The sequence below is a fragment of the Caballeronia sp. LZ032 genome (genome assembly GCF_031451315.1).
Classification (GTDB): domain Bacteria; phylum Pseudomonadota; class Gammaproteobacteria; order Burkholderiales; family Burkholderiaceae; genus Caballeronia.
Genome location: NZ_JARUXP010000001.1, coordinates 2,012,460 through 2,069,794, shown reverse-complemented (window position 1 = coordinate 2,069,794; position 57,335 = coordinate 2,012,460). Strand labels below are relative to the sequence as shown.

The window sequence follows — 57,335 nt, the reverse complement described above, 5'->3', positions numbered from 1 at the left end:
TGCATTCTCGCCGGCAGCGATGACGAATCGAAGGCGCTCGGCCTCGCGCGTTCGTTCCCGGGTCTCGCGGGCATGGACCTCGCGAAGGTCGTGTCGACCGAGAAGAGCTACGAGTGGACCCAGACCGAATGGCGTCTCGGCAGCGGCTACGGCAAGCAGGAAGCGCCGAAGTTCCGCGTCGTCGCGTTCGACTACGGCGTCAAGTACAACATCCTGCGCATGCTCGCCGAGCGCGGCTGCCACGTGACCGTGCTGCCGGCGCAGTCCACCGCCGCTGACGCGCTCGCGCTCAATCCGGACGGCATCTTCCTGTCGAACGGCCCGGGCGACCCGGAACCGTGCGACTACGCCATTGCCGCGACGCGCGAGTTCATCGCGAAGGGCATTCCCACCTTCGGCATCTGTCTCGGCCATCAGATCATGGGCCTCGCGGTCGGCGCGAAGACCATGAAGATGAAGACCGGCCATCATGGCGCGAACCATCCGGTGAAGGACATGGAAGACGGCCGCGTGGTGATCACGTCGCAGAACCACGGCTTCGCAGTCGATGCCGCGACGCTGCCCGCCAACGCCAAGGTCACGCACGTCTCGCTGTTCGACGGCACGCTGCAGGGCTTCGCCCTCACCGACAAGCCCGCGTTCTGCTTCCAGGGCCATCCGGAAGCGTCGCCCGGCCCGCACGACATCGCGTATCTGTTCGACCGCTTCATCAAGCTGATGGAGTCGACGAAGGTCACCGCATAAAGAACATCACAGAGCACAGTTATGCCGAAGCGCACAGACATCAAGAGCATTCTCATCATCGGCGCGGGCCCGATCATCATCGGCCAGGCGTGCGAGTTCGACTATTCGGGCGCGCAGGCCTGCAAGGCGCTGCGTGAAGAGGGCTACAAGGTCATCCTCGTCAACAGCAATCCTGCGACGATCATGACCGACCCCAACACGGCCGACGTCACCTACATCGAGCCGATCACGTGGGAAGTGGTCGAGCGCATCATCGCGAAGGAACGTCCTGACGCGATCCTGCCGACCATGGGCGGACAGACCGCGCTCAACTGCGCACTGGACCTGTTCCATCACGGCGTGCTGGAGAAGTACAAGGTCGAGTTGATCGGCGCGTCGCCGGAAGCCATCGACAAGGCGGAAGACCGCCAGAAGTTCAAGGAAGCGATGACCAAGATCGGCCTCGGTTCGGCCAAATCGGGCATCGCGCATTCGATGGAAGAAGCGCTCGCAGTTCAAGCGCAGATCGCCGAGGCCACGGGCAGCGGCGGTTATCCCACGGTGATCCGTCCGTCGTTCACGCTGGGCGGTTCGGGCGGCGGCATCGCGTACAACAAGGAAGAGTTCGAGGAAATCTGCCGTCGCGGTCTCGATCTCTCGCCGACGCGCGAACTGCTGATCGAAGAATCGCTGCTGGGCTGGAAAGAGTACGAGATGGAAGTTGTCCGCGACCGCGCGGACAACTGCATCATCGTCTGCTCGATCGAAAATCTCGACCCGATGGGCGTGCACACCGGCGACTCCATCACCGTCGCGCCCGCGCAGACGCTCACCGACAAAGAGTATCAAGTGCTGCGTAACGCGTCGCTGGCGGTGCTGCGCGAGATCGGCGTCGATACGGGCGGCTCGAATGTGCAGTTCGCGATCAACCCGAAGGACGGCCGCATGGTCGTCATCGAGATGAATCCGCGCGTGTCGCGTTCGTCGGCGCTGGCCTCGAAGGCCACCGGCTTCCCGATCGCCAAGGTTGCCGCGAAGCTCGCCTGCGGCTATACGCTCGACGAACTCAAGAACGAAATCACCGGCGGTCAGACACCGGCCTCGTTCGAACCGACCATCGACTATGTCGTGACGAAGGTGCCGCGCTTCGCGTTCGAGAAATTCCGCGAAGCCGACTCGCGCCTGACGACGCAGATGAAGTCGGTCGGCGAAGTGATGGCCATGGGCCGCACGTTCCAGGAATCGTTCCAGAAAGCCTTGCGCGGTCTGGAAGTCGGCGTCGACGGGCTCGATGAAAAGACCACGAGCCGCGACGAAGTGATTCGCGAGATCGGCGAGCCGGGCCCGGACCGCATCTGGTATCTCGGCGACGCCTTCCGTCTCGGTCTGACGATGGAAGAGATCTTCGAAGAGACCTCCATCGACCCGTGGTTCCTCGCACAGATCGAACAGATCATCCTGAAGGAGAAGGCGCTCGAAGGCCGCACGCTCGAAAGCCTGACGCGCGACGAACTGCTGTATCTGAAAAAGAGTGGTTTCTCGGACCGGCGTCTCGCGAAGCTCACCGGCTCGCAACAAGCCGACGTGCGCAAGAAGCGTCACGACATGAAAGTGCGTCCGGTCTACAAGCGCGTGGACACGTGCGCGGCCGAGTTCGCGACCAAGACCGCCTACATGTACTCGACCTACGAGGAAGAGTGCGAAGCGAACCCGACGGACAAGAAGAAGATCATGGTGCTGGGCGGCGGTCCGAACCGGATCGGGCAGGGCATCGAGTTCGACTATTGCTGCGTGCATGCCGCGCTCGCGATGCGCGAGGACGGCTATGAAACCATCATGGTCAACTGCAACCCGGAAACCGTTTCGACCGACTACGACACGTCCGACCGTCTGTACTTCGAATCGCTGACGCTCGAAGACGTGCTCGAGATCGTCGACCTGGAGAAGCCGGTTGGCGTGATCGTGCAGTACGGCGGCCAGACGCCGCTCAAGCTCGCGCTCGATCTCGAAGCGAACGGCGTGCCGATCATCGGTACGTCGCCGGACATGATCGACGCAGCCGAAGACCGTGAACGCTTCCAGAAGCTGCTGCAGGATCTCGACCTGCGCCAGCCGCCCAACCGCACCGCGCGCGCCGAAGACGAAGCGCTCAAGCTGGCCGAGGAAATCGGCTATCCGCTGGTGGTGCGTCCGTCGTATGTGCTCGGCGGCCGCGCAATGGAAATCGTCCACGAGCCGCGCGACCTCGAACGCTACATGCGCGAGGCCGTGAAGGTGTCGAACGATTCGCCGGTGCTGCTCGACCGCTTCCTGAACGACGCGATCGAATGCGACGTCGACTGCATCTCCGACGGCGACGACGTGTTCATCGGCGGCGTGATGGAGCACATCGAGCAGGCGGGCGTGCACTCGGGCGACTCGGCCTGTTCGCTGCCGCCGTACTCGCTGTCGAAGGAAACTGTCGACGAGCTGAAGCGGCAAACCGCCGCAATGGCCAAGGCGCTGAATGTGATCGGCCTGATGAACGTGCAGTTCGCGATCCAGCAAGTGCAGCAGGACGATGGCTCGAAGCAGGACATCATCTACGTGCTGGAAGTGAATCCGCGCGCATCGCGCACGGTGCCGTACGTGTCGAAGGCGACGGGCCTGCCGCTCGCGAAGATCGCCGCGCGCGCGATGGTCGGCCAGAAGCTGAAGCAGCAAGGCGTGACGAAGGAAGTCATTCCGCCGTACTACAGCGTGAAGGAAGCCGTGTTCCCGTTCGTCAAGTTCCCGGCGGTGGATCCGGTGCTCGGACCGGAAATGCGCTCGACCGGCGAAGTGATGGGCGTGGGCCGCACGTTCGGCGAAGCGCTCTTCAAGTCGCAGCTCGCGGCGGGTTCGCGTCTGCCGGAGTCCGGCACGGTGCTGCTGACCGTGATGGACGCCGACAAGCCGAAGGCCGTCGAAGTCGCGCAGATGCTGCACGAACTCGGCTATCCGATCGTTGCGACCAAGGGCACGGCCGCGGCGATTGCTGCGGCAGGCGTACCGGTGAAGGTCGTCAACAAGGTGAAGGACGGCCGTCCGCACATCGTCGACATGATCAAGAACGGTGAAATCGCGCTGGTGTTCACCACGGTCGACGAAACGCGCGCGGCCATCGCCGATTCGCGTTCCATCCGCATGAGCGCGCAGGCCAACAAGGTCACGTACTACACGACCATGTCGGGTGCGCGGGCCGCGGTGGAAGGTTTGCGTTACCTCCGCGATTTGGAAGTCTATGATTTACAAGGCCTGCATGCTCGCCTAAACTAAGGCTTCGATTACAGGTCCAAGCCTCACGAGCCGCGGTTAAGCGGTGTCCTCCCGTCAAGGGGGGACGCGCTTAACCGCGGTAATTTTTTTACGGCTGTTTTTGTTTGTGGGTTGTCTATGAGCACGATTCCTTTGACGAAGCGCGGCGCGGAGCTGCTGCGCGACGAATTGCAACGCCTGAAGGCTGTCGAGCGTCCGGCAGTCATCAACGCAATCGCCGAAGCGCGGGCGCAAGGCGATCTGTCGGAAAACGCGGAATACGATGCCGCGAAAGAAAAGCAAGGGTTCATCGAGGGCCGCATCGCGGAGCTGGAGTCGAAGCTCGCCGCGGCGCAAGTGATTGACCCGACGCAAGTGGAAGCCGAAGGCCGCGTGGTCTTTGGCGCGACCGTCGAACTGGAAGACCTGGAGTCGGGCAACACGGTCACGTATCAGATCGTCGGCGACGACGAAGCCGATCTCGATCACGGTCTCATCTCCGTCAGTTCGCCCATTGCGCGCGCACTGATCTCGAAGTCCGAGGGCGATGTCGCGGCCGTGCAGGCGCCGAGCGGCGCGCGCGAATACGAAATCATCGCCGTTCGTTACGTCTGATGGCGCACCGGGTCTTTCGCCTCGTTTCCATGGTGTGGGTCGGCAGCTTGCTGACCCTCGGCCTCATTGCAGCGCCGGTCCTGTTCTCGATGCTGGACCGGACCGAGGCCGGCTCCGTGGCCGCGCAACTGTTTCGCATTGAAGCGATCATCGGCGTGGTGAGCGCACTGGTGCTCATCCTGATCGGCAATCGCTACGTGAAGAGTGGCATCGTCGACTACAAGCGCGTGCGCTGGATCGTCGCCATGATGCTGCTGTGCGTGCTGATCGGCTATTTCGGCCTGCAGCCGTTCATGAACTCGCTGCGCATGGCCGCGCAGGAAGCCGGCACCGACCTCGCAAATTCGCCGTATGCGAAGCAGTTCGGCGTGCTGCACGGTATCTCGAGCGCAATCTATCTGATCGAAAGCCTGTTCGGCATCGCGCTCGTCTGGCGCTTGCCGGGCGCGGCGCCGGTGGCCATCGTGCCGAAGAACAAGTCGGCGAAGATGGCCGCGAAACGCGCGCGCAGCTGACCTTACTCACGCGCGCTGGTTTCGCGCGGCGCGTACGCTTCATGAGAAGCGCACGCGCCGTTCATCATTTCGACGATTGATGCTGACGCTTGGTGCTCGGCTGACGCTTCTTGGCGCGCTTGACGTTGCCGCCCGCCGTGACACGCTCGTTGCCCAGTACCTTCAGCGTCTGCTTCTTCGGCTTCTTGAAGGCCGGTGCGTCGCGCGAGATCTTCACGGCCTTGACGATGCGCGGCGCGCGGCCCTTGGTCTCACGCTCGGCTGCTTCGCCCGCGCTCGGCGGCATGGTGCTGCGGGTGCGGGTCGTACGGCTTTTCGGCGCGGCGCCTTCCGGCCGCCAGACCACCAGCAGCTTGCCGATATGCTGGATCGGCGCGGCGTTGAGGCGGTCGCAGATTTCGTCGTAGACCGCAATGCGCGCTTCGCGCTCGTCGCCGAATACGCGCACCTTGATGAGCTGATGCGCCTCGAGGTGGACGTTGATTTCCTTGAGCACGGCATCGGTCAGACCCTCCGCGCCGACGAGCACGACGGGCTTGAGCGCATGGGCCTGGGAGCGCAGGTCGGAGCGCTCGGCGGGGGAGAGTTTCAGGGCTGGCATGAGAAAATAGGGACTCGACTAAAATGTGGGCGGCCAACTAACACGCAACGACGCGTGCGCAGTTGCGACGATTCGACGCGATCCGTGACCAGAAGCGCATGACGCGCGTCGTCGCCCACCATAAAACAAAACAGGCCGGAAGCGGGGTTTTGGAACGCACGAGCGCCCAAGGACCGGTCCGGCCAGCAAGCCGCGTATTATCCGCTAAAAGCATCACGCGATGCAGCAAAATACGCACCGGCGCGCAGCGCGCTTTCGTCGCTGGTGCCTCCTCACTTTCGTTTCAATGGCAAAGAACCGTTTCAATCAGTCGTGGTTGCACGACCACATCAACGATCCCTACGTGAAGATGGCGCAGCGGGAAGGTTATCGCGCGCGCGCTGCCTACAAGCTCAAGGAGATCGACGAGCAGGACAAGCTCATCAAGCCGGGCATGGTGATCGTCGACCTGGGTTCGACGCCCGGCAGCTGGAGCCAGTACGCGCGCAACAAGCTGGCGCAGGGCTCGAAGCGCGACGCCGAGCGCCAGGGCGGCATCGACGGCACGATCATCGCGCTCGACATCCTGCCGATGGAGCCCATCTCCGACGTCACGTTCCTTCAGGGCGACTTCCGCGAGGACGAGGTGCTCGCGCAACTCGATGAAATGGTCGGCGAGCGTCAGGTGGATCTTGTTATTTCAGACATGGCCCCCAACCTCTCTGGTGTTGCGAGTGCGGATGCGGCTCGCATCGAACATCTCTGCGATCTGGCGCTGGAGTTCTCCCAGAACCATCTGAAACCGGAAGGTGCGCTGCTGGTCAAATGTTTTCATGGCAGCGGCTATAGTCAGATTGTCGAGAAGTTCAAACACCAGTTCAAAGTGGTGGCGCCGCGCAAACCGAAGGCGTCTCGCGACAAATCGTCGGAGACGTTCATACTCGGACGCCGGCTCAAGCATCCGGGCTGATCGGGCTCCTTAAACAAAATCGGCGAATAAGAGCGATATATTCGCCGATTATGCCGAAAACACCGCCCTTGCCGCTATTTATGCGGTAGTTAAACCTTATGGCAGGGGTTAGCGGTCTGGATTAGAATGCTTCGGTGGCGTCGCAAGGTTTATGTAGGCGCCCGTCTATGAGTGAGGAGTGGTGCTTTGAACAACAATATGTTCTCTAAGGCGGCAGTGTGGCTCGTGATCGCACTGGTGCTGTTCACGGTGTTCAAGCAGTTCGACAAGCCACGCGTGCAGGAAGGGGTGTCCTATTCGCAGTTCATGGACGACGCGAAAAACGGCAAAGTCAAGAACGTCACCGTTCAGGGCCGCAATCTCACGGTTACTCCGGCAGATGGCCAGAAATACCAGATCGTGTCGCCGGGCGACATTTGGATGGTCGGCGATCTCATGAAATACGGCGTTCAGGTCAGCGGCAAGGCTGACGACGAACCCAACGCCCTCGTTTCCGCACTGTATTACCTCGGACCGACGATCCTGATCATCGGTTTCTGGTTCTACATGATGCGGCAGATGCAGGGGGGCGGCAAAGGCGGGGCGTTTTCGTTCGGCAAGTCGCGAGCGCGGCTGATCGACGAGAACAACAACGCAATCAATTTCACCGACGTCGCCGGCTGCGACGAAGCCAAGGAAGAAGTGTCCGAACTGGTGGACTTCCTGCGCGACCCGCAGAAGTTCCAGAAGCTGGGCGGGCGCATTCCGCGCGGCGTGCTGCTGGTCGGCCCTCCGGGTACCGGCAAGACGCTGCTGGCACGCGCCATCGCCGGCGAGGCGAAGGTGCCGTTCTTCAGCATTTCGGGTTCTGACTTCGTGGAAATGTTCGTCGGCGTGGGCGCGGCCCGGGTCCGCGACATGTTCGAGCAGGCCAAGAAGCATGCGCCTTGCATCGTGTTCATCGACGAAATCGACGCGGTCGGCCGTCATCGCGGCGCAGGCATGGGCGGCGGCAACGACGAACGCGAGCAGACGCTGAACCAGATGCTCGTCGAGATGGACGGCTTCGAGGCGAATTCAGGTGTCATCGTGATTGCCGCCACCAACCGTTCCGACGTGCTCGACAAGGCGCTGCTGCGTCCGGGCCGTTTCGACCGCCAGGTGTACGTCGGTCTGCCGGACATTCGCGGCCGCGAGCACATCATGAAGGTGCATCTGCGCAAGGTGCCGATCGCCAACGACGTCGACGCTTCGGTCATCGCGCGCGGTACGCCGGGTTTCTCGGGTGCGGATCTCGCGAATCTCGTGAACGAAGCCGCGCTGTTTGCGGCACGTCGCGGCAAGCGCATCGTCGAGATGCAGGATTTCGAAGACGCGAAGGACAAGATCTTCATGGGTCCGGAGCGCAAGTCGGCTGTGATGCGCGAGGAAGAACGCCGCAATACGGCGTATCACGAGTCGGGCCACGCTGTGGTGGCGAAGCTGCTGCCGCACGCCGATCCGGTCCACAAGGTCACGATCATGCCGCGCGGCTGGGCATTGGGCGTCACCTGGCAGTTGCCGGAACATGACCGCGTGAACCTGTACCGCGACAAGATGCTCGAGGAAATCGCCATCCTGTTCGGTGGTCGTGCGGCCGAGGAAGTGTTCCTGAATTCGATGTCCACGGGCGCCTCCAACGACTTCGAGCGCGCAACCAAGATGGCGCGCGACATGGTGACGCGCTACGGCATGTCGGATGTGCTCGGCACGATGGTGTACGTCGATACCGAAGAAAACGGCATGTTCGGCAAGATGGGCGCGAAGTCGGTGTCCGAAGCGACGCAGCAGAAGGTCGACGCGGAAATCCGCCGCATCCTCGACGAGCAATATGCGCTCGCCCGCAGGCTGCTCGAAGACAACCGCGAACGGGTCGAGGCGATGACGAAGGCGCTGCTCGAATGGGAAACCATTGACGCCGACCAGATCACCGACATCATGTCGGATCGTCCGCCGCGTCCGCCGAAGAACATGCCGCCGCCGTCGGGCGACACGCCTCCGGGCGGCAGCAGCGGCACCGAGGTCAAGCCGGGCAACGCGCCGGCCACGGCCTGAGTTTCACGCTTCCGTTGATGGGCCGGTGTGCTTTGCACGCCGGCCCATTTTCAATTTCCGGGCACGGAATGCAGTACTTTCCTCAGCCTGTATAGTCCTGGCCACTCAGCTTGAGCAACTTGCACGCATCTTCACCATTGGCCGAACCGCTGCAATGCGGCCGCTTCGTGCTGCGCTTCGAACGTCCGCTCGTCATGGGCATCCTCAACATCACGCCCGATTCCTTCTCGGACGGCGGCCGCTTCCTGTCGCGTGAAGATGCGCTGGCCCGCGCTGGGAAAATGTTCGCCGATGGCGCCGACATGATCGACATCGGCGGCGAATCGACCCGGCCCGGCGCGCCGCCGGTACCGCTCGACGAGGAACTGGAGCGCGTGGTGCCGATCGTCGAGGCGTTGCGCGCCGTCAACGTGCCGCTTTCCGTCGATACCTACAAGCCCGCCGTCATGCGCGCCGTCCTCGATGCTGGCGCGGACATGATCAACGACATCTGGGGCTTGCGTCAGGAAGGCGCGCTTGACGCCGTGAAGGACAGCGATTGCGGCCTGTGCGTGATGCACATGCTCGGCGAACCGCGCACGATGCAGGTCCACGAGCCGGTCTATGAGGACGTCGTCGCCGACGTGCGCAGCTTCTTCGAAGCGCGCCTGGCCGCGCTCGGCAGCGCAGGTATCGCGGCTTCGCGTATCGCGCTCGATCCTGGCTACGGTTTCGGCAAGACGGTGGCGCATAATTACGCGCTGCTCGGTCACTTGCGTCAGACGTTGCCTGCCGGCACGAATGTGCCGCTGCTCGCCGGCATGTCGCGCAAATCGATGCTGGGCGCCGTCACCGGCCGCGGCGCCGGCGAACGGCTTGCGGCGAGTCTCGCGGCGGCCGTCTGCGCGGCGGAGCAGGGCGCGGCGATCATCCGGGTACACGACGTCGCGGAAACCGTCGATGCGCTCAAGGTCTGGCAGGCCACTCAGGAAGCCGCGTCCGGCAGACATGATTGACACCGGACTTAAATCGGCAAGGATCACGGTGCAGGCGCACGCACCGGTTTAGAACGAACGTCAACACATCCGCGGGCCTATAACAGGCGCCATATGTCCGCGAGGAGGGTCAAGCAACAATGGCACGTCAATATTTCGGTACGGACGGTGTGCGGGGGCGCGTAGGCGTGGCCCCGATCACGCCCGATTTCGTCCTCAAGCTCGGCTACGCAGCGGGCAAGGTGCTGGCCGGCGCGGATCGCGCCCATCAGAAAAAGGGCAATCGCCCGACGGTGCTGATCGGCAAGGACACACGCGTGTCCGGCTACATGCTCGAAGCGGCGCTCGAATCGGGCTTCTCGGCCGCGGGCGTCGACGTGATGCTGGCCGGCCCGATGCCGACGCCCGGCGTCGCCTACCTGACGCGGGCGCTGCGCCTGTCGGCGGGCGTGGTGATCAGCGCATCACACAATCCTTACAACGACAACGGCATCAAGTTCTTCTCGGCGGACGGCAACAAGCTGCCCGACGAAGTCGAACTGCAGATCGAGCAGCAGCTCGAGCAGCCGATGGAATGCGCGCCCTCCGAGCGTCTCGGCAAGGCGCGGCGTCTGGACGATGCCGGCGGCCGCTACATCGAGTTCTGCAAGAGCACGTTTCCCGCGAATTTCGACCTGCGCGGGCTCAAGCTCGTCGTCGATTGCGCTCATGGCGCCGCCTATGACGTCGCGCCGCACGTCTTCCACGAACTCGGCGCGGAAGTCGTGTCGATCGGCGTGGCGCCGAACGGCTTCAACATCAACGACGGCGTCGGCGCCACCGCACCCGATGCGCTCGTGCGCGCGGTGCTGGAGCACAAGGCCGATCTCGGCATCGCGCTCGACGGCGACGCCGACCGCGTGCAGATCGTCGATTCGACCGGCCGGCTCTACAACGGCGACGAACTGCTCTACGTGCTCGTCAAGGACCGCATCGCGACCGACGGCCAGGTGCAGGGCGCGGTCGGCACGCTGATGACCAACATGGCCGTCGAAGTCGCGCTGAAGGACGCGGGCGTGCAGTTCGTGCGCGCCGCGGTGGGCGACCGCTACGTGCTCGAAAAGCTGCGCGAGAACGGCTGGCAACTGGGCGCCGAAGGCTCGGGCCATATCCTGTCGCTGGACCGCCATTCGACCGGCGACGGCATCGTCTCGGCGCTGCTGGTGCTGGCGGCGATCCAGCGCAGCGGCAAGTCGCTGGCCGAGCTGCTCGACGGCGTCAGTCTGTTCCCGCAAAAACTGATCAACGTGCGCATGAGCGCCGGCGCGGACTGGAAGAGCAGCGAGGCAATTCGTCGCGCGGTCGAACAAGCCGAGCGTTCCCTCGAATCGCACGGACGGGTCTTGATTCGTGCCTCGGGAACCGAACCGGTCCTGCGCGTGATGGTGGAAGCCGCCGCGCAGCAGGACGCTGTTCAGCACGCGGAAACGATTGCTCAGGTGGTAAAGAAAGCGACTTCGTGAGCGTTTACTGAAATTTGTCACATTTTGCTAAAAGCGGGCGCCAGCCCGCTTTTTTATTTGCGATCAATCATTTGACAAATCGGCCCGGATCAGACTTTCAACACGTAAGCGTAATGACACGCGGCCTTCACGATTAGTCATATTACTGTCACGAACTCCTCCTATATTTCGCGGTGTCGTCTCTACGCACACGACACACGCTCACTACTGGAGATCAAGAATGAAATTGATGCACACCGCGCTGGCTGGCTTGATTGGTGCACTCTTCGCCGTTTCTGCCCAAGCAGCCGACCTTACCGGCGCGGGTTCCACCTTCGCAGCCCCGATCTACACCAAGTGGGCGGATGCCTACCAGAAGTCCGGCGGCGGCAAGGTGAACTACCAGGGCATCGGCTCGTCGGGCGGGATCAAGCAGATCATCGCCAAGACGGTGGATTTCGCCGGTTCGGACGCTCCGCTGAAGGACGACGAGCTGGCCAAGGACGGCCTGTTCCAGTTCCCGACGGTGGTGGGCGGCGTCGTGCCCGTGATCAACGTGCCGGGCGTCAAGGCCGGTGAAGTCACGCTGTCGGGCCAGGTGCTCGGCGACATCTACCTCGGCAAGATCAAGAAGTGGAACGATCCGGCGATCGTTGCGCTGAACCCGAAGGCGAAGCTGCCGGATACCGACATCGCCGTGGTCCGCCGCGCCGATGGTTCGGGCACCAGCTTCATCTGGACGAACTACCTGTCGAAGGTCAACGCCGACTGGAAGTCTAAGGTCGGCGAAGGCTCGACGGTGAACTGGCCGACGGGTACGGGCGGCAAGGGCAATGACGGCGTCGCGGCCTTCGTGCAGCGTCTGCCGGGCGCGATCGGCTATGTGGAATGGGCCTACGCGAAGCAGAACAAGATGACCTACATCGGCATGAAGAACTCGGCGGGCACGGTCGTCGAGCCGAAGACGGACACGTTCAAGGCCGCTGCCGCGGGCGCGGACTGGTCGAAGTCGTTCTACCAGATCCTGACGGACGAGCCGGGCAAGAACGCATGGCCGATCGTCGGCGCAACGTTCGTGCTGCTGCACGCCACGCAGGACAAGCCGGCGCAAGGCACGGAAACGCTGAAGTTCTTCGACTGGGCGTTCAAGAACGGCGGTCAGGCTGCCAACGACCTCGACTACATCTCGCTGCCGGATTCGGTCGTTGCCGAAATCAAGACGCAATGGAAGGCGAAGGTCAAGGACGCTTCGGGCAAGTCCGTCGCAGAGTAAGGCACCTGCCGTATGAAACTGTCCTAAGCTGTTGAGGCGGCGGACAGTCAGCAGCAAAGCAAGCCGTGCGGCAGGCCGAAAGGCCTGTCGCGCGGTCTGACACGTAGCGAAACCAAGGCTCCCATGTCGGACATCAACTTATCGTCGGCTGTGCCAGCAGCGCACACGCAGCGCGCGCCCAGCCCGCTCGGCGACATCATTTTCGGCGGCGTGACGCGGCTTGCAGCCGTCATCACGCTGCTTCTCCTGGGCGGCATCATCGTTTCGCTGCTCATCGCGTCGATGCCGACCATTCAAAAGTTCGGCTTGTCGTTCCTGTGGCGTGCCGAGTGGGATCCACCCAGCGATTCCTTCGGCGCGCTCGTGCCCATCTACGGCACCATCGCGACCTCGCTGATCGCGCTCATCATCGCCGTGCCGGTGAGCTTCGGCATCGCGCTGTTCCTGACCGAACTGTCGCCCGCGTGGCTGCGCCGTCCGCTCGGCGTCGCCATCGAACTGCTCGCCGCGATCCCGTCGATCGTCTACGGCATGTGGGGCCTGCTCGTGTTCGCGCCGATCTTCGCTGAATATTTCGAGAAGCCGCTCGGCAAGCTGCTCGGCGGCGTGCCCGTGATCGGCATGTTCTTTCAGGGCGCGCCGATCGGCATCGGCATCCTGTGCGCCGGTGTGATCCTCGCGATCATGATCATTCCGTATATCGCCTCGGTGATGCGCGACGTCTTCGAAGTCACGCCCGTGCTGCTGAAGGAATCGGCGTATGGCATCGGCTGCACGACCTGGGAAGTGATGTGGAAGATCGTGCTGCCCTATACGCGCGCCGGCGTGATCGGCGGCGTGATGCTCGGCCTTGGCCGCGCGCTCGGCGAAACCATGGCGGTCACGTTCGTGATCGGCAACACCAATCTGCTCGACAACGTCTCGTTGTTCTCGCCCGGCAACAGCATCACCTCGGCGCTTGCCAACGAGTTCGCTGAAGCGAGCCCGGGCCTGCACACGTCGGCGCTGATGGAACTCGGTCTGATTCTGTTCGTGATCACCTTCTTCGTACTCGCGCTCTCCAAGCTGATGCTGCTGCGCATGGAACGCGGGGAGGGCCGTAAATAATGAGCCGTCCCGCTGCTTTCAACCAGGATCCGGCGCGCCTCCAGGCGACTCGCCAGAAGCTGCAGAGCCGCCGTCGCGGCACCAATGTGGTGGCGCTGACGCTGTCGCTCGCGGCCATGGCCTTCGGCCTGATCTGGCTCGTGTGGATTCTCTATACGACGCTCAAGCTCGGCATCGGCGGCCTGTCGATCGATCTCTTCACGCAGTCCACGCCGCCGCCGAACACCGATGGCGGCGGTGTCGGCAGCCTGCTGCTGGTGGTGATCGCGACCTTCGTCGGCACGCCGCTCGGCATTTTCGCGGGCGTGTATCTCGCCGAGTACGGGCAGAAGGGCTGGCTCGCGAGCGTGACGCGCTTCATCAACGACATCCTGCTGTCGGCGCCGTCGATCGTCGTCGGTCTGTTCGTGTATGCGATCGTCGTGGCGAAGATGGGCCGTTTCTCGGGCTGGGCCGGCGTGATTGCGCTGGCGCTGCTGCAGATTCCGATCGTGATCCGCACGACCGAGAACATGCTGAAGCTCGTGCCGAACGCGCTGCGTGAAGCGGCTTTCGCGCTTGGTACGCCGAAGTGGAAGATGGTGATGTCGATCACGCTGAAGGCGTCGGTCGGCGGCATCGTCACCGGCGTGCTGTTGGCGGTCGCGCGTATCACCGGCGAAACCGCGCCCTTGTTGTTCACGGCGCTGTCGAACCAGTTTTTCTCGATGGACTTGAATCAGCCGATCGCCAACCTGCCGGTCACGATCTACAAGTTCGCGATGAGTCCGTTCCCGCAGTGGCAATCGCTCGCGTGGGCCGGTGTGTTCCTGATTACGCTCGGCGTGCTGGGTCTGAATATCCTGGCGCGTGCGATCTTCTCGAAGAAATAAGGGCGGAGTGATTCCATGAATATGGTCGAAAGTGGTGTCAACCACCTGAATTCGAAGACTGAAGACAAGCCGGTCGAGCGCGGTCCGGTGCCGGGCAGCGTGCGTCCGACGCACGGCGCGCCGTCGCTGGATTCGATGAAGCCGAAGATCGAGGTGAACAACCTCAACTTCTTCTACAACAAGTATCACGCGCTGAAGAACATCAACCTGCGCATTCCCGAGAAGAAGGTCACGGCCTTCATCGGGCCGTCGGGTTGCGGCAAGTCCACGCTCCTGCGCACCTTCAACAAGATGTACGCGCTCTATCCGGAACAGCGCGCCGAAGGCGAGATCCTGATGGACGGCGTGAACCTGCTCGACACTACCAAGGACATCTCGCTGCTGCGCGCGCGTGTCGGCATGGTGTTCCAGAAGCCGACGCCGTTCCCGATGTCGATCTACGACAACATTGCGTTCGGCGTAAAGATGTTCGAGCAGCTGTCGCGTTCGGAAATGGACGATCGCGTCGAATGGGCGCTGACCAAGGCGGCGCTCTGGACCGAGGTGAAGGACAAGCTGCAGCAGAGCGGCTATGGCCTGTCGGGTGGTCAGCAGCAGCGCCTGTGCATTGCGCGCGGCATCGCGATCCGTCCGGAAGTGCTGTTGCTCGACGAACCGTGCTCGGCGCTCGACCCGATTTCGACGGGCCGCATCGAAGAGCTGATCGCTGAATTGAAGAGCGATTACACGGTGGTCATCGTGACGCACAACATGCAGCAGGCGGCGCGTTGTTCGGACTACACTGCCTATATGTATCTGGGTGAACTGATCGAATTCGGCGATACCGAAAAGATATTCATCAAGCCGGCCCGCAAGGAAACGGAAGACTACATCACGGGCCGCTTTGGCTGATCGTCAGCCCAGGCAAAACACACAGGCTTAAGGAGCACACATGTCCGACAAACATCTTTCAAGCCAGTTCGACGCCGACCTCAATGCGGTGTCGTCGAAGGTGCTGGAAATGGGCGGTCTGGTCGAGTCGCAGATCATCGCGGCGATGCAGGCGCTGAACGAATTCGACATCGGCATCGCCGACCAGGTGATCGCGGCGGAAGCGCGTCTGAACACGATGGAAGTCGAGATCGACGAGGAGTGCAGCAACATCATCGCGCGCCGCCAGCCGGCCGCGCGTGACCTGCGTCTGTTGATGGCCATCTCGAAGACCATCACGAATCTCGAGCGCGCCGGCGATGAAGCCGAGAAGATCGCCAAGCGCGTGAAGCGCATCAACGAAGACGGCGCGGGCCGCACGGTGAACATCGCCGAGATCCGTCTGTCGGGCGAGATGGCGGTGTCCATCCTGCGCCGCGCGCTGGATGCGTTCGCGCGTCTGGACACGGTGGCGGCCGCGCAGATCGTGCGCGACGACAAGGCCATCGACGACGAATTCCGCGCCTTCGTGCGCAAGCTCGTGACGTACATGATGGAAGACCCGCGCACCATTTCGGCGGGTCTGGATTACCTGTTCATCGCGAAGGCGGTGGAGCGCATCGGTGATCACGCGAAGAACATCGCCGAGTTCATCATCTACATCGTCAAGGGCACGGACGTGCGGCACAAGTCGCGCGACCAGCTCGAACGCGAGGCGTTGAGTTAATTCGCCGCGTAACAACCCAAGCAAAAAGGTCCAGAGGTGCCGATGCCCAGCAGTATCCTCGTCGTCGAAGACGAACCCGCGATCTCCGAGCTGATCTCGGTGAATCTCCAGCATGCGGGGCATTGCCCCATTCGCGCTTATAACGCGGAGCAGGCGCAAAACCTGATCAGTGACGTGCTGCCCGATCTCGTGCTGCTCGACTGGATGCTGCCCGGCAAGTCGGGCATTGCGTTCGCACGCGAGCTGCGCAACAACGAGCGCACCAAGCACATTCCGATCATCATGCTGACGGCGCGTGGCGACGAGCAGGACAAGGTGCTCGGACTGGAGATCGGCGCGGACGACTACGTCACGAAGCCGTTCTCGCCGAAGGAACTGATGGCGCGCATCAAGGCGGTGCTGCGCCGGCGGGCGCCGCAGCTGACGGAAGACGTGGTGGCGATCAACGGCTTGCGGCTCGATCCGGCGACGCATCGTGTTGCGGCGAGTCATTCGGGCAACGACATCAAGCTCGATCTCGGACCGACCGAGTTCCGCCTGCTGCACTTCTTCATGACGCACCCGGAGCGAGTCCACAGCCGCACGCAGTTGCTCGACCAGGTGTGGGGCGATCACGTGTTCGTGGAAGAGCGTACGGTCGATGTGCATATCAAGCGTTTGCGCGCCGCGCTCAAGCCGGCGGGCTGCGATGCTATGATCGAAACGGTCCGTGGCAGCGGTTACCGGCTCGCGAAGAGCGCCTGAAACAAGGTGTGACACGGCGGGCGGCTGCTGCCAGGTTTCTCGTCGGTTCTGCTGTATCAACGTCACTCAGATTCATCGCCACCATGAACATCATCTGGACGCGCGCCATCGTGTCCTTCGCGCTGCTCGCGGGCATCAGCGCCGCGCTTGGCGCGCTGGCCGGCGTGCGCGTCGCGCTGGCTTTCGCGGTGCTCATGCTTGTCGTGCAGGGCTTCTTCGTCACGTATCACATGCAGCGTCTGTGGCGTCTGCTGGAAGCGCCGGTGTACGGCGAAGTGCCGAGCGCGCTCGGCGTCTGGGGCGAAATCTACTACCGTCTGCACAAGCTCGCGAAGCGCTGGCATGCCCAAGTGCGGCAGGTCGAGCAACAGCATGCGCGTTTCATCCAGGCGATCCAGGCTTCGCCGAACGGCGTCGCGATGCTGGACGATCACGATCAGATTGAATGGTGCAACGCGATTGCCGAGCAGCATTTCGGGCTCGATGCGAAGCGCGACTTGCGCCAGCACATCACGCATCTGGTGCGGGCTCCCGACTTCATCCGCTATCTGAATTCACACCATTACGAAGAGACGCTCGTGATGCGCGGCATGGGCGTGAACCGCAAGTACACGGTGTCGGTGCAGGTGTTTCCGTACGGCGACAACCGCAAGCTGGTGCTGACGCAGGACATCACCGAGCTGGAGCGCACGGATTCCATGCGCCGCGATTTCGTCGCCAATGTTTCGCATGAGTTGAAGACACCGCTGACGGTGTTGTCGGGCTTTCTTGAAACGATGCGTGAGTTGCCGCTCGATGAAGCGGATCGCATGCGTTATCTCGACATGATGAACCAGCAGGCGCTGCGGATGCAGAACATCGTGCGCGATCTGCTGGTGCTGGCGAATCTCGAAGGCGACATGCGTCCGCCGGGCGATGAGGTGCTGGACATGCGCTCGGTCATCCGGCATATCGAGGACGATGCGAACAATCTGTCCAATGGGCGGCATCGGATTACGTTTCATAGCGATGACTCGCTGACCGTGGCGGGTGTCGAGACGGAAGTGATGAGCGCGCTTGGGAATCTCGTCACGAATGCTGTTCGGTATACGCCTGACGGCGGGACGATCGATGTTTCGTGGGAGCGGGTTAAGGACCGCGCGGTGTTCTCGGTACGGGACAGCGGGTTCGGTATTCCGGCTGAGCATATTCCGCGGCTCACGGAGCGGTTTTATCGCGTGGATCGCAGCCGTTCAAGGGATACCGGTGGAACCGGTTTGGGGCTCGCCATCGTCAAGCATGTGCTGCAGAGGCATCACGCTGAGCTTGATGTCAAAAGTGAGGTGGGGAGGGGGAGTACGTTTGTCGTCAGGTTTCCCGCCTCGCGGACGGCTTTTCGGAAGTCTCTCGCGGCTTAGGGTTGAGGTTTGCCAGCGCTTCCATGGACTTCCTGTGTTCGCGTCGGTCTGCTAGCACTGCCCCTCCCCGGGGCGGGGGTAACTTTCTTTGCCGCTGCAAAGAAAGTCACCAAAGAAAGCAGCTTTTTTTCTCGCCCAGCGTCATCACACGGGCTCAGCACAGAACCATGTTTCTGGCACTGCAGTAGAGAGTGCCTTCATAGGCCACACCCGGCGTGGATCGCGGACCCACTGTGAAATCGCACCACAGAACAGACTGGTGCAGCCCTTGCATGCTCCGGCGCTGCGCTACGCGCCGCCGACCGGTCAATCGGGGATGCCAGTGCACTCTTGCTTACGCGTCCATCTCATTGCTCTTGCCTCCCACTGGTTTCCCTTGCATACCCTCCGGCAGCGCGTAGCGCTGGGCCGGAACCCTCAGGTGCTGCACCAGTTCGCTGAACGGCAGTTTGTCCCAGTGGGTCCGCGATCCACGCCCGGTGTGGCCTATGAGGGCACGCTCTACGGCCGGGCCAGAAACGGGGTTCTGTGCTGCGCCCATTTGATGACGCTGGGCGAGAAAAAAGCTGCTTTCTTTGGTGACTTTCTTTGCAGCGGCAAAGAAAGTTACCCCCGCCCCGGGGAGGGGCAGTGCTAATAAACCTACGCGAACACAGGAAGTCCATAGAAGCGCTGGCAAACAAAAGCAACCCACGCGAAGGACGAGAGCGAAGACCCCCGCCCCGGGGAGGGGCAGTGCTAATAGACCGACGCGAACACAGGAAGTCCATAGAAGCGCTGGCAAACAAAAGCAACCCACGCGAAGGACGAGAGCGAAGACCCCCGCCCCGGGGAGGGGCAGTGCTAACGGACCGACGCGATCACAGGAAGTCCATGGAAGCGCAAGCGAAAAACATCAAGCGCCAGCAAAATCAAGAACAGAACTTAGCCAGAAGCCCTAATTGCGCATTGCGAATAGACTTCCCGGGCCGGCGTTTCCGATAATGCCCATCACTTTGCATGACCCAAGCCGACTGATTATCCCCAAGACAAACGGATAAACCCTCGGCGATGACTCGCCGCTTCAACCGCCGATCGCGGATCGGAAACGCGACCTCGACCCGGCGGAAGAAATTGCGATCCATCCAGTCGGCACTGGACAAGAACACATCTTCCTTGCCATTGGCGTAAAAATAAAAGATCCGATGATGCTCGAGAAAGCGCCCGACAATAGACCTCACCGTGATGTTCTCCGAAAGATCCTCCACCCCGGGCTTCAGCGAACACACCCCCCGCACGATCAAATCGATCTTCACGCCCGCGCGTGAAGCCTCATACAAGGCTTCGATCACAGTAGGCTCGAGCAACGCATTCATCTTCGCAACAATACGTGCCCGCCGCCCAAGGCGCGCATGCTCGGCCTCGGCGCGAATCGCATCGATCAGCTTCGCGTGCAGCGTAAACGGCGACTGCCACAACTGATGCAGCGCAATCTCTCCGCCAATGCCCGTCAGCTGCTGGAACACATGATGCACGTCCTCGCACATTTCCTGGTCGGCGGTCATCAGGCCGAAGTCGGTATAAAGACGCGCCGTCCGCGGGTGATAGTTGCCCGTGCCCAGATGCGCATAACGCTTCAGCACCAGCTTGCCGCCCTGCGACACACGCCGCACGATCAACACCATCTTCGCGTGACACTTGTGGCCCACCACGCCATACACCACATGCGCGCCCACAGCCTCCAGCTGCGAAGCCCAGCTGATATTCGTCTCCTCGTCGAAGCGCGCCAGCAGTTCCACCACCACCGTCACTTCCTTGCCATTGCGCGCCGCCTGCATGAGCGCATCCATCAACGGCGAATCCGTGCCCGTGCGATAGATGGTCTGCTTGATGGCAACTACTTGCGGATCTTTCGCGGCCTGCAACAGCAACTCCAGCACAGGCTGAAAACTCTCGTACGGATGATGCATCAGGATGTCGCCCTGATCGATCGCATCGAAGAGATTGGTCGTGTTGGCGATCGCCTTGGGCACCGACGGAATATGCGGCACGAACTTCAGGTCCGGCCGGTCGACCATCTCCGGCAACTGCATCAGCCGCACCAGATTCACGGCCCCGTTGACGCGGTACAGGTCGCGCTCGCTCAACTGGCTTTCATCGAGCAAACGGCGCACGAGATGCGGCGGCGTTTCTGCCGACACCTCCATCCGCACCGCATTGCCGAGATGGCGTGCCGGCAGTTCGCCCTGCAGCGCGACCCGCAGATTGGTGATCTCGTCTTCATCGACGAACAACTCGCTGTTGCGCGTGATGCGAAACTGGTTGCAGCTCCGCACGATCAGGTGCGGAAACAAGTCGCTGACGAAATGCTGCATGAACGAGCTCAGCAGCACGAAACCGTGCGGATAGCCCGACAGCGCTTCCGGCATGCGCACCAGGCGCGGCAGCGCACGCGGCGCCTGCACGATGCCCATCATCGCCTGTCGTCCGAAGGCGTCCGTGCCTTCAAGTTCGACGACGAAGTTAAGGCTCTTGTTCAGCACGCGCGGGAACGGATGCGCGGGATCGAGGCCGATCGGCGTCAGCACCGGCAGCAGTTCATTGTGAAAATAGTCGCGCGCCCAGGCGGTCTGTTGCTCGCTCCAGCTTTCAGCGCCGTGAAAGTAGATGCCTTCCATCTCGAGCGCCGGCAGTACGATGTCATGCAGCATCGAATATTGCTGGCGCACCAGACGCTGCGCGCGCTCGGACACGAGGTCGTACACATGCTGCAAGGACATGCCGTCCGGCGACAGCGTGCCGGGGTTGTCGCGCATCTGCTCTTGCAGACCCGCCATGCGGACTTCGAAGAATTCGTCGAGATTGCTGCTGGTGATACAGATGAAGCGCAGGCGTTCCAACAGCGGAACCGTCGTATCGGCGGCTTGCGCGAGGACGCGCTCGTTGAAACCTAATATGCCCAGTTCGCGGTTGAAGAGCGGATAGCGGATGGACATCGGCAGGATGGAGGGTGTCTCGATCAAAGGGGCAAAGGTGCGCTCGAATGCTCTCACAGTTTGATGTATTTTTGATGACAGAACGATTTTCACAAATTCTACTCACAATGCGAATAGCGTCTTCGGAGCGTGCGCACTCGCCCGTGAAAGGGTTCACGAAGCGGGCGGACGCGGAAGGCGCCGGCATGCAATAGAATTCGTGCGGAATTCGTGCGCTGCAACAACGCGGCGGTAGCCATGCCGCAGTAGCAATGCCGCAGTAGCAATGCCGAAATAGCAGTGCCGAAGCAACAGTGCTCTCCCACATCACGTTTTCTGGATCTCCGATGGTCACACATCCCCACCTTCTTGCCGCAGTCGACCTCGGATCGAACAGTTTCCGGCTGATTGTCGGCCGGGTCGAGGAAACGCCCGCCGGCAGCCAGATCTATCAGGTCGATGCGCTGCGCGAGCCGGTCCGCCTCGGCGGCGGGCTCTCGCGTGACAAGCTGCTCGACCGCGCCTCGCAGGTGCGCGGCTGGGACGCGCTGAAGCGCTTCGGCGAACGTCTGCGCGATTTCCATCCGGACCAGGTGCGCGCAGTCGCCACCAATACCTTGCGCGTCGCGAAGAACGCGCATGACTTCCTCGCCGAAGCCGAAGCGGCGCTCGGCTTTCCCATCGAAGTCATCGCCGGACGCGAGGAAGCGCGCCTCATCTATGCCGGCGCCGCGCATTCCGTGCCGGCCATCGCGGGCCGGCGTCTCGTCGTCGATATCGGCGGCGGCTCGACCGAATTCGTCATCGGCTCGCACTACACGCCGATCCACATGGAAAGCCTCTACATTGGCTGCGTGAGCCACAGCCGCCAGTTCTTCCCGTCCGGCAACGTCGATGAATACACGATGCGCCAGGCCGAACTCGCCGCCAAGCGCGAGATCCAGATCATTTCGAGCGAGTACAAGCAGACCGGCTGGGATCAGGCGATCGGTTCGTCGGGCACGGCGCGGGCGCTGGCGGAGCTGATCGAAGCGAACGGCTTCAACGACGAAGGCATCACGCACGGCATCTCGCGCGGCGGTCTCGAACGGCTGAAGCGCGCGGTCATCAAGGCGGAGAACGTCAACCGGCTGAAGCTCACCGCGCTCAAGCCGGATCGCGTGCCGGTGCTGGCGGGCGGACTGTCGATCATGCTCGGCGTGTTCGAGGAACTGGGCATCGACTATGCCGACACCACCGACGCCGCGCTGCGTCTCGGCGTGCTCTATGACCTGCTGGGCCGCTCGCAGCATCAGGACATGCGCACGGTCACCGTGGAGGGCTTCAAGCGGCGCTATGGCGTCGATGGGGCGCAGGCGGACCGCATCGGCGAGCTCGCCATCAGCTTCCATGACCAGCTCGGCGAGCCCGACGAAGACCTGCGCGAGGAGAACCGCATGTTCCTGGCGTGGGCGGCGTCGCTGCATGAGATCGGGCTATCGATCGCGCACAGTGCCTATCACAAGCATTCCGCGTACATCACCAGCAACGCCGACATGCCGGGCTTCTCACGCACCGATCAGGCGCGTCTCGCCACGCTCGTGCTTGGACACGCGGGCAAGCTCGGCAAGCTCGCGCAGACGCGCGACGTCGACTGGACGCTGCTGTTCTGTCTGCGACTCGCGGCGCTGTTGTCGCGTCGGCGCGCGGAGGTCGGCTTGCCGGGCATCGAGGTGCGGACGGCGGGCGGCGGTTTCGAGGTGCGTCTGCCGAGCGACTGGGTCACGAACAATCCGCTCACCGATTACAGCCTCGTTCAGGAGGCCATGGAGTGGGAGAAGATCGGACGTCCGTATCGCGTGGTCTACACGGGTGACTGAAGCACCGATGGAAGTAACGATGCCGGAATGAAGAAGGCCCCGCCGCATGAGTGCACCGGGGCCTTCTTCCTGAACGCGTGCCACAAGAGCCGCTCAGCGTCCCTGCATGTCGCCGATGAAGTGACGCGCATAGCGCGCGTTGATGTCGGACAGACGGAACAGCGTGAGGAAATCGGCGGTATTGAAGTCAGGATCCCACGCAGGCGCGCCGCAGATCTTCGCACCCAGGCGCAGGTAACCCTTCACCAGCGGCGGCGGGCTGACGTTCGCGCCGGTGCGCAGTTCCTCGACCGGCAGCGGCGTATGCGGGAACGCGCGGTATTCGGGCGCCGTGAGCGCATCGGCGGACAGCGAGGTGTAGAGATTCGCAGCGTAGTGACCGCCGTCGATCATGCCGACGCTCGCGCAGCCGAGCATCGTTTCATAGCCGTTCTGCATCATGTAGGCAGCGAGGCCGCCCCACAGCGACATGATCACCGCACCGTTGCGATAGTCGGGATGCACGCACGATCGGCCCACCTCGACGAGCTTCGGACGCAGGTGCGTGAGGCGCGACACGTCGAACTCGCTTTCGGCGTACAGGCGGCCGATACGCGCGGCCTGATGCGGCGGCAGCACGCGATACGTGCCGACCACTTGCAGGCTGTCGAGATCGCGCACGAGAAGATGATCGCAATAGGCGTCGAAGACATCGACGTCGAGTCCCGCAGGACCGGAAAGACGCGCGCCCATCTCTTCCGAGAACACGCGATAGCGCAGGCGCTGGGCATCGCGCAGGGCGTCGTCGTCGCGCGCCCATGAGACTTGCAGACGCTCGCGTCCGGTGTGGGTTTCGGACGTGCGCGGAAGATGACGGCGCGATTCGAGCGAGAAGGATGCCGCTCCGAGTTGCAGGACGGGCGTCGGCAGATCTTGCATTGGCTTTCCTCGACAGGACGTGGCTGTGGCTTGAGTCCTCGCCAATGTAGTAATCCGCGATGACGCTCGCATGGCATGGCAATGACGTTTCAGTGAAACGCCTTGAACCGTGCCGTCGTTCGCGTGACCCGTTTCAGCTCACAGCAGATCGGGATTGATGACGGCGCGCAGTACGGTCTGGCCGTCGCCCGCGCGCGTGCGCGACTGGAACCACCAGACGCCCGATTTCTTCACCGACCATTCCGTTTCCGTGCCCGTCATGAGCAGGGCGGCCAGGCGGCCGAGGGTCGGCTGGTGGCCGATCACCACGACCGTCTCGCCGATGCCGTCCGGCCAGCCCGCGGCGTCGAGCACGGCTTGGGCGCTGTTGCCGGGCGCGAGCGCATCGACGACGCGATAGCGATCGCCGAATGCTTCGGCCGTCTGGATCGTGCGAGTCGCGGGGCTGGCGAGCAGGATGGCGTCATCGCCGACGCGCGCCTTGAGCCAACGCGCGACGCCCTGTGCCTGCTTGCGTCCGCGCGACGTGAGCTGGCGGGCGAGATCGCTCGGCGCCTGATCTTCGGCTTCGGCATGGCGCCAGAGAATGAGGTTCATCGCTTGTCTCCGCTGAGAAGGGGATGCGCAGGTTCACGCGCGGGTTCCGTTACAGGAAGTTGCGTGCCCGCGCGTGGTTGCCGCGTGGTTGCCAAGAAGCATGCATGTGCGGCATTGCGGACGCGTGGCCGGCACGCTACAATTCGCGGCTCGTCGGAGCGTAGCGCAGCCTGGTAGCGCATCTGATTTGGGATCAGAGGGTCGTAGGTTCGAATCCTATCGCTCCGACCACCACACACGAAGGGGTTACAAGTTACGGCTTGTAACCCCTTTGCCGTTTCTGAGGTTCATTCGGCGCGTGATTGAACGCTCCGATGAAGATCCGATGAGATTCACTCGGCCGGCCGTCCAGCCGATGCCTGTTCAACCCTGTCCGGGAGCACCATGCCGCGTAACGTTCTTGCATTTGTCATTGCCTTCTCGCTGGCGCTCGGCTTGTCCGCATGCGCAGACGCCCCGAATCACAAGCATCCGCCGCAGGATCCGCCCGACTACAAGGGCGTGCCCACCGACATGACGCCGCCGACGATCATCGCACCGGCACAACCGCAATAACGTTCTTCATGGCCGATACGAAGGCGAAGCCCCGATGCGTTCGCACCGGGGCCTCTGACCCGCGCCGGCTGTTCGCGCGGATACCGCGCGCGGGCTGAAGACATTCTAAGAAGACGCGCGCGGCACGGCTGTATGCGCTTGTTTCGGAGCGTAACGGGTTGCAAAAGGCAGGGTGAAGGGCCCCGAGGGAAAGAATCGGAAATAGCTACCTACCGCACACACTGACGAATCATCCGGGCGAATATTTTGCTGGACAGGTATGATCCAACAAATTGTTTCAAAACGTATCGATCATGAATCTGCTGTGGGTTTTCGCCGTCGTCGCCCCTTTGGGTCTGGCCTCGCTGTTCGCGTTTGCCGCGCGGATCGATCCGTTGTCGGGACACTGGCGCACACCGTCCGACACGCTCCCGGAAAACGATGTCATGGCCGCCTCCGACGCCTGAAAGAATGCGCGTGCATGGTCGGCCGTTACGCCGCCGGGGCAGCGATCATTGCTTGCAGCGGATCACCATCGAGCGATTCTTGATGTTCGCTCCGAAGATCCCGCCCACCGAACCGCCGGCCGTCGCGCCGTTGTCGGCATCCTTCGAAATCACGTCGTAGCCATAGGCGCCGCAGGTTTCTCCCGCTTGCTTGTAGCAGGCCGCCCAGCTGGTGGCGGCATCGCCGCCACTGCAGTTGATGGCGAAGCCGGTATCGCCCGAGGGCAGGTAGGTCATCTTCGTCGTATGCGCGCAGCCTGCAAGCGCGCCGGTCAATGCGAGCGCCGCGCAGACGGCGGCAGCGTTCATCCTCTTCTTCAGCTTCATCGATCTTCCTTGTAACGTCCGCCGCGCGTTCAGCGCGACGGCAGATAGCGCGCCGGGTCCACCGAGCGGCCCATGTAGCGCACTTCGAAATGCAGCATCGTGCGGTTGCTGTCGGTATCGCCCATTTCGGCGATCTGCTGGCCCTGCTGCACGGTCTGGCCTTCCTTCACCAGCAGGGTGCGGTTGTGCGCGTAGGCGGTCAGATAGTCGTCGTCGTGCTTGATGATCAGCATGTTGCCGTAGCCGCGCAGGCCGTTGCCTGCGTAGACGACGTTGCCGGCCGCCGCCGCGATGACGGGCGTGCCCGCCGCATTGGCGATGTCGACGCCCTTCGAATTCTTGCCGTCGAAACCGCGAATCACGCTGCCCTGCGCAGGCCAGACGAGCGACACGCCTGGTCCGGCCTTGGCTTGTGCCGGCGATTGCGCGGCCGACTGGGCGCCGGCACCGGCGTCCGTCGAGCCGGAGGAGGCCGCCGACGACGTCGAGGATGTCGCGCTGCCGGCGGGCGGGGCGACGCGCAGCACCTGTCCGACTTCGATGGCGTCGGGGTTGGAGAGCCCGTTCCAGCGCGCGATGTTGGCGACGCTGGTGCGCTTCGCGCGCGCGATCTTCGATACCGTGTCGCCGCGCTCCACTCGATAGAAGCCGGGCCCGACCGGCGCGGAGCCGCAGGCGGCCAGCACTGCGATGAGTGACGTGCAGACGAGCCGTCGAATTCCTGTTTGCAAACCTGACCTCGCAAGGCGTCGCCGCGCGGAGTCGGAGCACTGTCGCGCGGCGGAAAGAAAGGCAGGATTTTACAGGCTCGGGTTTGCCCGAACAGAAAGCCGCCCGCGGCGCATCATGCCGCGGGCGTCACGACCAGTCTGAGCGATGCCGTTTCGGTCTTGCCGGGCGCAAGCCAGCGCAGGCCGCGGCCGTTGTGGATGGCGTCCGGCAGGCCGATCCAAGGCTCGACGCAGTAGAAGTCCGAAGCATCCGATTCGGTCCAGGTGGTGACGGCATACCACGGCACCGAATCGGGCTGTTGCAGTTCCAGGCGCACCGTGCGCCCGAGACCGGGCAGGTTCAGCAGCATCGGTTCGTCGGGCTGCCGGGTAAGGCAGTGAAACACGTCGACGATGGCCCGATCGGCCAGCGAATAACTCGCCAGGCCCGCTTCGGCGGCGGTGATCGATCCGTCCGGCAATTGCCGCCGGCGTTCGGTGTGCGGCAGTTGCACGCTGCTTTCGGCGCGCTGGCCGTGCGGCAGATGGAAGTAGAAGTGATGGCCGGCGTAGTAGGGCAGCGGCACTTCGCCCGGATTCGACGTGGTGAGTTCCACCTCGAGCGTGTGCGCATCGACGATGCGGTAAGCCGCCTCGAAGCGGAACGCGAACGGATAGCCGGCGCGGGTGGCGTCGCTGTCGACGAGGGTCATGCGCACGCCATGGCCATCGGCGTCGCGCGTCCACGTGAAGGGCAGGTCGCGCGCGAAGCCGTGCGTGGGCAGTGCATGGACGACGCCTTCGGGATCGCGCCAATGGCCGATCTCGCCGTCGACGAAATGCCGTCCGAGAAACGGGAACAATAACGGATTGCCGCCGCGGATCTTGGCGGGGTTGGACCAGTCGGGCGCATCGGGCCAGTGAATGACGGGTTCGCCGCCGACCCGCCAGGTCATGAGCCGTCCGCCGGCATGCGGCGCGAGCAGAAGGGCGGCGCCGTCGCGCTCGATTTCGATGACTTCCTGTTGCGTTGACATGATGGCCGTGCACTCCGTTGAGGGTGGGGCTTGCGCGCGTCGGGAAAAGCAGACAGCAGGACGGCGCTGCTCGCGAGTGGGACGATTCTGCCTCAAATTTTCTACATGGAAACCCTTTGCGGGAAATTGCGACTGACCGATGTCCGGCCGATATGGTCTTATAGGTTCCTAATGTTGGGAACCAGACGGACAAGGAGTGACCATGGATCTGGCGATGGCGATGGGTGTCGCGATGTTCGGCCTCTTCGGGGCGAGCACGGCGCTTTTTCTGTACAAGCTGAAGGCCTGACCCGCCGGGATGCAGCGCGCTTGCGCAAGGGCATTTCTTTCGAGAATCCTCTAATGGTCTTTCGGTAATCTGTCGTTTCGCCGACGATTGTCTGTCGGTGTCTTTTGTGTGCTGTTTTGTGTGCGGTAGCGCTTGGCGCTCGATAGGCCTGTCGGCATAATCGGGTCCGTTCGTGCGCCGTGTCACTCAGCCTTCCTGCCTGATCTCCCTGTTCGCCTCGTCCGGCTTCGCGCGACGCGCGGGACGCCGGGATGCAATTGCACGGCGCGTCCCTCCCTTCCCGAAAAAGGACCGACGCGTGACTCTGTGGTTTCTCGTATTCCTGAGCGTCCTGCAGGGCGTTACCGAACTCTTCCCCGTCAGCAGTCTCGGCCATACCTTGCTGGTTCCCGGACTGATCGGCATGCATATCGACAAGCATGCGCCGCAGTTGCTGCCGTTTCTCGTCGCGCTGCATCTCGGCACCGCAATCGCCTTGCTGTGGTATTTCCGTGCGCGCTGGGTCGCGCTGATCCGCGGCTTCTTTGCGTCACTCGGCGGACGTAAGAACGACGACGGCCACATGATGTGGGCGCTCATCATCGGGACGATTCCGACGGGCATCGTCGGCTTGCTGCTTGAGAAGCGCCTTGAGGCACTTTTTCACGATTTGCGGATCGTGGCGGCAGCGCTGATCGTCAATGGCGTGTTGTTGTGGTTCGGCGACCGGCTGCAGAAGCGTCGCGCGCTGCAGGCTCCGGAGAAGCTCACGTTCAAGCAGGCGTTTCTGGTGGGGCTGGCGCAGATCGGCGCGCTGATTCCGGGCTTTTCGCGCAGCGGCCTGACGATGATCGCGGGCGTCGGCGCTGGCCTGACGGCCGAGGCGGCCGCGGAGTTCTCGTTCCTGCTCGGCACGCCGATCATTTTCGCGGCGGGCGTGCTCGAACTGCCGAAGCTGTTCCATGCGCCGGGCCAGTTGTTCGATTCGGTGCTCGGCGGCGTGCTGACGGGCATCGCGGCCTATCTCAGCGTGCGCTTCCTGATGCGTTACTTTGAAGGGCACGGCAAGCTTGCGTCGTTCGGCGTGTACTGCGTGATCGCGGGGATCTTCTTCCTCGGCTGGTTCATGATGCATCCGCAGCCGCTCTAGGCGAAGCGGGATGCGGACGACCGGGAATGAGGTAAAATCGCGGTCTCTTCAGATCCGCGGATGGATTGTGTCATCCAGACCGCGCGCGTCGATATCCGCCCTTAGCTCAGCTGGATAGAGCAACGGCCTTCTAAGCCGTAGGTCACACGTTCGAGTCGTGTAGGGCGGGCCAATGACATCAGGTGCCAAGACCCAGTCCGTGTGACTGGGTTTTCTGTTTGTGCTTCTGGTTTCTGGTTTCCTGTTTTCATGCTGGCGGTGTCGCCCACTTCTGCATTTTCAGACTTTAATCATTCCGTTGCAGTGCCGGATGCGGCAGGCTCGGTAGCTTCGATCAACGAGGCTTCGAGCGCACGATGCAGACATGGCACCCCAGCAATCCGGTTGAACGTCGCCTGATGGCGGTGCATGAGGATTGGCTGTGTTTTCGCAATAACGCACGCGCATCTCTTCTCTACTGGCAGGCAAACGGAGCCGACCTGCGCATGGTGGAGGTCTATGTTCAGCGGCAGCGCATGCTGTCGAATGCGGTGCTGCAACTGACCTCGCGCTTCGATCACGCGGATCAATACGCTCGGGCGCTCGCTCAGGAAATCATCGCGTTCTACGAAGCCAGGCGCGAAGGTGCGCGCGCAAATGGCGTCGCCGCCGACTGGCATGCGCCGGACCCGCAAGGCGAGACGCCGACCGCCTATCTACTCGCACTCACACGCAGCTTGTTGCGGCATCATCCGGACGTGTTTCCGGAACTGGTGTTGATGCTCGAACCGGTGCAGGTCAGCAAGCCGAATGCTTTCGAGCGATGGTTGAACGATCTGCTCGATGGCATCGAGCGCGACGCATGGCAAGCGGGGCGCGTGCGCTTCGTGTTGACCGGCACCGACGCCGATGCGTTTGCCTGGCTGCGTCAGCGCAGGCCTGAGCAAATGGTCGTGGTGCAAGGGCACTACGGCATGGAATCGCTGCCGCGTGAACTGCTTGTCGAATCGGATCAGCGCGGCCCGCAAGGTGACTTCCAGCGCTTGTTCGTGGGATTGAGCGAAGCGCTCGGAAAGGACGATGCCGTGCGGCTCGAGTCCTTGCGTGCCGAGGCACTGGCCATCGCGAGCAAACAAAGCTGGTTCGATCAGAGTGTGACCGTGCATCTGATCGCGGGCGCTGCGTATCTGAAATGGAATGAATCTGGTCTTGCGCTCGATGCGTACGAACAGGCCACGCAAGCCGCGCGTCAGGCGTTGAACGCCGGGCATGCGGCAGGCAACAAGCTGGCGGTCAACAGCCTGTTCGGTGAGGCGAGCGTTCACTGGATGCAGCGCAAGTACGCCCGCGCCGCCGAGCGCTACGAACAGGCTGCTTCGTTTGCCCAAGCCGAGCAGGACGGCATTCTTTGCGTCGAAGCGTGGCGGATGGTCGGCGAGTGCATGAATCAGATGCGTCGTCAGGAAGATGCATTGGAGGCGAACTTCCGGGCCCTTGATTTCGGACTGTGGATCGATCCGGCACTGCGCGCGAACAGCAACGTACAGCATGTCGCGCAGCAGGCGCTTGGGCGTGTCGGCATGTGGCACAAGCGGCGGGGCGAGTTGACTTCCCGACTCATGGCCCTGTACGGCGAGAACTGGCCTGAAACCATCAAGCCATTGCCGCCCGAGGTCATCGCGCAGCGCATCGATAGCATCAAGGAACAAGCTTAGTGGGCATGCTGGCGGTCACGCACCTGACGCCCGTCGTCGGCGTGGACGTGCATCTGATTCAGACGCCTGCGGGCGTCGTCTTGCCGCTGCCGCATCCGCACGTGGGCTTCGTGCTCGATCCGATGGAATACCTGTCGACGCTGCCGGAAGGCGTCGGCAGCATGGTGTCGATGGGGATGATGGCGATGAGTGCGGGAGCCATCGTCAAGCTTGGGATGCGCAGTGTGAGCGCGGCGGCGGTCGCGGCGGGCGCGATGGCCGCTGCGGTGACTGCCGGCGGTGGCGGTGGTCGGATCTGGATCAACGGCCTGATGCGCTCGACCGCCGGCACGCAGACCATGCATCTGCCTGGGCTGCATTTTCCGATCGGCGGTGTCTTTACTGGCTCTGATGCGCCCAAGCCCGCGGGTAACGGCGAGGCCTTCCTCGGCAGCATGACCGTGCAGGCCAACGGTGATCCTATGGCCTATGCGGTGCTGCCCGCGCTGACCTGCTGGTTCACGGGCATGCTTTCGCTGTCACACAACAGTGAGCACACCCGGCGTGGAAGCATGTCGCTGCCGACTTCGGTGATGCTGCCGATTCCGGCATCCCGTCCGGTGCTGGTGGGCGGTCCGCCCGTGCCCAGTATCGCGGCGCTCGCCGGCATGGCGATGCGTGCAGTCTTCTCGCACGGTCTGTCCAAACCGTCGCGTGCCTGCCACGTGTCCAGAGCGATTCAGGATCGCGTGGGCAACGGACGATGGGGCAACTTCGTCAGACTCGTCGCTCAATGGGTCTTTGGCGAACCGGTCAACGGCATCACGGGTGAGGTCGTGGTGCAGCAGCACGATTTCACCGTGCCGGGACGGCTGCCGCTCGTGTGGAACCGTCGTTACGCAAGTCACGACACCCGTCTGGGCGCAGTGGGCTGCGGCTGGCAATCGCCCGCTGATATCCGCATCGAACTCTTCGAGCACGATGGGGAAATTGGCAGCATTGTCTGCTTCCCTGACAAATGGGTGTCCTTCGATCAGATGCCAGCGGATGAAGGCTGGGGTGCGCGCATCATCGAAGGCATAGGCAGCTATGCGCTCTATCTCGATGGCACGCGGTTGATCGTGCGAAGTCGGGAAGGCATCGAACACCGCTTCGCGATGCCCGAGCAATGGCGCGATCAGGCGCTTGCCGCCAGTCCGCAGCAACCGCTCCAGTCGTGGCTTACGCAATTCAATGATCTGAACGGCAATGCGTGGCGTATCGAGTTACCCAGTGAAGGCGCACTGCGCTTCATCGAATGGTCGAGCGATGCCGCGACGGGGCGCCTCGTGCACTGCGCTGCGGGCGATGTGCCCGGCTGCATCGGCAGGGTGACATTGCACGATGCACAAGGCCAACGCTGGCCGCTGGTGCGCTATGAGCAGAATGCGCGCAGCGATCTGATCGCGGTCCACGATGCGCTCGATCATCCCTACAGCTTCGGCTATGCCGGCGAGCACGTCATGGTGCGGCATACGGATCGCAATGGTCTGTCGTTTTACTACTCGCATCAAATGCATGACGACGGTCTGTGGCGCGTCGATCACGCATGGGGCGATGGCGGTCTTTATGACTATCGCTTCGACTATGACCTGACCTATCGCGAAACGCGTATTACCGATTCGCTCGGCGGACTCATGCGCCTGCAATGCGATCAACGCGGGTTGCCGGTCATGCTGATCGATCAGTTGGGTGGCATGTCCAGTTATCGCTATGACGGGCTGGGACGCACGGTTGCAGCAGTGGACCCTGCAGGAAACAGGACCACGTGGGAATACGATCTGTGCGGCAATCTGCTGACGCACACGTTGCCGAATCGTAGCGCGACGCGCACGGAGTACGACGACAATCTGCGGCCTATCGCCATTACTGATCCGGAAGGCGGCCAGTGGAAGCAGGCATGGGACACGCGCGGTAATCTCGTTGCGCAGACTACGCCCTCGGGCCTTGTCACCGCATTCGCTTATGACCCACGCGGTCAATTGATTCGGGTGCGCAACGCCGCCCAACAGGTCACGACCCTCGACTATGACCCGTTGGGTTATCTGGTGGGATTGACCGATCCGCTCGGACGCACCACGCGATTGAAGCACGACGCGCGCGGCAAGCTGATCGAACGGCAATCGCCGGGCGAGGAAGCCGCCACCTATAAATGGGACGCCAAGGGGCGACTCGTGGCCCGTACTTCGCCGGGTTACGTGTTTTGCGCATACGACGCCGAAGACAACCTCACGCAGTACACCGATGAAGCGGGCCATATCACGCGTTTCAGCTTCTTTGGACAGGGCCAGTTGGCGAGCCGCATCGACGCCAATGGCAATGTCACCCACTATCGCTACAACACGGAAGAGCAACTGGTCGGCGTGACCAATGAGCGAGGAGAAACGTGGCATCTGAAGCGCGATGCGGTGGGACGGCTGATCGAGGAAATCGGCTACGACAAGCGCTCGCGCCGCTACGCCTACGATCCGGCGGGGCATCTGACGCAGAGTATCGATCCGTTGGGGCAGGTGCTGACGGTGACGTGCGATCCGTTGGGGCGCATCGTACGGCGTGCGGTTGCAGGCAGCGATCAAAGCGAAGCGTTCGCGTACGACAAACGCGGCCAGTTGATCCGCGCAAGCAATACAAACGGCATAGTCAAGCGCGCCTATGACCCCGATGGGCAACTGCTGATGGAGCTGCAACAGCACGTCGACGCGACGGGAACGCTCGCGTATGCCTACGACGGGGCCGGGCGTCTGACTGAGCAGACGCGCAAGCTGCAAACAGCCGATTCCGTGTTCGAGCAGACGCTCACGTACACGTATGACGCGCTGGGCGCGCCGCAATCCATCCAGATCGACGACAACGAGCCAATCCGCTTCACGCGCAATATTGCGGGACGGCTGGCTCGTACACAGTTCACCGGAAGCCTCGAACACGTCTACGAATATGACCACGCAGGACGCCTGGCGCGTCATGCAACCCGCCGCGCCGGCGTGCACGACGACGACACGCACTTCCGCTATGACATCAGCGGCAATTTGATTGAACGCCGCGACAGCCGCTCCGGTAGCGATCAATTCAGCTATGACCCGCTCGGGCGTATTGTGGCGCACACAGATCCGGTCGGGTGGCTGAAGTATTTCGCCTACGACGCCCACGGAGACCGCTTCAAGGTCGTATGCGACGACGACCGCGGGCGAGAACTACACCACAACGATGGCGCGCGCTGGCTACTGGATGCGGCGGGCCAACTGGTGATCCGCCAGGGCGGCGGACAGGGTGTGCAGCGCTTCGAGTGGGATGCGTTCGGGAGCTTGGTGGGCTTCGAGAACACGCACAACGAGCGCTGGGCGTATCGCTATGACGCGCTGGGACGGCGCATCGGCAAGCGGGCGACCGAGGCGTGGCATGGAAAACATAGCCAGCACGGTTCACCAACGTGGTTCCTGTGGGACGGCGATGCGATGGCGGGTGAGGTACGGCGCGCTGCGAACAAACAGGACTCAGCACGCTTCTATGCCTATCACCTGGGCAGCTTCGAGCCCTTGGCGATGCAGACAAAGTCCGCCTCATCGAAGCATCTTTACTTCTACCAGAACGACCCGAACGGCGCGCCGGTATGCCTGCGCAACGCAGACGGCGAGATCATATGGGAGGTACACTACGGCGTCACGGGTAGGGTCGATCATGTCGGGACGCAGCGCATCGAGCAGCCGATCCGGTTGCAGGGCCAGTACTTCGACGAAGAGTCGGAGTTGCATTACAACCGGCACAGATACTTCGATTCCCAAACCGGCAGTTTCATATCGCAAGACCCGATTGGATTGCTTGGCGGGACGAATCCTTACCAATTCGCGCCGAACCCGCTCGGGTGGATCGATCCGCTTGGGCTTGCATGTGGTGATGCAGTCGAGAGGCTTCCCGCATTACGTGGATGGTCTGTTGGGAGAATCCAGCAGATGTTGCAGGACGCTGGATTTATCCGAACGAATCCGTTGAATCCTCGGAATCAGCGCTGGCGTCATTCGGATGGATCAGAGGTCCAAATACATGCCTATGGAAATGCGCAAAGTGGACCGCATAAATCTGGAAACAACGCCCATGCCCACAAATCTGTAGGAAAACACGGCGAGCCGGGAACGACTGAACTTGCAGACGATGGGCTGACTGTTGTAACGCAGTACTCAGCTGCGGCTCATATAGGACTTCGAAACCCACAGGATTTTCCTGCTGTTTCAGGACGAAATCATGGAGATTAGCCTTGTCTGCTGAATTGTTCTTATCCTTCCATGATGTGCACTGGTATGCAGAGCATAGGAAAGATATTGAACGTCAAATACAAATCCTTCCTACATTCCTTGATCAGAAGGATTCTGTCTACCGGATGCGTGGAACTGAGGAAAACGGCCAGCTGAAGTGGAACTATGATGTCCGCATATTTTTTAAGGAAGAAAATATCTTCCTGGAGGTTGGTGCTCACCCCCCAAGCATCGAGATTGATCTCAAATTTTTATTCGACTGGATGAGATCTGAAACAGCAATCTTCATCCTCGATGAGGACGGAGAGGAGTCCAAGTGGTAAAAGCAAATAGATCCCGACCAGTAAATTGTTACAGTAGTAACCTATTCTTGATCCATTAGTCGTCAGTCGACTGCGCTCAACATTGAATCCCACGCGCTGCGGTGACCTGACGCCGGCGTATTCGAACTGTGGTGCAGCAATCACCTCGCCAAGCTTGCATTAAGGCGGAAAAGTCCAAGCCGTCAGGAGGGGGCGGTGCCTCCCCCGCGATTTGCACATCAATCATTCACCGACAGCTGCTCGCACCCGCGCGACATCGACGCTGATCCGGCTTCATGCACCCCACTTGGCGCAGTTCCTGCCCTACCTCTCCTGGTGTTCTGTCGGGCATCGACCCCGCGACCCTGCCGAGCAAGGGAGCGGCGGGTTTTGCACGTCCGGACTAACCAACCCTACCGCCCGCACGCGGTGCACACGCGCGCCAACATGGCGCGCAATGCGCCGCACCGGTGACGGATACAAATCAACCGCCCGCAAGCAAACCGAAAAAAGAACCGCCCAAGGACCAACCCCTTGAACAACCGCGCCTACGAAACCAGCCCGTCCCAATGCTCGCGCTGGAACCGCAAGCAAACACGCCTGCGCCCGGAAGCGCGGCGTGTGCTGCTTGCCTTGCCGGAACGCGTACTGGGCGCCTCGCTGGTGTCGCTGTTCGAGTTGAAGGGTTTTCCGTCGCAACTGGCGCTGGACGCCGCCACGGTCAAACACAGCATCGCCGAATGGCGTCCGCACGTGCTGTTGCTGGACACGCGCGTCGGCGGCAGCGCCAACTACGCGCTCGTGCGCGAACTCCGCACGGCCGCCGACGACGCAGACCGCCTGATCGTCGCGATGAGCGGCTTCCTCCCGGAGGAGCCCATCGCGCTGCTCAAGGAAGCGGGTTACGACGGCCACTGCCGCCGTCCGTGTCCGGTGTGGCAGATGACCGATCTGCTCGACGAATACTTCGCCTGTCACGCCGTGCGTTGATGGCTGGCCGCATCGCACGCGCATACCCCGACGGTCCGAACACGCCACTGAGCGCCAGCATCGCGACGAGGCTCGCGGACAGCATCATCCACGTCATCGAGAAGCCCCCGCTCAGATCGCGCACGACGCCCGCCACGACCGGAGCCAGCGCCGCGATCACGAAGCCCACGCCCTGCACGAAAGCGACGAGCCGCGCGGCGAGCGCGTGATCGTCGGCGTGATCGAGCGTCAGGACAAGGGACAGCGCGAACACGCCGCCCAGTCCGCCGCCCATCAGCGCAACCGCCGCGACGGGCGCGGCAAGCGGTGCGAGCAGCAGCAACGCGAAGCCGCCCAACTGCGCGATGAGCCCCAGCGCAAGCCACGGCCGACGATCCTTCGCATGCCCGAACCAGTGTCCGAAGCGCGCGGCGGCCATCGGCAGGAGCAGTGCCGATGACGCCTGGAAAACGGTCAGCAGCGCGAGCAGCGCGCCGCTTGCGCTCACGCTTTGGCCGAGTTGCTGGTAATACGCGGGCATCCATGCGACGAGACTGGTATATCCGCCATTGACGAGCCCGAAGAAGACGCCGAGCGTCCACGCGCGGCGGTTCAGAAAGAGCGACGGCGCCGCCGCGGGATGCTGCGTCGAGGCAGGGCGCGGCAACGCATCAACGCGCATCAGCATCAGCCAGACGGCCAGCGCGACGAGCGCGGGAAGCGCCCAGACCGCGAGCCCGTCCTGCCACGACACGCGTGACGCCACGCCCGGCGTGATGCTTGCGCCGAGCCCGCCGCCCGCCATGATCGAGGCGGAATAGAGACCCATCGCAAACGGCAGGCGCGCAGCAAAACGCGTCTTCATGACGCCCGGCAAGAGCGCCTGGATCACCGCGACGCCCGTACCCGCGACCGCCGCGCTGACGATCAGCGCCGTCGCGTTGCCCGCGAACCAGCGTCCCGCGCAAGCCGCCGCGATCGCAACCAGCCCGAGCGCCACGCCGCGCGCGTTGCCGACCGCCCGGGCGAGCGCGCTCGCGCCGAATGCGCACACGCCCATCGCCACGACCGGCAAGCCGGTGAGCAGCGACGCCCCGCGAAACGACAGTCCCGTCGCAGGCAGGATCACGCTCATCAGCGGGCTGATCGAGGTGAGCAGCGGCCGCAGGTTCAGGCCGATCACGACGATCACCACGAGCCACGCGAGGTCCGGCGTGCGCGGCTTCATTGCGCAATGCATGTCGATGTTTCCATGGGGCAGCCCTCGGTGAATCGTTCGTTTGGTTGACCATTTTATCAATTTTTGGTCAACCAAATATGCGCATGGGCTGATACAGCGGATTCGTGCGCCGGCGCAAGCACTCGTTACAATGCAGGACAATCCAGGCATCGAAGGCACATCGCAGGCACCATGGCCGCAAGCACTACCCAACCGGAAACAGATCCCGCCGCGAATCCGCCCGCGCCCGAGACACGCGTCCACGCGGCGATCACCTCCGCGCTGCTGCAGGGCAAGCTCGCGCCGGGCGCGCAACTGGTCGAGCGCGAATTGGCCGCCGCCTTTGGCTGCACGCGCGGCACGATCCGCAAGGTGCTGGCGCGCCTCGGCGCGGAAGGCAAGCTGACGTTGGAAGTGAACCGCGGCGCGTTCGTGCCGTCGCCGACGGTGGCCGATATCCGCGCGGCCTATCGCGCGCGGCAGGTGGTGGAGGCGGGCATCGTCGCATCGCTGTGCGGCGCGCTGGGCACCCAGGCGAAGCGCGCGCTGCGCGCTCACGTCAAGGCCGAGCAGCGGGCGGTGAAGGCGGGCAGCGTGGAAGAATGCGTGCGTCTTGCGGGGTGCTTCCACGTGCTGCTGGCGGAACTCGCGAACGCGCCCGAGGTGCAGGCGTTCCTGTCGAAGCTGGTCGCGAAGACCGAGCTGTACAAGGCGCTGTTCGATCCGTCGAAGGTGTCCAACTGCGCATCGGACGAACACGAGCAGCTCGTCGATGCCCTCGAAGCCGGCAATCTGGAAGCAGCGCTCGCGACGATGCGTCTGCATATCGACGAGCTCGAATCGCGCGTGCTTGCGCAGGCCGGGACCGCGCGCGGCAACGATCTGGCGACGCTCTTCGCGGGCGCCTGACACGGAGCGCATCGCGCTGCCAAGCAAAAAACGCAACGGGCCGCGGTCAAACGACCGCGGCCCGTTTCATTACAACGCTGCTAAAAGGCTTACTGCGAGAAGTCGAGCGCGTTGGTCAGGTCGCCCATCTTCGCTGCACCGTTCGCCGTCAACGCAGCGTCACGCGAGGTCAGGCCCGGCAGCGACGGCAGGTTGAAGCGCTTGGTGATGAAGCGCAGGATCGACGTCGTGTCGTATTGCGTGTGATCGACGAAGCCCTTCTTCGAATACGGCGACACGATCAGCGCCGGAATGCGCGTGCCCGGACCCCAGCGGTCGCCCTTCGGCGGCGCGACGTGATCCCAGAAGCCGCCGTTCTCGTCGTAGGTCACGACGACGACCATGTTCTTCCACTGCGGGCTCTTCTGCAGATGGCTGATCAGGTCGGCGATGTGCTGGTCGCCCGACGCCACGTCGGTATAACCGGCGTGCTCGTTCAGGTTGCCCTGCGGCTTGTAGAACGACACTTGCGGCAGCGTGCCCGCGTCGATCGCCTTGATGAACTCGGCACCGCTGGTGCCGCCGTCCAGCAAGTGCTGCGTGCGGTTGGTCGTGCCCGGCGCGAGGTCGGCGAAGTAGTTGAACGGCTGATGGTGGGTCTGGAAGTCAGGCACCACGTTGACCGCGCCATTGATGACCGAACGGTCCGCCAGCGCCGCGCCCCACGAACCGCCGTACCACGCCCAGCTCACGTTGGCCTTGTTCAGCAGATCGCCGATGTGCTGCTGCGTCTGCGGCGGCAGCGTCGTTGCTGCGGTCGGATCCGCGAGGTTTGCGTCGCCGCCTGCAGCCGGCTTGTTGCCGCTCGGCTGATACGGCGGCTGCATCGTGTTGACCGCGTAGAAGTCGGGCGTCAGGTTGCCCGAGTTCACGAACAGGCCCGACGTGTTGGCATCGAGCGCCGAGCCCGCGGCCTTCGCCAGTTTCAACGACACGCCGTCCGGATTCACCGACGAGATCGAGCCCTTCGCCACGCTCGTGTCCGCATTCGGGTAGACCGGCGTACAGGCGCAGATCAGCCACTGGTGGTTCAGGAACGAACCGCCGAACGCGCCCATGAAGAAGTTGTCCGCCAGCGTGTATTGCTGTGCGATCTTGTAGAGCGGCAGCTTCTCAGGCGGCGTGTCGTAGTGACCCATCACCAGCGCGCCCGAATCGCCCCAGGCAACGAACTTGTCGTTCTTGCCGCCGTCGATCTGCATCTGGTTCTCATAGAAGCGGTGATACAGATCCCGCGTCGTCACGTTGAGCGCCGTGTTGAAGCCCTTCGGATCATCGATCGCGAAGGGTGCGTTCGGCAGGTTCGTCGTCATCGCCGCGGTGATTGCCGGCGTCACGCCCGTCGCCGTCAGGCCGGTCCAGATCGTCGGCAGCGTCGCCAGCACGCTGCCGTCGCGGTCGAGCTGCTGCGAGTTCGCCGTCGTCACGTTCTGCAGGCCGTTCGCGCCCGGGAAGTGGCCGTACAGGTTGTCGAAGCTGCGGTTCTCCGCATAGATCACCACGACGTTCTTCACCGAGGAAATGTCGTCGTGATGGTCATCGCCGCCGCAAGCGTAGAGGCCGAATGCAACGGTGGCCGCCAGCGGCACCGCGCATACGAGTTTCTTGTTCATTGAGGAATCTCTCTTGTGTTGGGGACCGGCGCGTGACGCAAGCTTGGTCAGTTTTGAAAGCCTTTGCCCGCCGGCGTGCGCAGTGTGGCAAGTCGTTTTGACGTGAACATGTAATAAGGCTTTCGGTTGCGTAATCTGCAATGAATAAATTTCGGGTGGAGACGCAGGCGCAACAGGGGAGACAGCGCTGTCACATGAAAGACACACGTTGGACATACGCTTCGGCATCTTTCAAATTCGCTTTTCCAAGCCCATGTCTTCGATGCGTTTGCCTTTCGTTCTCTGTTCACTCGCCCTTGCCGCATTGTCCGCGGCGCTCAGCGGCTGCGATTCCCATGCAGCCGACATCAACACGGGCACGAACGCGGCAGCCGCCAGTTCAGGCAAGGGCGCACAAGCGGGCGCCGTCGTCAAAGTCGCGGCGCAACCCCAGTCGCGCGCCGAAGTCTTCGCCCACGTCAAGCAGATGACCGCGCTCGGCGAGAAGCTGTTCTTCGATCCCTCGCTGTCCGGCTCGGGCAAGCTCGCCTGCGCGTCGTGTCACAGCCCGCAGCACGCGTTCGGTCCGCCCAATGCGCTCTCGGTGCAGCTGGGCGGCAGCGACATGCACCAGACGGGCATTCGCGCGGTGCCCTCGCTCAAGTATCTGCAGAGCGTGCCGGCCTTCACGCGGCACTTCCACGATTCGGACGACGAAGGCGACGAAAGCGTCGATGCCGGTCCCACCGGCGGCCTCACCTGGGACGGCCGCGTGGATCACGGCGCGGATCAGGCGCGCATTCCGCTGTTGTCGTCGTTCGAAATGGGCAGCACGCCGGCGAAGGTCGCGGCGGCGGTGAAGGCCTCGCCTTATGCGGACGCATTCCGCCAGGCCTTCGGCGCCGATGTCTTCCAGAACGATGAGCGGGCCTTCGCCGCGGTGCTGGTCGCGCTGGAGACCTTCGAGCAGAGCCCCGAGCGCTTCTATCCGTACACGAGCAAGTACGACGCGTTCCTCGCCGGCCGCGCGAAGCTCAACGACGCCGAGATGCGCGGCCTGCAACTCTTCAACGACGAGAGCAAGGGCAACTGCGCGGCCTGTCACATCAGCACGCGCGCGAAGGACGGCTCGCCGCCGCAGTTCAGCGACTTCGGTCTGATCGCGCTCGGCGTACCGCGCAATCGCGCATTGCCGATCAACCGCAACCCGAAGTATCACGATCTCGGCGCGTGCGGCCTGGAACGCACCGATCTCAAAGGACAGGACGAGTACTGCGGCATCTTCCGCACGCCGTCGCTGCGCAACGTCGCGACGCGCAAGACCTTCTTCCACAACGGCATCTATCACAAGCTCGACGACGTGGTGCGCTTCTACGTCGAGCGCGATACGAATCCGGAAAAGTTCTATCCGGTGTCGAAGACGGGCGCGGTGCAGAAGTTCGACGACCTGCCGAAGAAGTACTGGGACAACATCAACACCGAGCCGCCTTTCGACCGCAAGAAGGGCGACAAGCCGGCGCTCGACGAAGCCGAGATCAAGGATGTCGTGGCGTTCCTCGGCACACTGACCGACGGCTACGATCCCGCGAAGGACAAGGACTCGCAGAAGGGGACGGGCATCGGCGAGATGAAGTCGGTGTCGAACTGAGCGGCGGGCCGGGCCTCGATCCAGCGCACCAGCGCACTATCCCGCCCCGTGCGGCGGCTGAACGCCGCGCATCATGCTATTCTCGTTGCGGCCCGCTCTCGCGGGCTGACGTTGGTGTATCGCCGTTGCCGCTGTGGTTGCACGTGTGCGTGGACGTGCAGGCGGCCATACTCATCCGCGACGAGGAGAACCCAATGCCGAATCCATCCCGAGCCACGGCTCGCGTGCCGCTCCTGACGAGCCTGACGCTGGCGGCCGCATGCATCATCGCAAGCGGCACGGCACAAGCCGCCAACCTCGGCTTCCTGAACAACACGCCGATCACCTACATGAAGCAGCGCGACCTGCAGGCGCTCAACAAAGCCGCGCAGAAGGCGCTGGAGACCAAGCAGGACGGCGAATCGCTCGACTGGGACAACAAGGGCGCCGGCAATACGGTGCCGATCAACGGCACGGTGACGCCGCAGAGCAGCTTCGAGTCCGACGGCATGAAGTGCCGCAAGATCGAACTGGTCGCGCACGCGAAAGGGCAGACCCAGACCTGGACGCCGACCGCCTGCAAGGCCAGCGACGGCAAGTGGAAGCTGAAGAAGCAGTGAAGGCGCGATGAACCGGGCAAGCAGAAGAACAAACCGAAGCGTAATTATCCGATGACCCACCGCACCGTGTCATGCGGCGTGGTCATGCTGAACGCGCAGGGCGACGTGCTGCTGTGCCACGCCACCGAAACCACGCACTGGGACGTGCCCAAGGGCGCGTCCGATCCCGGCGAGAGCCCGCGCGAGGCCGCGTTGCGCGAGCTCGTCGAGGAAACCGGCATCGTGCTGGCGCCGGAGCGGCTGAAGGATCTCGGGCGCTTTCTGTATCGCCGCGACAAGGACCTGCATCTGTTTGCCGTGCGCGTCGGCGACGACGAGGTGCAGCTCGAAAACTGCGTGTGCGAATCGTACTTTCCGCGCTACAGCGACGGCACGATGATCCCCGAAATGGATGCGTACCGCTGGGTCAGTCCGGCTGATGTCGACCGCTTCGCAAGCCGCAGCCTCGCGCGTCTGTTCCAGACCACGCTGTCGCTCGCGGACCTGCACGAGACGCTTTGATCAGTCGAGTATGCGGTCGTTGGGATGCTCGAAGAGCAGCTTCATTTCCGGCGACATCGGGAACTGGAGGTTCACGCCGTCCGGGGGAATCGGGCTCATGAACCAGGTGTCATAGAGCTTGGCCGCTTCGCCGGAGCGCTGCATGCCGGCGATCACGTCGTCGACGATCTTCTTGAACACCGGATCGCCCTTTCTCATCATGCAGCCATAGGCCTCGTTCGCCAGCGACGCGCCGGTCACGAGATACTCGCCGCGCGCATTGCCTTCCTGCGCGATCTTGCCGTACAGCAGCGGGTCGTCCATGACGAAGGCCACGGCGCGGTCGGAGCGCAGCGCGGCGAAGGCCTCGGCGTGATCGCGCGCGCTGATGATGCGCAGGTTCAGCTTCCGGTCGATGCTCATCTGCCGCAGCATGCGTTCATCGGACGTGCCGGCGGTGGTCGCGACCGTCTTGTTGGCGAGATCGGTGTAATCGCGGATGCCCGACTTCTTCTTCACCGCCATGCGGATGCCGTACTGGAAGAAGCTGTTCGAGAACGCCACCAGCGGTTCGCGGTCGGCGACATGCGCGGTGGAGCCGCATTCCAGGTCGACCTGGTTGTTCACCACGTACGAGATGCGGTTGGCCGAAGTAACCATCACGTTCTTCACCGCGAGGTTCGGCATGTCGAGCCGCTTCCTCAGTTCATCGACGATCCTGAGCGCGATCGCATACGAGTAGCCCACCGGCTGCTGCCTGACCGTGTACGAAAACGGCACCGACGACTCGCGCGTGCCCAGCACGATCGCGCCATTCTCGGCGATCTTGCGCAGCGTGGCGGAAGGCGGCAGCTGGTCCACGGCGGCGTTGGCGCGGGTCGTCTCCGCGGTGCTCGTGGCCTGCGCGCGGGCGCAGGCGAGCAGGATCAGGCAGGCGAGGGCGGCGCTTCGATGCGCCCGGAACCCGGGCGCGAAGGCATGCGGCAGCTTCATGATGTCCTCGTAAGAAGCGGCGTGCGACGACTGGAACCGGCTACAGCAGCGCCGCGTGGCCGCGCGGCGCTTTATATACTTTTTCTCCAAGAGGCGAGCCCGTCAGGCCGGCTTGCCCCAGCTGTCGCGCAGGCTGACGATGCGGTTGAACACCGGCTTGCCCGGCTGCGAATCCACGCGGTCCGCGACGAAATAGCCATGCCGTTCGAACTGGAAGCGGTCTTCGGCGTTGGCATCGCGCGCGCTCGGTTCGAGGTACGCGTTCACCACGCGCTTCGAGTCCGGATTGAGCGCGTCCGAGAACTCCGCGCCGCCCGCGCCGGGCTGCGGCTCCTTGAACAGGCGATCGTAGAGACGCACTTCGGCCGCGTACGCGGTCGCCGCGCTGACCCAGTGGATCGTGCCCTTGACCTTGTAGTTGTTCGCGCCTTCGGTGCCCGAGCGGCTGTCCGGGAAGTAGTTGCAGTGCACGGCGGTCACGTTGCCGTGCTCGTCCTTGTCCGCGCCCGTGCACTCCACCACGAAGCCGTATTTCAGGCGCACCTTGTTGCCCGGGAAGAGCCGGAAATAGCCCTTCGGCGGCGTTTCCTGGAAGTCCTCGCGCTCGATCCACAGCTCACGCGAGAACGGGAACGAGCGCACGCCGCGCTCCGGATGATGCGGATGCACCGGCGCGCTGCATGCTTCGCTCTGGCCTTCCGGATAGTTGTCGATGATCAGCTTGAGCGGGTCGAGCACGGCGATCGCGCGCGGGGCTTTCTCGTCGAGATCGTCGCGCAGCGCGCCTTCCAGCACGCTCATGTCGATCCACGAATCCACCTTGGTCACGCCGACGCGCTCCACCATCAGCCGGATGCTTTCCGGCGTGAAGCCGCGCCGCCGCACGCCGACGATGGTCGGCATGCGCGGATCGTCCCAGCCCTCGACGTGATTCTCCTGCACGAGTTGCAGCAGCTTGCGCTTGCTGGTGATCGCGTAGGTCAGGTTCAGGCGCGAGAACTCGATCTGTTGCGGCAGCGGGCGCTGGAACACGCCGTCGTCGGCGAGCTGCGCGAGGAACCAGTCGTACAGCGGACGGTGATCCTCGAACTCCAGCGTGCACAGCGAGTGCGTGATGTTCTCGATCGCATCCGAGACGCAGTGCGCGTAGTCGTACATCGGGTAGATGCACCAGGTGTCGCCGGTCCGGTAGTGATGCGCGAAACGGATGCGGTAGATCACCGGGTCGCGCATGTTGAAGTTCGGCGAGGCCATGTCGATCTTCGCGCGCAGCACGTGCTCGCCTTCCTTGAACTCGCCCGCCTTCATGCGGCGGAACAGGTCGAGGTTCTCGTCGGGCGTGCGGTCGCGGTACGGCGAATTGATGCCGGCCTCGGTGGCCGAGCCGCGCGTGGCGCGCATCTCTTCGGCGGTCTGGCTGTCGACATACGCCTGGCCCTTCTTGATGAGCATCTCGGCGTATTCGTACAGCTTGTCGTAGTAGTCGCTCGCGAAATACTTGTGCTCGCGGCCGTCCTTGTTCCATTCGAAGCCGAGCCATTCGACGGCGTCGATGATGGAATCCACGTACTCGACGCTTTCCTTCTCCGGATTCGTGTCGTCGAAGCGCAGATGGCACACGCCGCCGTATTGCGCGGCAAGGCCGAAGTTCACGCAGATGCTCTTCGCATGGCCGATATGCAGATAGCCGTTCGGCTCGGGCGGAAAGCGCGTCTCGACCCGCTGCGACCATTTGCCGGAGCGGTTGTCGTCTTCGATGATGTTGCGAATGAAATTGGAGGGGGCCGGGGCGTCGTTGCGATCGGTGTTCATGCGAAAAAGAGTGCCAGCGGATGCGCTCGCGCGCGTGAAACGGTTCGGGAAGCGTTCCCGCGAGACGGGCAGGGACGCGTACGAATGCCTTGAAGATGGGGTCGATTCTACCTTACGCAACCGCTGGCTTCCGGCGATGCGTGCGGGCTGCGTCGGGCCTGCGTGGTCGACGCCCGCTGCCTTGCGTGCCCGCGAGTTTCGTTACACCGATTACGGCATGCAGCGCGCTTCGTAACCGCCGTAACCGGACGTAAATCGCGTTGAAAGGTGTTCTTGCGGGCTTTTATGATCGGCTCGACTGCATGCAGCACGGCGCCCCGCGACGTACTGGGGCAGACAACGACAACACATCACAACGACAACACAAGGAAGATGATCATGAAACGGATCCTCGTCACGACTCTCAAGCTGGCTGCCGCAACAGCGCTCATTTCGAGCCTCGCGGCTTGCGCCGTCTCGCGCCAGCAGGCCCACGCGGGCGTGGGCGCCGCAGCGGGCGGCGCGCTCGGCTATCTGGTCACGGGCGGGCCGATCGGCACGGTCGCGGGCGCGGCGGCGGGTGGCGTGATCGGCGCGGGCGTGCGCTGATTCACGGGCGCCGCTCCTGATCAGATCGTCTTCGACGCCCGCAACGCCGCGATCCGCGCCTCGTCATAGCCGAGCAGTTCGGCCAGCACGCCTTCCGTGTGCTCGCCGAGCAGCGGCGGATGCGAGCGCGCCTCGGGCGGCGTCGCGCTCATCTTGATCGGGCTCGCGACCAGCTTCACCGTGCCGCCGCTCGGATGCGGCAGATCGATCTGCATCCGGCGCGCCAGGACCTGCGGGTCCTCGAACACTTCGCCGAGATCGTTGATCGGCCCGCACGGCACGCCGGCTTCCTCCAGCTGCGCGATCCACTCATGCTTGCCCTGACGCTGCACCATGTCGGCGAGCAGGGGCACGAGCACTTCGCGATTGCGCACGCGCGACGGATTGGCCGCGAAGCGCGGGTCGTCGGCGAGATGGGCGCAGCCGCCCGCCTCGACGAACTTGCGGAACTGCCCGTCGTTGCCCACCGCCACGATGATCCAGCCGTCGCTGGTCTGGAACGTCTGGTACGGCACAATGTTCGGGTGCGCATTGCCCCAGCGCACCGGCGGCTTGCCGCTCGCGAGGAAGTTAGTGTTCATGTTGGCGAGCATCGCGACCTGCACGTCGAGCAGCGCCATGTCGATGTACTGCCCCTCGCCGGTGCGGTCGCGATGCGCGAGCGCCGTGAGCACGCCGACGGTCGCATACATGCCGGTCATCAGGTCGGCGATCGCCACGCCCGCCTTTTGCGGACCGCCGCCCGGCTGGCCGTCGCGCTCGCCGGTGATGCTCATGAAGCCGCCGATCCCCTGCACGATGAAGTCATAGCCCGCCCGCTGCGCGTAGGGCCCGGACTGGCCGAAGCCCGTGATGGAGCAATAGACCAGGTCCGGCTTGACGGCCTTCAGCGATTCATAGTCGAGCCCGTACTTCTTCAACTGGCCGGCCTTGTAGTTCTCCAGCACGACATCGCTTTGCGCGGCCAGTTCGCGCACGATGCGCTGGCCTTCGGGCGTCGCGATGTCGACGGTCACCGAACGCTTGTTGCGGTTCGCCGCGAGATAGTACGCGGCCTCGCGGGTGTCCTCGCCGGCGGGCGTCCGGAGATAGGGCGGGCCCCACTGGCGGGTGTCGTCGCCGGTTTCCGGCCGTTCGATCTTGATGACATCGGCGCCGAAATCGGCGAGGGTCTGCGCGCACCACGGTCCCGCCAGCACGCGGGTCAGGTCCAGCACGCGGATATGGCTCAAGGCTCCCATTCGTCTGCTCGCTTCCTCTTGTTCGTGGCTCTGGTGCCTTTAGTGGCTTCAGTAACAACAGCGGCGGGCGTCCTGCGGCGCCGGCCGGCGGTTTCGCGACTGTCGCACAGAACCGCGTCGCGCGCGATACCGAAGGCGCGATAAACGCGTCAAGGAAGCGGTGGCGCGGGCCTGCGTCGGCGCGCCGCCCGCCCGGCCGGACGCGGCGAATCCCGTATAATCGACAATCACCCTCGCCACGCCGGCCGGGCTTGCCGTCGATTCATGCGCAAGCCGCCCGCGGGCACCATCAAAGAACCGAAGACACGCCCCGTACGCTATGAAAGCCGCCGAAATACGCGAGAAATTCCTGAAGTTTTTCGAATCGAAGGGCCACACGATCGTGCGTTCGTCGAGCCTCGTGCCCGGCAACGACCCGACGCTGCTCTTCACCAATTCGGGCATGGTCCAGTTCAAGGACGTCTTTCTGGGCGCCGAGTCGCGGCCGTACTCGCGTGCCACTACCGCGCAGCGCAGCGTGCGCGCGGGCGGCAAGCACAACGACCTGGAGAACGTCGGCTACACGGCGCGGCACCATACGTTCTTCGAGATGCTGGGCAATTTCTCGTTCGGCGATTATTTCAAGCGCGACGCCATCCATTACTGCTGGGAGCTGCTGACCAAGGTCTACGCGCTGCCGGCGGAAAAGCTCACCGTCACGGTCTATCAGGAAGACGACGAAGCCTTCGACATCTGGGCGAAGGAAATCGGCGTGCCGGTCGAGCGCATCATCCGCATCGGCGACAACAAGGGCGCGCGCTACGCCTCCGACAACTTCTGGCAGATGGCCGACACCGGCCCGTGCGGCCCGTGCTCCGAAGTGTTCTACGACCACGGCCCGGAGATCTGGGGCGGCCCGCCGGGATCGCCGGAAGAAGACGGCGACCGCTTCATCGAGATCTGGAATCTCGTGTTCATGCAGTTCAACCGCGACGCGCAGGGCAACATGACGCCGCTGCCCAAGCAGTGCGTCGATACCGGCATGGGCCTCGAGCGCCTCGCCGCCGTGCTGCAGCACGTGCACAGCAACTACGAAATCGATCTCTTCCAGACCCTCATCAAGGCCGCGGCGCGTGAAACGGCCACGGCGGATCTGGAGAACAACTCGCTGAAGGTCATCGCGGACCACATCCGCGCGTGCTCGTTCCTGATCGTCGACGGCGTGATTCCCGGCAACGAAGGCCGCGGCTACGTGCTGCGCCGGATCGTGCGCCGCGCGATCCGCCATGGCTACAAGCTCGGCCGCAAGGGCGCGTTCTTCCACAAGCTGGTGGCGGACCTGGTCGCGGAAATGGGCGCGGCCTATCCGGAACTCGCGGACGCGCAGCAGCGCGTCACCGACGTCCTGCGCCAGGAGGAAGAGCGTTTCTTCGAGACCATCGAGAACGGCATGTCGATCCTCGAGGGCGAGCTCGCCGAACTGGACAAGAAGGGCGTGAAGCAGCTGGGCGGCGAACTCGCGTTCAAGCTGCACGATACCTACGGCTTCCCGCTCGACCTGACGGCGGACGTGTGCCGCGAGCGCGGCGTGACGGTGGACGAACCCGCATTCGACGACGCCATGGCGCGCCAGCGCGACCAGGCGCGCGCGGCGGGCAAGTTCAAGCTGGCGGCGGGCCTCGAATACTCGGGCGCGAAATCCACGTTTCACGGCTACGAGAAGGAAATCTTCGACGACGCGAAGGTGCTCGCGCTGTATGTGGACGGCGTGACCGTGAACGAGGCGCAGCCTGGCCAGCAGGCGGTCGTGGTGCTGGATCACACGCCGTTCTATGCGGAGTCCGGCGGCCAGGTCGGCGACCAGGGCGTGCTGGCGAACGCCAGCGTGCGCTTTGCCGTTGTGGACACGCTGAAGGTGCAGGCGGATGTCGTCGGCCATCACGGCACGGTGGAGCAGGGCACGCTGAAGGTAGGCGACGTCGTGAAGGCGGAAATCGACGCCATCCGCCGCGCCCGCACCGCGCGCAACCACTCGGCCACCCACCTGATGCACAAGGCGTTGCGCGACGTGCTGGGCGGCCACGTGCAGCAGAAGGGCTCGCTCGTCGATGCCGACAAGACGCGCTTCGACTTCGCGCACAACGCGCCGATGACGGACGACGAAATCCGTCGCGTCGAGCAGATCGTCAACAACGAAATCATCGCGAACGCGCCGGGCGTGGTGCGCGTGATGGGCTATGAAGACGCGGTGAAGGGCGGCGCGATGGCGCTGTTCGGAGAAAAGTACGGCGACACGGTGCGCGTGCTCGACCTCGGCTTCTCGCGCGAACTCTGCGGCGGCACGCACGTGCAGCGTACCGGCGACATCGGCTTCTTCAAGATCGTGGTGGAAGGCGGCGTGGCGGCGGGCATTCGCCGCGTGGAAGCGATCACCGGCGACAACGCCGTGCGCTACGTGCAGGAACTCGACCAGCGCATCAACGCGGCGGCCAGCGTGCTGAAGGCGCAGCCGGCGGAACTGACGCAGCGCATCGCGCAGGTGCAGGAGCACGTGAAGACGCTGGAAAAGGAACTGGGCGCGCTGAAGTCGAAGCTGGCGGCGAGCCAGGGCGACGAACTGGTGTCGCAGGCGGTCGACGTGGCGGGCGTGCAGGTGCTCGCGGCGCAGCTCGAAGGCGCCGACGTGAAGACGCTGCGCGAAACCGTCGACAAGCTGAAGGACAAGCTCAAGCATGCGGCGATCGTGCTGGCTTCGGTGGACGGCGGCAAGGTCAGCCTGATCGCAGGCGTGACGCCGGATGCGTCGAAGAAGGTCAAGGCGGGCGAACTCGTCAACTTCGTCGCGCAGCAGGTGGGCGGCAAGGGCGGTGGCCGTCCCGACATGGCCCAGGCAGGCGGCACCGAGCCGGCCAAGCTGCCGGCCGCGCTCGCCGGCGTGACGGGATGGGTGCAGCAGCAGCTCTGAGCGTTTTCCGGCACTCGCAAGGAACGGCCCGATCGCTTCGGATCGGGCCGTTTTTTACTACAGCCTGTCAGGCACATCGTGTGCAATACCTCCAGGGTTCACAACAACCCAAGGGAGACACACGATGAATCGCACATTCGCATCGATCGTTCTGGCTTCGGCCATGCTGGCTGCCGCCGGTGCCGCTCAGGCAAAGGGCTGTATCGAAGGCGCGGCGGTGGGCGGCGTGGCGGGGCATGTCGCCGGCAAGCACGGCACGGCGGGCGCCGTGGGTGGTTGCGCCATTGGCCATCATGAGGCCAGCAAGAAGGAAAAGAAGGCGCAGGAAGCCAACGCGGCCAGCGCGCCGAACAGCAAGTAAGTCTCTTGCCGCAGGGCTTCGGGCGGCGCGTCTGACGCATCGGACGCGCCGCCGCGCCAAGCCGCTAGAATGGCCGGATCGCCGGGCGCCGTGTATTCGCGCGCCCGTTCATCACGATCACGGCCCTTCGCTTCCCATGACAGCGCCCACGGACACGATTCAGCATTTCGCCTCGGACAATTACGCGGGCATCTGCCCCGAAGCGCTCCAGGCGCTCATCCAGGCCAACAACAGCGGTCACGAACCCGCCTATGGCGACGATTCCTGGACCACGCAGGTCTGCGACCGCATCCGCGACCTGTTCCAGACCGACTGCGAAGTGTTCTTCGTCTTCAACGGCACGGCAGCGAATTCGCTCGCGCTGGCGTCGCTGTGCCAGTCGTATCACTCGGTGATCTGCCACGAACTTGCACATATCGAAACCGACGAATGCGGCGGCCCGGAGTTCTTCTCCGGCGGCTCGAAGCTGCTCACGGCGCAGGGCGCGAACGGCAAGCTCACGCCCGATGCGATCGAGGAGATCGTCACGCGCCGCGCCGACATCCACTATCCGAAGCCGAAGGTCGTCGCGCTGACGCAGGCGACGGAAGTCGGCACCGTCTACACCGTCGAGGAGATCCGCGCGATTGCGGCGATCGCCAAGCGGCGGCACCTGAAGGTCCACATGGACGGCGCGCGCTTCGCGAATGCGGTGGCAAGCCTGAATGTGCATCCCTCGGAGATCACGTGGCGCGCGGGCGTCGACGTGCTGTGCTTCGGCGGCACGAAGAACGGCCTGCCGGTGGGGGAAGCGGTGGTGTTCTTCGACCGCGCGCTCGCTGCCGATTTCGCGTATCGCCTGAAGCAGGCGGGACAGCTCGCCTCGAAGATGCGCTTCATTTCCGCGCCGTGGCTCGGCCTGCTCGACGACGACGTCTGGCTGCGCAATGCGCGTCACGCCAACGCGATGGCGCAGCGGATGGCCGCGCGTCTCGCCGACCTTCCAAGCGTGAAGCTGATGTTCGAACCCAAAGCCAACGCGGTCTTCGCCGAATTGCCGGCGCAGGTTGCCACGGCGTTGCGCGCGAAGGGCTGGCGCTTCTATCAGTTCATCGGTTCGGGTGGATGCCGCCTGATGTGCGCGTGGGATACGCGCGAAGAGACGGTCGATCGTTTCACCGATGAGGTCCGCGCGCTGTGCCTGGGCGCTGCAAGCTAGCCTCGAACCCCTTTGCCGCGCCGGATTGACACGTCCGGCGGGCCGCTCCTAACATGGCGCCACGCCGACCGTCCCGCGTCCCGACGCGCATGCCACGATGACCAAACCTGTCCGAACCACTCGCGCGGACTATGCGCATTTCCTGTCGATCAGCACGCGCTGGTCGGATAACGACGTGTATGGGCACATCAACAACGTCGTCTACTACAGCTATTTCGATACCGTCGTGAACGAGTATCTGCTGCGTCACGGCGTGCTCGACTACCGCGAGGGCGAGACCATCGGGCTCGTGGTGGAGACGCGCTGCAACTTCTTTGCGCCCGTGGTGTTTCCGGAGCCGATCGAGGCGGGCCTGCGCGTGGAGAAACTCGGCACGACGAGCGTGCGCTACGAAGTGGCCATCTTCGCGCAGGGTGCGGACGAAGCCGCCGCGCAAGGGCATTTCGTGCATGTGTACGTCGATCGCGTGACGCGCCGGCCCGTGGCGCTGCCCGCGCTGCTCGTCGCTGCGCTGAAGCCGCTGCTCGCTCGCTGAGGCCGCGCCTTGCTCCAGTGGTTCAGCGTGAATCTGCTCAACGGCGTGAGCACGGGCTTGCTGTTGTTCATGCTGTCCGCCGGGCTTACGCTGATTTTCTCGATGCTCGGCGTGCTCAACTTCGCGCATGCGAGCTTCTATATGCTCGGCGCCTATGTCGGGCAGACGCTCGCGGCTGCCGGCAATTTCTGGCTGGCGCTGATTGCGGCGCCGGTGCTCGTCGGACTGGCGGGTGCGCTGTTCGAGCGCCTGCTGTTGCGCCGCGTGCATGCGCGCGGCGCGCTCGCCGAACTGCTGCTGACCTTTGGTGCTGCGCTGCTGATCGGCGAGGGCGTCAAGCTCGTCTGGGGGCTCGGGCCGTTGCCCGCAGCCATTCCCGACGTGCTGGACGGTCCGCTGTTCACGCTGTATGGCGCGTCGTTCGCGCGCTATCGCGTGTTCATGATGGCGGTCGCCATCGTCATGCTGGGGGCGCTGTGGCTCGTGCTGCGCACGTCGCGCGTGGGTCTCGTCGTGCGCGCGGCACTGACGCATTCCGCCGCCGTCGAAACGCTCGGCCACGACGTGCCGCGCGTCTTCACCCTCGTATTCGCCGCCGGCACCGCGCTCGCCGCGCTGGGCGGCGTGATCGGCGCGCCGCTGGCCGTCATCGAACCCGGCATGGCCGATGCCATGGGCCCGATCGTGTTCGTCGTCGTGGTCATCGGCGGGCTTGGTTCCTTGTATGGCGCGCTGGTCGCGTCGCTGCTGATCGGCTGTGCGCAGACCTTCGCGGTGAGCGCGAGCGCATCGGCGGGCAGTATCGCGGCCGTGTTCGGCGTGACCTTGCCGCCTGCGTGGGGTGCGCTGACGGTGACGCAACTCGCGCCGGTGCTGCCGTACCTGCTGCTCGTCGCGATGCTGGCCGCGCGGCCAAGCGGACTCTTCGGCGAGCGCACCCGGGATGCGTAAGTCCATCACGCCCGCGATGTTGGCCTTCATCGCGTTGCTCGCGGCGCTCGCATTGCCGCCGATGTTCTTCCCTCAGTCATGGCTGCTCGCATATCTCGCGCAGACCGCGACGCTGATCGTCTTCGCGCTGTCCTATAACCTGCTGCTCGGAGAAACCGGCTTGCTGTCCTTCGGGCACGCGGTGTATGCCGGGCTCGGCGCGTTCGCCGCGGCGCATGTGTTCAATCGCGCGGGTGTGTCGCTCACGCTGTTGCCATTGGTGGGCGGCTTCGTCGCGATGGGCGTCGCGGCGGTCGTCGGCCTCATCTCGACGCAACGTGCCGGCACGCCGTTCGCGATGATCACGCTCGGCATCGGCGAACTGGTCGCGGCCTGCGTCTGGCTCGTGCCGGGATGGTTCGGCGGGGAGGGCGGCGTGACCATCGACCGGGCGAGCGGCCAGCCGCTGTTCGGCTGGACCTTCGGGCCGCCGCGCGAGGCGTATGCGCTGATCGCGGGATGGTGCGCGGTGTGCGTGCTCGCGGTGTACGCCTTCTCGCGCACGCCGCTGTGCCGCCTCGCCAACGCCGTGCGCGACAACCCCGTGCGCGCCGCCGCAATCGGCTTCGCGCCGGCGCGCGTGCGCTTCACGATGCTGGTCGTGTCGGCGTTCTTTGCGGGCGTCGCGGGCGTGATGGGGCTGATCAACGTCGAACTCGTGTCGGCGGAAAGTGTCGGGCTTGCGCGCTCGACCAGTGTGCTCGTCGCTACCGTGATCGGCGGAACAGGGACGTTCTTCGGGCCGATCGTGGGCGCGGTGCTGCTGACTCTCATGAGCGTCCCCGTGGCGAACCTGACCGCCGCCTGGCCGATGTACCTCGGACTCTTCTTCGTATGGGTCGTGGTCGCGGCGCCGCAAGGTGTCGCCGGACTGTTGCGGCGCGACGCGCGCACGTTGTGTCTCGGCGGCCTCAGCTCGCTGGCGTGGGGCGTTGCGACGGTCGCGGTCGTCGAGACGCTCTATGCGCGCCAGACCGGCGCACTCACGTTGCCCGCCGGTGCGTGGCTCGTGGCGTTGCCCTGCGCGGCGCTCGGATTCTGGCTGGCGCGCCGCGTGCGCCTCGCGCCATGAACACCATGAACCCCGCGCTCGAGTTGCACGATGTCAGCAAGCGCTTCGGGGCGACCCACGTGCTGCGCGGGGTCGATCTGCACGTCGCGCAAGGCGAGCGGCATGCGTTGATCGGCCCGAACGGAGCGGGCAAGTCGACGCTCTTCGATCTCATCTCGGGCCGCGTGCGTCCGGATGGCGGGCGCATCGTGGCGCAGGGCGTGGACATCGCGGGCCGCTCGCCGCCGCGCGTGGCGCGCCGTCTCGCACGCAGTTTTCAGACGACCAGCGTGTTCGGCGGCCTGTCGGTGCTCGACAACCTGCGCTGCGCGGCGTTGGGCGCGGCGGGGTCACGCCTGATCGACCGCTGGTGGCCGTCGCGGCAGGTCGAGGACCGCGCCCGCGCGATGCTCGATGCAATCGGCCTCGCCAACCGCGCCGATGAGCCCGCCGCGCGCCTCGCCTACGCGGAGCAGCGCGCGCTCGATCTCGGCATCGCGCTCGCCACCGATGCGCCGCTCATCCTGCTCGACGAGCCTACCGCCGGCATGAATCGCGCGGAAGCCGCGCGGGCGCTTGCGTTGATCCGGGCGATCACGGAAGGCCGCACGCTGCTCGTCATCGAGCACGACATGGACGCGGTGTTCGGACTCGCGGACCGCATCTCGGTGCTCGTGCGCGGGCGCGTGATCGCGACCGGCACGCCTGCCGAAATACGCGTCCATGCGGATGTGCGGGCGGCCTATCTCGGCGGAGTGATTCCATGAGCGCCGCGTTGCGCATCGAGAACCTGCGCGCGTGGTATGGCGCGGCGCAGGTGCTGCATGGCGTGAATCTGTGCATCGCGGCGGGAGAGGTGGTCGCGCTCGTCGGCCGCAACGGCTCGGGGCGCTCGACGCTGGCGAAGGCCATCATGGGTCTCGTGCAGTGCGCGGGCGAGATGCGTTATGGGGAGGTGTCGCTGGTCGGCATGCGGCCGCATCGGATTGCGCGGCTGGGCATCGGCTACGTGGCGGAGACCCGCGACGTGTTTCCCGCGCTGACGGTGCACGAGAACCTGCTGCTCGGTGAGAGACGCGGCACGCGCTTCACGCAGAACGATGCGTACCGCCTGTTTCCCGTGCTGAGCGAACGCGCGAAGGTCAAGGCCGGTGCGCTGTCAGGAGGCGAACAGCAGATGCTCGCGCTCGCCCGCACGCTGGCGGGCGATCCGTCACTCGTGGTGATCGACGAACCCGGGGAAGGGCTCGCGCCGCAGGTGCTTGCGCAGGTGGCGGAGTGCCTGAAGCTGCTGCGCGCTCGCGGGGTGGGGATGCTGCTGATCGAAGAGCGCTTGAGCATCGCGCGGACGCTCGATGCGCGCGTCGCGGTGATGGGACATGGGGCGGTGCAATTCGAAGGGCCGATGGAAACGCTCATGCAGCGCACTGAGATCGTTCAGCAGTGGCTCTCGATCAGCGGCCCTGTTGTCTAGATGCGAAGACTCACATCACAGTTACGAGGACGCCGACGTGGTGGCCATGGGCAACCAAAATATCGACGAGCGACTCGAAACGCGTCTGCGTATGCAAGCAGCCCGGCACGGCCGTTCGATGGAAGACGAGGCGCGTGAAATATTGCGTGCGGCGCTTTTTATTGGCCCCGGCATCGGCAGGAATCTGGTTGATTCGATCCGCGGCCGCATCGAGCCCCTCGGTGGCATTGAACTCAAACTGCCCAAACGTGAGCCCATTCGCGGGCCGTTGGGTCTTGATGAATGATCGTTTGTGATCGCCGCCGTCGTGCGTTCTCGCGGGACTATGCTTGCCACGCGCAACGTCAACGACTTTCTCGCTTGCGGCATCGAGATCATCAACCCCGGAAGACATGAACCGCAGGGATGCCACGGCATGCGGCATCACCTGCGCCGCTTCCTAGGCCTTGCTATCCCGCTCCACGATCCACTCATGCTTCGGATCGTTCTTGAAGTGCCAGGTCCGCTTGTCGCCGGCCATGACGTTCAGGTAGTAATTGTCATAGCCATACGGTACGACGACCGGATGATACCCACGCGGCACCATCACCACATCATGATTCTCGACGGCCATCGTCTCGTCGAGATCGCGCTCGTCGGTATAAACGCGCTGGAACGCAAACCCTTGCGGCGGATCCAGCCGATGGTAATACGTCTCCTCCAGCGCGCTCTCGTCCGGCACGGCGTCCCGGTCATGCTTGTGCGGCGGATAGCTCGACGCATGTCCGCCCGGCGTGCGCACCTCGACCACCAGCAGCGACTCCGCCGGCTCGGTCTGCGGAAGGATGTCGCACACATGGCGCGTATTGGCGCCCTTGCCGCGCGTCGAGCGCTTCATCTGCGCCGGCTCGATCAGCCGCGGCGGATATTCGCCCCTGGCCGGCGCGCTCGCCACGCCGATCTCCGCATCGCGCTCCGCCCGCACGATGGCCGCCAGCTTGGGCGGCACGTACACGGCATGCGGCGCCGCGTCCTCGAACACGCTGTCGCGCGTGCCGATCGACTGCCAGTGCTCGTCGCCCGCCTCGATACTCACCGTGCCCGTCAGCACCACGATGCAGCTCTCGCGGTCTGCGTCGTACACATGCAGCACGTCGCCCGCGCTCACGCGATACGCCGCGAAGCCCACATGCTTCCACCCCGCCGAAGCGGGCGTCACGCGCGCGATCGTCTGGCCGTCGCGCGAAGCCTTCACCAGCAAGCTCATGCCGCCTCCTTGCAGATTCCGTCGACAAGCGAGCGCAACGTGCGATAGCCCCGTTCCGCATAGGCGTAACTCGGCGCAATCACCGGATCC

At 63.7% G+C, this 57,335-nt stretch carries 51 protein-coding genes and 2 tRNA genes (2 of these 53 cut by a window edge); 39 read left to right on the top strand and 14 right to left on the bottom strand.

The features are described from left to right. The 4 genes from carA to QCE69_RS09600 all read left to right on the top strand — a co-directional run. On the top strand, positions 1–744 hold the 3' portion of the coding sequence (gene carA / locus QCE69_RS09615; RefSeq protein ID WP_309930454.1) for a glutamine-hydrolyzing carbamoyl-phosphate synthase small subunit. Its footprint begins 399 nt before the window's first position; 744 of the gene's 1,143 nt are visible here — the last part of the coding sequence; its start codon lies off the left edge, out of view; it ends in the stop codon at positions 742–744. Positions 745–765: 21 nt separating this feature from the next. Then, entirely contained in the window at positions 766–4,020 is a 3,255-nt protein-coding gene (carB, locus tag QCE69_RS09610; protein ID WP_309930452.1) for a carbamoyl-phosphate synthase large subunit, read from the top strand. Positions 4,021–4,137: 117 nt separating this feature from the next. Then, the gene (gene greA / locus QCE69_RS09605) at positions 4,138–4,614 is read left to right on the top strand and encodes a transcription elongation factor GreA (protein WP_309809067.1); all 477 of its coding nucleotides are present in this window, start codon (positions 4,138–4,140) and stop codon (positions 4,612–4,614) included. Then, positions 4,614–5,129, top strand: coding sequence for a DUF4149 domain-containing protein (locus QCE69_RS09600; protein ID WP_309930449.1), 516 nt, complete (start codon positions 4,614–4,616; stop codon positions 5,127–5,129). The genes greA and QCE69_RS09600 overlap by 1 nt, the downstream gene beginning before the upstream one ends. A gap of 64 nt (positions 5,130–5,193) precedes the next feature. Here the strand turns inward: QCE69_RS09600 and QCE69_RS09595 are convergent, their stop codons facing one another. Continuing rightward, positions 5,194–5,730, bottom strand: a complete 537-nt coding sequence (locus QCE69_RS09595; protein ID WP_309809063.1) for a YhbY family RNA-binding protein — start codon at positions 5,728–5,730, stop codon at positions 5,194–5,196. A 286-nt stretch (positions 5,731–6,016) separates the two neighbouring features. On the opposite strand from QCE69_RS09595, the gene QCE69_RS09590 reads away from it, so the two are divergent. The 11 genes from QCE69_RS09590 (at position 6,017) to phoR (ending at position 18,236) form a co-directional block, all read left to right on the top strand. Beyond that, positions 6,017–6,679, top strand: coding sequence for an RlmE family RNA methyltransferase (locus tag QCE69_RS09590; RefSeq protein WP_309811614.1), 663 nt, complete (start codon positions 6,017–6,019; stop codon positions 6,677–6,679). A gap of 186 nt (positions 6,680–6,865) precedes the next feature. Then, entirely contained in the window at positions 6,866–8,752 is a 1,887-nt protein-coding gene (gene ftsH / locus QCE69_RS09585) for an ATP-dependent zinc metalloprotease FtsH (protein WP_309809061.1), read from the top strand. A 194-nt stretch (positions 8,753–8,946) separates the two neighbouring features. Further along, on the top strand, positions 8,947–9,747 hold the full coding sequence (folP, locus tag QCE69_RS09580) for a dihydropteroate synthase (RefSeq protein ID WP_409021202.1): 801 nt from the start codon (positions 8,947–8,949) through the stop codon (positions 9,745–9,747). Positions 9,748–9,866: 119 nt separating this feature from the next. After that, complete coding sequence (glmM, locus tag QCE69_RS09575; RefSeq protein ID WP_309930445.1) at positions 9,867–11,228, top strand: phosphoglucosamine mutase; 1,362 nt, start codon at positions 9,867–9,869, stop codon at positions 11,226–11,228. Between the two features lie 220 nt (positions 11,229–11,448). Then, the gene (pstS, locus tag QCE69_RS09570; protein WP_309930444.1) at positions 11,449–12,480 is read left to right on the top strand and encodes a phosphate ABC transporter substrate-binding protein PstS; all 1,032 of its coding nucleotides are present in this window, start codon (positions 11,449–11,451) and stop codon (positions 12,478–12,480) included. Positions 12,481–12,603: 123 nt separating this feature from the next. Continuing rightward, a complete protein-coding gene (gene pstC, locus QCE69_RS09565) occupies positions 12,604–13,587 on the top strand; it encodes a phosphate ABC transporter permease PstC (RefSeq protein WP_309809054.1) in 984 nt (327 codons plus the stop codon). Next, complete coding sequence (gene pstA / locus QCE69_RS09560; RefSeq protein ID WP_309930442.1) at positions 13,587–14,459, top strand: phosphate ABC transporter permease PstA; 873 nt, start codon at positions 13,587–13,589, stop codon at positions 14,457–14,459. The genes pstC and pstA overlap by 1 nt, the downstream gene beginning before the upstream one ends. 15 nt (positions 14,460–14,474) lie before the next feature. Then, positions 14,475–15,350 carry a phosphate ABC transporter ATP-binding protein PstB gene (gene pstB / locus QCE69_RS09555; RefSeq protein WP_309809049.1) on the top strand — a complete coding sequence of 292 codons (876 nt, stop codon included), beginning with the start codon at positions 14,475–14,477 and terminating at the stop codon, positions 15,348–15,350. A 40-nt stretch (positions 15,351–15,390) separates the two neighbouring features. Beyond that, on the top strand, positions 15,391–16,095 hold the full coding sequence (gene phoU / locus QCE69_RS09550) for a phosphate signaling complex protein PhoU (protein ID WP_309809047.1): 705 nt from the start codon (positions 15,391–15,393) through the stop codon (positions 16,093–16,095). Positions 16,096–16,137: 42 nt separating this feature from the next. Next, the gene (gene phoB, locus QCE69_RS09545; protein ID WP_008342029.1) at positions 16,138–16,839 is read left to right on the top strand and encodes a phosphate regulon transcriptional regulator PhoB; all 702 of its coding nucleotides are present in this window, start codon (positions 16,138–16,140) and stop codon (positions 16,837–16,839) included. A gap of 83 nt (positions 16,840–16,922) precedes the next feature. Continuing rightward, on the top strand, positions 16,923–18,236 hold the full coding sequence (gene phoR / locus QCE69_RS09540) for a phosphate regulon sensor histidine kinase PhoR (RefSeq protein WP_309930440.1): 1,314 nt from the start codon (positions 16,923–16,925) through the stop codon (positions 18,234–18,236). A gap of 911 nt (positions 18,237–19,147) precedes the next feature. Here phoR and ppk1 read toward each other — a convergent pair. Then, positions 19,148–21,211 carry a polyphosphate kinase 1 gene (gene ppk1, locus QCE69_RS09535; protein ID WP_309919789.1) on the bottom strand — a complete coding sequence of 688 codons (2,064 nt, stop codon included), beginning with the start codon at positions 21,209–21,211 and terminating at the stop codon, positions 19,148–19,150. 326 nt (positions 21,212–21,537) lie between these two features. Here ppk1 and ppx point away from each other — a divergent pair, with 326 nt between their 5' ends. Then, the gene (gene ppx / locus QCE69_RS09530; RefSeq protein ID WP_309917300.1) at positions 21,538–23,049 is read left to right on the top strand and encodes an exopolyphosphatase; all 1,512 of its coding nucleotides are present in this window, start codon (positions 21,538–21,540) and stop codon (positions 23,047–23,049) included. A 93-nt stretch (positions 23,050–23,142) separates the two neighbouring features. On the opposite strand, the gene QCE69_RS09525 is transcribed toward ppx, so the two are convergent. Continuing rightward, positions 23,143–23,967, bottom strand: coding sequence for a GNAT family N-acyltransferase (locus QCE69_RS09525; protein ID WP_309917297.1), 825 nt, complete (start codon positions 23,965–23,967; stop codon positions 23,143–23,145). 138 nt (positions 23,968–24,105) lie between these two features. Beyond that, entirely contained in the window at positions 24,106–24,564 is a 459-nt protein-coding gene (locus QCE69_RS09520; protein WP_309917293.1) for a histidine phosphatase family protein, read from the bottom strand. 154 nt (positions 24,565–24,718) lie between these two features. Here QCE69_RS09520 and QCE69_RS09515 point away from each other — a divergent pair. The 3 genes from QCE69_RS09515 to QCE69_RS09505 all read left to right on the top strand — a co-directional run bounded on the left by QCE69_RS09515 (position 24,719) and on the right by QCE69_RS09505 (position 25,565). After that, positions 24,719–24,795: transfer RNA gene (locus tag QCE69_RS09515), tRNA-Pro, on the top strand. Positions 24,796–24,948: 153 nt separating this feature from the next. Next, a complete protein-coding gene (locus QCE69_RS09510; protein WP_309930437.1) occupies positions 24,949–25,119 on the top strand; it encodes a hypothetical protein in 171 nt (56 codons plus the stop codon). 293 nt (positions 25,120–25,412) lie between these two features. Then, entirely contained in the window at positions 25,413–25,565 is a 153-nt protein-coding gene (locus QCE69_RS09505) for a hypothetical protein (protein WP_309917288.1), read from the top strand. A 45-nt stretch (positions 25,566–25,610) separates the two neighbouring features. On the opposite strand, the gene QCE69_RS09500 is transcribed toward QCE69_RS09505, so the two are convergent. From QCE69_RS09500 to QCE69_RS09490, 3 genes are all read right to left on the bottom strand, one after another. Next, entirely contained in the window at positions 25,611–25,931 is a 321-nt protein-coding gene (locus tag QCE69_RS09500) for a hypothetical protein (RefSeq protein ID WP_309917285.1), read from the bottom strand. Between the two features lie 29 nt (positions 25,932–25,960). Further along, positions 25,961–26,662, bottom strand: coding sequence for a peptidoglycan DD-metalloendopeptidase family protein (locus QCE69_RS09495; RefSeq protein ID WP_309930436.1), 702 nt, complete (start codon positions 26,660–26,662; stop codon positions 25,961–25,963). A 113-nt stretch (positions 26,663–26,775) separates the two neighbouring features. Continuing rightward, a complete protein-coding gene (locus QCE69_RS09490) occupies positions 26,776–27,678 on the bottom strand; it encodes an aldose epimerase (protein WP_309930434.1) in 903 nt (300 codons plus the stop codon). Positions 27,679–28,265: 587 nt separating this feature from the next. Between QCE69_RS09490 and QCE69_RS09485 the strand changes: the two genes are divergently transcribed. The 6 genes from QCE69_RS09485 (at position 28,266) to QCE69_RS09460 (ending at position 36,347) form a co-directional block, all read left to right on the top strand. Then, positions 28,266–29,096 carry an undecaprenyl-diphosphate phosphatase gene (locus QCE69_RS09485; protein ID WP_309917277.1) on the top strand — a complete coding sequence of 277 codons (831 nt, stop codon included), beginning with the start codon at positions 28,266–28,268 and terminating at the stop codon, positions 29,094–29,096. 95 nt (positions 29,097–29,191) lie between these two features. Further along, a tRNA-Arg gene (locus QCE69_RS09480) sits at positions 29,192–29,268 on the top strand. A gap of 184 nt (positions 29,269–29,452) precedes the next feature. After that, positions 29,453–30,790 (top strand): hypothetical protein, encoded by a 1,338-nt coding sequence (locus QCE69_RS09475; protein WP_309930432.1) that lies wholly within the window; start codon positions 29,453–29,455, stop codon positions 30,788–30,790. A gap of 5 nt (positions 30,791–30,795) precedes the next feature. Next, positions 30,796–35,055, top strand: a complete 4,260-nt coding sequence (locus QCE69_RS09470) for an RHS repeat-associated core domain-containing protein (RefSeq protein ID WP_309930431.1) — start codon at positions 30,796–30,798, stop codon at positions 35,053–35,055. A gap of 2 nt (positions 35,056–35,057) precedes the next feature. After that, complete coding sequence (locus QCE69_RS09465) at positions 35,058–35,378, top strand: hypothetical protein (RefSeq protein ID WP_309930430.1); 321 nt, start codon at positions 35,058–35,060, stop codon at positions 35,376–35,378. Positions 35,379–35,891: 513 nt separating this feature from the next. Continuing rightward, a complete protein-coding gene (locus QCE69_RS09460) occupies positions 35,892–36,347 on the top strand; it encodes a hypothetical protein (protein WP_309930429.1) in 456 nt (151 codons plus the stop codon). On the opposite strand, the gene QCE69_RS09455 is transcribed toward QCE69_RS09460, so the two are convergent. Beyond that, positions 36,247–37,554 (bottom strand): cyanate transporter, encoded by a 1,308-nt coding sequence (locus QCE69_RS09455; RefSeq protein WP_309930427.1) that lies wholly within the window; start codon positions 37,552–37,554, stop codon positions 36,247–36,249. The genes QCE69_RS09460 and QCE69_RS09455 overlap by 101 nt on opposite strands. A 183-nt stretch (positions 37,555–37,737) precedes the next feature. On the opposite strand from QCE69_RS09455, the gene QCE69_RS09450 reads away from it, so the two are divergent. Further along, positions 37,738–38,454, top strand: coding sequence for a GntR family transcriptional regulator (locus QCE69_RS09450; protein ID WP_309917256.1), 717 nt, complete (start codon positions 37,738–37,740; stop codon positions 38,452–38,454). An 89-nt stretch (positions 38,455–38,543) separates the two neighbouring features. Here QCE69_RS09450 and QCE69_RS09445 read toward each other — a convergent pair whose 3' ends face one another. Beyond that, entirely contained in the window at positions 38,544–40,106 is a 1,563-nt protein-coding gene (locus QCE69_RS09445; protein WP_309917253.1) for an acid phosphatase, read from the bottom strand. A 253-nt stretch (positions 40,107–40,359) separates the two neighbouring features. Here QCE69_RS09445 and QCE69_RS09440 point away from each other — a divergent pair, with 253 nt between their 5' ends. The 3 genes from QCE69_RS09440 (at position 40,360) to QCE69_RS09430 (ending at position 42,833) form a co-directional block, all read left to right on the top strand. Then, the gene (locus QCE69_RS09440) at positions 40,360–41,733 is read left to right on the top strand and encodes a cytochrome c peroxidase (RefSeq protein WP_309930425.1); all 1,374 of its coding nucleotides are present in this window, start codon (positions 40,360–40,362) and stop codon (positions 41,731–41,733) included. 194 nt (positions 41,734–41,927) lie between these two features. Beyond that, complete coding sequence (locus tag QCE69_RS09435; RefSeq protein WP_309930423.1) at positions 41,928–42,332, top strand: RT0821/Lpp0805 family surface protein; 405 nt, start codon at positions 41,928–41,930, stop codon at positions 42,330–42,332. 51 nt (positions 42,333–42,383) lie between these two features. Further along, entirely contained in the window at positions 42,384–42,833 is a 450-nt protein-coding gene (locus tag QCE69_RS09430) for an NUDIX hydrolase (RefSeq protein ID WP_309808998.1), read from the top strand. On the opposite strand, the gene QCE69_RS09425 is transcribed toward QCE69_RS09430, so the two are convergent. Next, positions 42,834–43,805, bottom strand: coding sequence for a transporter substrate-binding domain-containing protein (locus QCE69_RS09425; RefSeq protein WP_309930422.1), 972 nt, complete (start codon positions 43,803–43,805; stop codon positions 42,834–42,836). It lies immediately after the preceding gene. A gap of 102 nt (positions 43,806–43,907) precedes the next feature. Next, positions 43,908–45,617 carry a glutamine--tRNA ligase/YqeY domain fusion protein gene (locus QCE69_RS09420; protein ID WP_309930420.1) on the bottom strand — a complete coding sequence of 570 codons (1,710 nt, stop codon included), beginning with the start codon at positions 45,615–45,617 and terminating at the stop codon, positions 43,908–43,910. Positions 45,618–45,995: 378 nt separating this feature from the next. Here QCE69_RS09420 and QCE69_RS09415 point away from each other — a divergent pair, with 378 nt between their 5' ends. Beyond that, on the top strand, positions 45,996–46,205 hold the full coding sequence (locus QCE69_RS09415; protein WP_309930419.1) for an ornithine carbamoyltransferase: 210 nt from the start codon (positions 45,996–45,998) through the stop codon (positions 46,203–46,205). Between the two features lie 20 nt (positions 46,206–46,225). On the opposite strand, the gene QCE69_RS09410 is transcribed toward QCE69_RS09415, so the two are convergent. Next, positions 46,226–47,446 (bottom strand): CaiB/BaiF CoA-transferase family protein, encoded by a 1,221-nt coding sequence (locus QCE69_RS09410; protein ID WP_309917243.1) that lies wholly within the window; start codon positions 47,444–47,446, stop codon positions 46,226–46,228. A gap of 319 nt (positions 47,447–47,765) precedes the next feature. Between QCE69_RS09410 and alaS the strand changes: the two genes are divergently transcribed. The 9 genes from alaS to QCE69_RS39515 all read left to right on the top strand — a co-directional run bounded on the left by alaS (position 47,766) and on the right by QCE69_RS39515 (position 56,285). Beyond that, the gene (gene alaS / locus QCE69_RS09405; RefSeq protein ID WP_309930417.1) at positions 47,766–50,390 is read left to right on the top strand and encodes an alanine--tRNA ligase; all 2,625 of its coding nucleotides are present in this window, start codon (positions 47,766–47,768) and stop codon (positions 50,388–50,390) included. 124 nt (positions 50,391–50,514) lie between these two features. After that, entirely contained in the window at positions 50,515–50,751 is a 237-nt protein-coding gene (locus QCE69_RS09400) for a hypothetical protein (RefSeq protein WP_309917238.1), read from the top strand. Positions 50,752–50,908: 157 nt separating this feature from the next. Continuing rightward, a complete protein-coding gene (locus QCE69_RS09395) occupies positions 50,909–51,949 on the top strand; it encodes a low specificity L-threonine aldolase (protein WP_309931617.1) in 1,041 nt (346 codons plus the stop codon). 97 nt (positions 51,950–52,046) lie between these two features. After that, on the top strand, positions 52,047–52,484 hold the full coding sequence (locus QCE69_RS09390) for a thioesterase family protein (RefSeq protein ID WP_309930415.1): 438 nt from the start codon (positions 52,047–52,049) through the stop codon (positions 52,482–52,484). Positions 52,485–52,553: 69 nt separating this feature from the next. Beyond that, a complete protein-coding gene (locus QCE69_RS09385; RefSeq protein WP_309919783.1) occupies positions 52,554–53,435 on the top strand; it encodes a branched-chain amino acid ABC transporter permease in 882 nt (293 codons plus the stop codon). Further along, positions 53,428–54,546 (top strand): branched-chain amino acid ABC transporter permease, encoded by a 1,119-nt coding sequence (locus QCE69_RS09380; protein ID WP_309930413.1) that lies wholly within the window; start codon positions 53,428–53,430, stop codon positions 54,544–54,546. Before QCE69_RS09385 ends, QCE69_RS09380 begins: the two co-directional genes overlap by 8 nt. A gap of 5 nt (positions 54,547–54,551) precedes the next feature. Beyond that, positions 54,552–55,292 carry an ABC transporter ATP-binding protein gene (locus QCE69_RS09375; RefSeq protein ID WP_309931615.1) on the top strand — a complete coding sequence of 247 codons (741 nt, stop codon included), beginning with the start codon at positions 54,552–54,554 and terminating at the stop codon, positions 55,290–55,292. Then, a complete protein-coding gene (locus QCE69_RS09370) occupies positions 55,289–55,999 on the top strand; it encodes an ABC transporter ATP-binding protein (RefSeq protein ID WP_309930411.1) in 711 nt (236 codons plus the stop codon). The genes QCE69_RS09375 and QCE69_RS09370 overlap by 4 nt, the downstream gene beginning before the upstream one ends. Beyond that, positions 55,905–56,285: a FitA-like ribbon-helix-helix domain-containing protein gene (locus QCE69_RS39515; protein WP_409021176.1), complete on the top strand. Its 381-nt coding sequence runs from the start codon at positions 55,905–55,907 to the stop codon at positions 56,283–56,285. The genes QCE69_RS09370 and QCE69_RS39515 overlap by 95 nt, the downstream gene beginning before the upstream one ends. Positions 56,286–56,438: 153 nt before the next feature. Here QCE69_RS39515 and iolB read toward each other — a convergent pair whose 3' ends face one another. Together iolB and iolE are read right to left on the bottom strand one after the other, a co-directional pair. Beyond that, entirely contained in the window at positions 56,439–57,245 is an 807-nt protein-coding gene (iolB, locus tag QCE69_RS09360; protein ID WP_309930410.1) for a 5-deoxy-glucuronate isomerase, read from the bottom strand. Beyond that, positions 57,242–57,335 carry the 3' portion of a myo-inosose-2 dehydratase gene (gene iolE / locus QCE69_RS09355; protein ID WP_309930407.1) on the bottom strand. It continues 809 nt past the right edge of the window, so the window shows 94 of its 903 coding nt (coding positions 810–903); its start codon lies beyond the right edge, outside the window; its stop codon occupies positions 57,242–57,244. Before iolE ends, iolB begins: the two co-directional genes overlap by 4 nt.

Excerpts from the sequence above, each read along its gene's own strand:
- QCE69_RS09445 (WP_309917253.1), bottom strand. The coding sequence starts at position 40,106 with ATGAACAAGAAACTCGTATGCGCGGTGCCGCTGGCGGCCACCGTTGCA.
- QCE69_RS09410 (WP_309917243.1), bottom strand. The coding sequence starts at position 47,446 with ATGGGAGCCTTGAGCCATATCCGCGTGCTGGACCTGACCCGCGTGCTG.
- phoR (WP_309930440.1), top strand. The coding sequence starts at position 16,923 with ATGAACATCATCTGGACGCGCGCCATCGTGTCCTTCGCGCTGCTCGCG.
- ppx (WP_309917300.1), top strand. The coding sequence starts at position 21,538 with ATGGTCACACATCCCCACCTTCTTGCCGCAGTCGACCTCGGATCGAAC.
- QCE69_RS09370 (WP_309930411.1), top strand. The coding sequence starts at position 55,289 with ATGAGCGCCGCGTTGCGCATCGAGAACCTGCGCGCGTGGTATGGCGCG.
- pstC (WP_309809054.1), top strand. The coding sequence starts at position 12,604 with ATGTCGGACATCAACTTATCGTCGGCTGTGCCAGCAGCGCACACGCAG.
- QCE69_RS09400 (WP_309917238.1), top strand. The coding sequence starts at position 50,515 with ATGAATCGCACATTCGCATCGATCGTTCTGGCTTCGGCCATGCTGGCT.
- QCE69_RS09520 (WP_309917293.1), bottom strand. The coding sequence starts at position 24,564 with ATGAACCTCATTCTCTGGCGCCATGCCGAAGCCGAAGATCAGGCGCCG.
- QCE69_RS09475 (WP_309930432.1), top strand. The coding sequence starts at position 29,453 with ATGCAGACATGGCACCCCAGCAATCCGGTTGAACGTCGCCTGATGGCG.
- QCE69_RS09600 (WP_309930449.1), top strand. The coding sequence starts at position 4,614 with ATGGCGCACCGGGTCTTTCGCCTCGTTTCCATGGTGTGGGTCGGCAGC.
- QCE69_RS09375 (WP_309931615.1), top strand. The coding sequence starts at position 54,552 with ATGAACCCCGCGCTCGAGTTGCACGATGTCAGCAAGCGCTTCGGGGCG.
- QCE69_RS09390 (WP_309930415.1), top strand. The coding sequence starts at position 52,047 with ATGACCAAACCTGTCCGAACCACTCGCGCGGACTATGCGCATTTCCTG.
- QCE69_RS09470 (WP_309930431.1), top strand. The coding sequence starts at position 30,796 with ATGCTGGCGGTCACGCACCTGACGCCCGTCGTCGGCGTGGACGTGCAT.
- QCE69_RS09505 (WP_309917288.1), top strand. The coding sequence starts at position 25,413 with ATGAATCTGCTGTGGGTTTTCGCCGTCGTCGCCCCTTTGGGTCTGGCC.
- QCE69_RS09590 (WP_309811614.1), top strand. The coding sequence starts at position 6,017 with ATGGCAAAGAACCGTTTCAATCAGTCGTGGTTGCACGACCACATCAAC.
- QCE69_RS39515 (WP_409021176.1), top strand. The coding sequence starts at position 55,905 with ATGGGGCGGTGCAATTCGAAGGGCCGATGGAAACGCTCATGCAGCGCA.
- pstB (WP_309809049.1), top strand. The coding sequence starts at position 14,475 with ATGAATATGGTCGAAAGTGGTGTCAACCACCTGAATTCGAAGACTGAA.
- QCE69_RS09510 (WP_309930437.1), top strand. The coding sequence starts at position 24,949 with ATGCCGCGTAACGTTCTTGCATTTGTCATTGCCTTCTCGCTGGCGCTC.
- glmM (WP_309930445.1), top strand. The coding sequence starts at position 9,867 with ATGGCACGTCAATATTTCGGTACGGACGGTGTGCGGGGGCGCGTAGGC.
- QCE69_RS09425 (WP_309930422.1), bottom strand. The coding sequence starts at position 43,805 with ATGAAGCTGCCGCATGCCTTCGCGCCCGGGTTCCGGGCGCATCGAAGC.
- QCE69_RS09435 (WP_309930423.1), top strand. The coding sequence starts at position 41,928 with ATGCCGAATCCATCCCGAGCCACGGCTCGCGTGCCGCTCCTGACGAGC.
- QCE69_RS09380 (WP_309930413.1), top strand. The coding sequence starts at position 53,428 with ATGCGTAAGTCCATCACGCCCGCGATGTTGGCCTTCATCGCGTTGCTC.
- QCE69_RS09385 (WP_309919783.1), top strand. The coding sequence starts at position 52,554 with ATGCTGTCCGCCGGGCTTACGCTGATTTTCTCGATGCTCGGCGTGCTC.
- QCE69_RS09420 (WP_309930420.1), bottom strand. The coding sequence starts at position 45,617 with ATGAACACCGATCGCAACGACGCCCCGGCCCCCTCCAATTTCATTCGC.
- pstS (WP_309930444.1), top strand. The coding sequence starts at position 11,449 with ATGAAATTGATGCACACCGCGCTGGCTGGCTTGATTGGTGCACTCTTC.
- QCE69_RS09430 (WP_309808998.1), top strand. The coding sequence starts at position 42,384 with ATGACCCACCGCACCGTGTCATGCGGCGTGGTCATGCTGAACGCGCAG.
- phoU (WP_309809047.1), top strand. The coding sequence starts at position 15,391 with ATGTCCGACAAACATCTTTCAAGCCAGTTCGACGCCGACCTCAATGCG.
- QCE69_RS09455 (WP_309930427.1), bottom strand. The coding sequence starts at position 37,554 with ATGAAGCCGCGCACGCCGGACCTCGCGTGGCTCGTGGTGATCGTCGTG.
- folP (WP_409021202.1), top strand. The coding sequence starts at position 8,947 with ATGGGCATCCTCAACATCACGCCCGATTCCTTCTCGGACGGCGGCCGC.
- QCE69_RS09595 (WP_309809063.1), bottom strand. The coding sequence starts at position 5,730 with ATGCCAGCCCTGAAACTCTCCCCCGCCGAGCGCTCCGACCTGCGCTCC.
- QCE69_RS09490 (WP_309930434.1), bottom strand. The coding sequence starts at position 27,678 with ATGTCAACGCAACAGGAAGTCATCGAAATCGAGCGCGACGGCGCCGCC.
- QCE69_RS09440 (WP_309930425.1), top strand. The coding sequence starts at position 40,360 with ATGTCTTCGATGCGTTTGCCTTTCGTTCTCTGTTCACTCGCCCTTGCC.
- iolB (WP_309930410.1), bottom strand. The coding sequence starts at position 57,245 with ATGAGCTTGCTGGTGAAGGCTTCGCGCGACGGCCAGACGATCGCGCGC.
- QCE69_RS09500 (WP_309917285.1), bottom strand. The coding sequence starts at position 25,931 with ATGAAGCTGAAGAAGAGGATGAACGCTGCCGCCGTCTGCGCGGCGCTC.
- alaS (WP_309930417.1), top strand. The coding sequence starts at position 47,766 with ATGAAAGCCGCCGAAATACGCGAGAAATTCCTGAAGTTTTTCGAATCG.
- ppk1 (WP_309919789.1), bottom strand. The coding sequence starts at position 21,211 with ATGTCCATCCGCTATCCGCTCTTCAACCGCGAACTGGGCATATTAGGT.
- phoB (WP_008342029.1), top strand. The coding sequence starts at position 16,138 with ATGCCCAGCAGTATCCTCGTCGTCGAAGACGAACCCGCGATCTCCGAG.
- QCE69_RS09525 (WP_309917297.1), bottom strand. The coding sequence starts at position 23,967 with ATGCAAGATCTGCCGACGCCCGTCCTGCAACTCGGAGCGGCATCCTTC.
- QCE69_RS09450 (WP_309917256.1), top strand. The coding sequence starts at position 37,738 with ATGGCCGCAAGCACTACCCAACCGGAAACAGATCCCGCCGCGAATCCG.
- greA (WP_309809067.1), top strand. The coding sequence starts at position 4,138 with ATGAGCACGATTCCTTTGACGAAGCGCGGCGCGGAGCTGCTGCGCGAC.
- QCE69_RS09415 (WP_309930419.1), top strand. The coding sequence starts at position 45,996 with ATGAAACGGATCCTCGTCACGACTCTCAAGCTGGCTGCCGCAACAGCG.
- carB (WP_309930452.1), top strand. The coding sequence starts at position 766 with ATGCCGAAGCGCACAGACATCAAGAGCATTCTCATCATCGGCGCGGGC.
- pstA (WP_309930442.1), top strand. The coding sequence starts at position 13,587 with ATGAGCCGTCCCGCTGCTTTCAACCAGGATCCGGCGCGCCTCCAGGCG.